This is a genomic window from Blautia sp. BCRC 81119 (genome assembly GCF_003184505.1).
GTDB lineage: Bacteria > Bacillota > Clostridia > Lachnospirales > Lachnospiraceae > Blautia_A > Blautia_A fusiformis.
On the sequence record NZ_QJHD01000011.1, the window covers coordinates 1 to 57,086 of the forward strand.

A 57,086-nucleotide genomic window follows, 5' to 3' on the forward strand; every position below is an offset into this window, starting at 1 on the left:
CATTTCATGCGCCTCGCCTACAATCTCAACCGAGCGTTTCCCGACATCGCCTTCCGCAACACCTTTCAGCCGCCCGCCCTGATGCTTGATGTCCTCAACCTCGAGTTCCAGCAGCGCGGCCAATTCGCTGGGGAGCATCCCGTCACGCTGCTTGTTGCTGTCCTTCATGGCCTGTACCGCTTCGTGGTCGGTCATTTCACGGACGATAAAGGGCATTTCCTCCAGCCCCGCCAGTTCACTGCCGTGGGTACGGCGATGGCCTGCTACAATTTCATAGCCGTTTCCATCTTTCTCCGGGCGGGCAAGACCGGGAACCATTACACCGTTTACGCGGATAGAAGCAACGATTTCCTGCATCTTCGCATCGTCCCGTACCTTAAAGGGGTGCGGACGGAATGTGTGAAACGGATGAACCTCGGAAAGTTTCAGATAAACCAGCTTGCCTTCCTCAACCGGGCGGGGCGGTGTGGTCGGCTCGGGAGCCGTCTGTTCCGCAGCAGCAGTTTCCTTCGGTGCCGTATCCTGTGCGGGCTTAATGGGCTCCTTGGCATCCGGGGCCTTTCCGTCACTTCGGGACACTTTGTCTCGTTTGGACGGCTTGGGCTTGTCAGGGGCCGCCTTATCCGCCTTGGGTGGGCGGCCCTTGCGGGCCCCAGCCGATTTCTCCGCTTTCTGATTTTCAGTCGCGGCCTTTTCCGCTTTCGGCGGACGGCCACGGCGCGGCTTTTTCGGCTCCTCCGTATTGGCGGGCTGCGGTGTTCCTCCGGGGGCTGCTGCCTCCGGTATTTCTGGAGTTTCCGCCTTTTCGACTTCGGCGCGGGCGTTCTGCCTCTTTTCCGCCATAAGCTCATTGATTTTGTCAAAGGACACAACCACATCGCCGGGCTCAGGTATGGCAGGCCCGGTCTGTTCCTGCCGGGGCTCAGACGCTGCGGCCTGTTCGGGTGTGGTGATAGGCTCGGCGGCCTCCGGGGAAATATTCTCCGCAGGGCCAGTATTCAATTTTTCATCGGCCATTTACGATCCTCCTTTTCGTTAAAGTTGCACAAATTTGAACGCTAAAATTTTGTAGTTATTTTTGTGCCTCCTTTCCGTCTATCCACGCAAAAAAACCGCCCGTTTTTCATGCCGGACGGCTTTTTGCGTAATGTGATAGATCAAATATTATTTTTTCTGGTTTGTAGACTCCGAAAAGCCTTGTATTTACAGTGTTCCTAATAGGAAGTAATCATAGGAGAAGGGTGTGTAATTGGTGCAGGGAGTGTTGTAACAAAAGATATTCCGCCGTATAGTTTGGCAGTTGGAAATCCATGCCGGGTCATTCGAAAAATAACTGAGAAAGATCATATGCCAGATGGAATTGAAAAGAATTAAAAATTTGCATTGATGATAAGCAGTTCATCTGAATAAAGAAAATAAAATGATCACAATTAATAACGCCGATGCAGGATTTTTATAATCCTATATCGGCGTTTGTTGGGTTACAAGAGAATGTATTTTACACTTATTTTCCAAATGTATTGCTGGATTTAGCAGCAGCTTTAGCTGCCATGGTGTTAGTGGACTCAAATAAGGAAGTTGTCGGTGCGACCGGACACATCAGTACCCGTCCTGTTCCACGATAAACATTTACCAGACCCTCTCCGCTAACTGCAGATCCGACAAGTGTTTTTGTAGATCTTTCTACGGTAAATTCAAGATTTGATGACCAGCATACAGCAAGGTTTCCATCAATTTTCAGTTCATCATTTTCCAATATGACTTCAATCAATTCATCTTCGGGAACATTAGACTCCAGTGCAGCTACACCATTTCCCTGCAAACTCAGATTAAACAGACCTTCGCTACCTAATACTGCTGATGAAAGGTTCTTTCTGGCTACAACTTTACTTTTTACATTTGCATCACAAGCCAGGAACATGCCATCTTCAATTGTCATTCCGGCTGGTCCCCATTTGCCAATGTCTGCAAGGATAATATATTTGTATGTCGGTTCTAATACCAGATAGCCTTCACCAACATATTCCGGTTTAACTGCGGTTTCTTTTGTAACCGCACCCTTGAGTGCCTTTCCAAGGAAATCTCCGATACCTTTTACACCAGATGTGGCTTGTACATTACCACCCATCCATTGCATGGCACCAGCCTGGATAACAGCTGAATGGTCTTTATCAATATCAATAACAACCTGTCTTCTTCTGACATGCATTTTACTCATGAAATACTCATTCATTGCATTCATAGGTGAAACGCTGGCATCCTGCACATATTCAAGCACATGGAAGTTTTCGATACTTTTCGCATATTTTCTGTTTTCATTTTGCAAGTTTTCAATTCGCATAGCATAATCTCCCTTTTAATAATAATTTATGATGTTGCTCGGATATGCTTATTATAAAAGAGGCAGCATAGATAGGAAACAATTCGTGCAGAGAAATATAAAGACAGAATTCTCAAAATTCGAGAAATATAAAGATGCAATTCCTCATGGTGGATGTGTATTATGAAAAATAAATTTGTTATAGTGACAATATCAACAAAAAAACAGAATATAAATGGGGTGATCAGATGGAAGCGGCACAGCGAATTCGATTAATCCGGATAATAGAAAAGATGGAGAAAAATCCGGCATTCAGTAATAAGCTTGGCATAAAGAACACATCTGAATATTTAGCAGAAAAAGAACAGAAAAAATGAAAGATACATATAAGAATGAGTTTCAGAAGGAGTAAAAAAATGTTATCGTTATTATTTGCAATTTGTATGATTTGGTTTGTTGGAAAATTTTTTGCTTTTGGGTTAAGAGCATCCTGGGGAATTATGAAATTACTTTGCACAGTTATTTTCTTCCCGGTGATATTGATTGGTATGGTTGTAGGTGGACTGATGTACATTGCTTTTCCATTGTTGATTGTCGGCGGCATTATAGCATTGGTGACGTCACATTCATAATCGATCAGGAGGAGAAAACGAATGGGATATGATATTGAAAAAGAAAAAAGAGAAGCAATTGAAGCTGGACGTAGAGCTTTGAACAGTCTTCAGGCAGCAAAAGAAAATTTAAACAGTGCAAAGAACTGGGGACTGGTAGATATGTTTGGCGGTGGTTTTTTCACTACGATGCTAAAACATTCTAGAATTGATCAGGCCAAACGGAATATGGAACAGGCAAAGTATGATCTTCGTAATTTCAGTAGAGAATTAAATGATGTAAACATGGTATGTAACTTGAATATCGATACTGGAGATTTTCTTTCTTTTGCGGATTATTTTTTTGATGGATTTGTTGTGGACTGGGTGGTCCAGGATCGAATCAATAATGCAAAAAGACAGGTAGAAGAAGCTATTCGAAGAACAGAAAGTGTCGTCAATCAATTACAGCGTATGTAAAGGAAAAGGCAATGAGTCAGAAATGGTTCATTGCCTTTCGTTGCGTTATGGCTTATTTTAATTTTTCTTTTTTGGCATTTAAGAGCTCAAGATTCTTGGTGAAGGCGCTTTCTCCGGAACCTTGATACCAGCTTTGCGGATCATAGCATCAAAATTTTGTTCAATTATATGCAGGGTATTCTGTTGCTTCTGGAGATCCTGCTTTTCTTTTTTTGCTGAGGACAGTTCTTCTTCCAGTTCCATCTGTTGGCGCTGCAGTTTTTCAGCCGACGGAAGTTTGTGAATACCAAATTCTGAGCACGTATGATGTCACGACAGGCCCGATAGACTTCACAGTATTTCTGAATTACTTGTTGATTTTGAATTGCCAGCCTCGTTTGTTGAATCTTATTATCGGTGGCATGAATGGAAGCCTCCAAATCTGCAACATGATTTTGGAATTCTTCGTAGTTTAGTTGGCAATTAAAGGCCTTTAATCAGCGTTTAATCTGCCATAGGACCCAATTATCCCCGCCATAGAACCAGTTGGTTGTCGGGATTTTCACACAGCCATTTATTGTAAGATGATAACATCAAAAAAGAAGAAAAATCCAAGGAGGACTGGCAGATGAAAGGTTATAACACAAGGTCAGTATGGATAATATCAGCAGAAATAAGGTATCTGCTGTCGGAACAGAAAAAGTTTCAAAATAAATCAAAAAATATTGATGAAGTCTACCAATCAGTGTTTTTTCGTTGTATAATGTTTTTGTCGTACAAGGTCACTTTCCTTTGTAATGTTTTGGGTCAAATTCATTATACATCAGAAAGTCCTGTACGATATTTTTTTATGAAAAAGTTGTAAAGTGGTGTTAGATAATAAAATATTGGAACAATGAAAGAGGAACAGGAAATATTTGAGCGAATTGTTATGACGAGAAAGATTTCTGGTCAAGATAGATAAGAATTAGAGTACAGGAGAAAGTAAATGGTAAAACAAATAGTAAGAGATGTTTTCTTCTTAGGCCAGCCATCTGAACCGGCCACGAAAGCTGACATCCAGGTTGGAAAGGATCTGCAGGATACGCTGCAGGCGAACAGAGAACGTTGTGTTGGTATGGCGGCGAACATGATTGGTGTAAAGAAGAATATCATCATTGTGAATATGGGATTCATAAATGTTGTGATGTTCAATCCGGTGATTGTTTCAAAACGTGACATGTATGAGACAGAAGAAGGCTGTCTGTCGCTGGATGGTGTTCGTAAGACGACCAGATACCAGGAAATAGAAGTAGAGTATTATGACTTCAAATGGAAAAAACAGCGCCAGAAATTGTCAGGATGGACAGCACAGATTTGCCAGCATGAAATTGATCATTTGTCTGGAAAGATTATTTAACCGCATGCGGATTGCGAATATTCGCTTGACTCAAAGCGGATTGTGAGGTGACGGATATGCTGAAAAACGTACTGATCGTGGTGGATGATATAGAAAAATCCATAGAGTTTTATAAAGACTTATTTGGACTGCAAGTGATTCTTAAGAATGAAGGTAATGTGATCTTATCGGAGGGACTTGTTTTGCAGGATGCCGACGTATGGGGGAAAACATTGAATGAAACTTCTACGCCATTCAATAACATGATGGAATTGTATTTCGAGGATTTTGATATAGATGGATTGCTTGCAAAATATGAATCCGGTAAGTATTTCGTCCGATATGCCACTGAACTAACAGAACTTGCAGGTGGGCAGAAGCTTGTAAGGCTGTATGATCCGAGTGGTAATCTCATCGAGGTTCGTACGCCATTTATGTGTAATTAAAGGAGAAGATATGCAGATTTTTGTTGATGCAGATGCCTGTCCGGTAATTGGTATTGTTGAAAAAGTTGCAAAAGAGCACAGTGTTCCTGTAACGTTGTTGTGTGATACCAATCATGTGTTATCTTCTGATTACAGTGAAGTGATCGTAGTTGGAGCCGGAGCAGATGCCGTGGATTATAAACTGATCAGCATTTGCCATAAAGGCGATATTGTTGTATCACAGGACTACGGTGTGGCTGCAATGGCATTAGGAAAAAATGCGTATGCGATTCATCAATCCGGGAAATGGTATACCAATGAAAATATTGACCAGATGCTTATGGAACGGCATCTGAATAAGAAAGCACGAAGGGCATCCGGAAAGAATCATTTAAAAGGACCACGAAAACGAACATCGGAGGATGATGAGCATTTTAGAGAATCCTTTGAGAAAATGATACATATGGCAATGGATAAGGAGAATTGATTTGAACGTACAGATTTTTGGGACAAAGAAGTGTAATGATACAAAGAAAGCAGAACGTTTCTTTAAGGAACGTGGGATCAAGTTTCAGTTTATTGATATGAAAGAAAAGGGCATGAGTAAGGGCGAATTTAATTCAGTTGCCCAGGCAAATGGTGGACTGGAAAATATGATCAACTGGGAGGGCAAGGATAAGGATCTGCTTGCGCTCATTAAGTATATTGCAGAGGAAGATAAACTTGAGAAGGTACTGGAAAATCCGCAGGTGATTAAGACACCGGTTGTCCGTAATGGAAAACAATCCACTCTTGGATATCAGCCGGATATCTGGAAGGCGTGGAAGTAAGAAACAGGATGTTTTACCATGTATGAGGAAGAAGAAAATCGCTGGCGTTGTTCCTTCCGGTCTGATGGAAAATGGATCAATGTAAACAAACTTCTGCAGACGTTTGGCGGAGGTGGACATGCTGCAGCAGCTGGTGTGCGCAAACGGACGAATGATGTTGAAAAATTCAGGCAGGAAATCCTTGAGCGGATTGTTATGATGAGAAAGTTTTTCGGGCAGGATAAATAAGAATTAGAAACAGAACACAGGAGAATCGTGAGGTGTAGAATGATGGAAAAGGAAAGAACCTATATTGCGATCGATCTTAAGTCATTCTATGCGTCTGTGGAATGTAAAGAACGAAATCGGGATCCTTTGACGACCAATCTTGTGGTTGCAGATAAAAGCAGAACAGAAAAGACAATCTGTCTTGCGGTATCGCCAGCATTAAAGTGTTATGGGATACCAGGAAGGGCTCGTTTATTTGAGGTTGTTCAAAAAGTAAAAGAAGCCAACAGCGCCCGCAGGTGGAAAGTGCCGAACAGAACTTTTATCGGAGCCTCTGATGACAGCACAGAATTAGATACCAATCCGGAACTGGAGATTGATTATATTGTTGCTCCTCCCCGGATGGCCCTCTATCTGGAATACAGCACCAGAATTTACAGTATTTATCTGAAATATATTGCGCCGGAAGATATTTTCCCGTATTCGATCGACGAAGTATTTATGGATGTAACGGATTATCTGCATACTTATAATATGACAGCAAGAGAACTTGCAATGACCATGATACAGGATGTGCTGAAAACGACAGGTATAACGGCAACTGCTGGAATCGGAACGAATATGTATCTGTGTAAGATTGCGATGGATATCGTGGCGAAGCACATTAAAGCAGATAAAGATGGTGTACGAATTGCAGAACTGGATGAAATGTCATACCGAAGGAAACTCTGGGGTCACAGACCACTTACTGATTTTTGGAGAGTAGGAAAAGGATATGCAAAGAAGCTGGAAGAATACGGGCTTTATACAATGGGAGATATTGCCAGATGTTCCATCGGAAAAGAAAATGAGTTATATAATGAAGACTTGTTATATAGGTTGTTTGGTGTTAATGCGGAGCTGCTGATCGACCATGCCTGGGGATATGAGCCCTGTACCATGGAAATGGTCAAGGCTTATAAGCCGGAAACGAACAGTGTTTGTTCCGGGCAGGTACTTCATTGCCCTTATGATTTTGAAAAAGCAAAATTAGTCGTTAAAGAGATGACAGACCAGATGGTTTTGGATTTGGTGGATAAGAAGCTTGTAACGGATCAGATCGTGTTGACGGTTGGTTATGATATTGAGAATCTGAACAATGCCGACAGGAGAAAGCAGTATCATGGAGAGGTTACGATCGACCGTTATGAAAGAAGAATTCCGAAACATGCACATGGAACGACCAATCTGAAACGACAGACTTCCTCAACCAAGATGATAACGGATGCAGTAATAGAGTTATATGACAGAATCGTTGACAGAAACCTGCTTGTCAGAAGAATCAATATCACAGCGAACAGGCTTGTGGATGAAAGTTCTGTCAAGAAAGAAGAAGTATATGAGCAGCTGGATCTTTTTACGGATTATGAGGCGCAAAGGAAAAAGCAGGAAGAGGAAGAGGCTGCGCTGGATCGCGAAAAACGTATGCAGGAAGCAATGCTCAGTATCAAAAAGAAATTTGGAAAAAACGCTGTACTGAAGGGGATGAATCTTCAGGAAGGTGCAACCGCCAGGGACAGAAATGAACAGATTGGCGGTCATAAGGCGTAAAGGAGTTGAAAGCGGATGAAAAATAATTCTTATGACGATATCATTAATTTACCGCATCCGGTCTCTAAGAATCATCCACAAATGCCACTTCGGGATCGGGCAGCGCAATTTGCTCCTTTTGCAGCCCTGACCGGACATGATGCTGCGATAAAGGAAACGGCAAGATTAACCGATGAAAGATTGGAACTGAGCGAGGAAGCGATTGCTCAGCTGAATGAAAAAATCAATATAATCAGAAATAATATCGGTATAGAACAGAAAGTATCGATAACTTATTTTATTCCCGATGCAAAAAAAGCAGGCGGCTCCTATGTTACGTGCTCTGGTATTGTAAAAAAGATAGACGAATACGAGCATACCATCATTATGACGGATCAAACGGTTATTCCAATCGAGCAGATAAGTGATATTAAATGTGAAGAGTGGTAAATGTGAAAAATGTTTCACTGGTGTTGATTTACTGTTTATAGTATTTCGCAACATCGTTTTTGAATTTTTCAAAAAGAGGATAATAAATATTTATAATGTCCTGAAATTTCTCTGCGGCGAAAGTACCATCGTAATCATGAGACAAATGATTTCTGGATTTCAGCATTTGCAGCCAGGTGTCATCATCAATAATACCATTGGTAAATGCCTGCTGCAGAGTTTCGCGTGGAGAGCCAACTGCAAAATCAAGAATTCCCATTTTTTTGATCAGAATATCTTTCATAACTTTCCAGGAGATGTCGAAAGTAAGACTGAAATTGAGAACAGTTCCTTCGAGAACAAAATCGGTCTTGGGGTCGGCTGTTTTGCTTTTTGCAAGATTGGAGAGACTTTTACAGAAAGTGTTATAGCGGTTAATAAATTTGTTTTCCATATTTTTTTATATCCTCCAATAAATACTCATTTTTTATACTGTCAAAGTCAAAAATATCAATTTTCCTTAGCGTTTCAATCTTCTGAAGATCATCTTCTAACTGCATTAGCTTATCACAGCCGTATACTACAAAATCAATATCACTGGTGGGGGTTGCAGTGCCTGTGGCGAAGGAACCGAATAAATCAAGGCGTTTTACGTTATTTTTTTTGCAAATCATGGTTACTTTTTCGATGATTTCGGAAATTGGCATTACGTTCATGATCCACTCATGTCCTCCTTTACTTGGAAAATTCTGATAAAAATATGATAGCAGTTTCTATAGATTAATTCAACTTTAAAGACACTGACTGCGGTTGGTGTTATTCTATAGTCGTAATCCTTTTGTGGCGTTATGGATTATTTTAATTTTTCTTTTTCGGCATTTAAGAGTTCAAGATTGAGCCCTTGTTCTCCGGCTGTTTTATCTACCCAAAGATTCAAAGAGTCTATGGCTAAAGAAATTTCATCAAGTTTTTTACTGATATAAGCAAAATCTTTCATTTCATCATCGCTGATCTTACCGTCACGGGCAATCTGGATTAGACGACCGGTAAGAGGGTTGATTTCATTTAAACTGGCAATTGTCTCCAAAATGATATTTGACAGATCGGTCATTTCTACTTCTGGAACATAACGATAGCCGATTTCGCATTTGTGAGAGCAATAGTAATTGCAAAGATCTGGTCTTTTATAGGCATCTGCCATCTGGAGGATATCATAAGGCGTAGGTTCTTGTGTTTCATATTCAAATTTTTCAATTTTTGAATCAGAGACAGCATCCATTCTTTCACTGGCCTCTGCTCTTGTAAGTCCTGCCGCTTCTCGGCAAAGCTGGTAAATTGTTTTGTTTTCCCTGGTGGATTGTTTACCCATGAGAATTTCCTCCTCGTATATCGCTAAACTTGCGGATTATTTATGTTCCAGGCCGCATGTTGAGCATGTATTTCTTATATGAATTTTATTATACATAAATTATGAACTAACAACAAGTAATAGACTTTGTAAAATTACCTATTTTATAAATCATTTCACGGGAATTTTTTACAATTAAATAATCCATTCCAAGGAAAAGCCAGCCCAGCTATTCATTGGAAAGACCATAGAAAAGACAGGTTCAGATACACTGATTAACCTCAGTATGTCCGGAACTGTTTTTTTGTTGCTATCGTTACTTTCGGGTGTCTTTGCCACGCTTGCTTCCTGGAGATTTCAATGACAACCCTTCTCCCATAAGGTATAATAAAGCAGAGTATTTTGTTTTGCTCACCACGAAACGAGAGGGAGATCTACATTAATGGATGCGAATGTGATCAATGAATTGAAAAGCGGCTTAAATGCCGCTTATATAAATGGTTCTGTGGCAGCAAATCTGGCGTATAAGCCAGTATTTGTGTCGAATAATCCGGAAGATGGGAAGAAAGTTATTTCATCTGTGGAGGATGAATTGCTGCGCTGTGATCAGTTTCAGATCAGTGTTGCATTTATCACGATGGGTGGTGTGACACCGCTCCTGCAGACGTTAAAAGGGCTTGAGGAAAAGGGCATTAAAGGATAGATTCTTACGACCAATTATCTGAATTTCAGCGAACCGAGAGCACTTGAGAAACTCAATGGATTGAAAAACATTACGTTGAAAATGTATGACGTGCATCAGAACTTAGAAGTAGGAGATATGGTGCAGGAGAGGGTGATACGGAGAGATACGAATATGAGTGCCCTTGCGGGAAAGGAAAAATCATAGAAGAACATGATAATATTCCTGGATTTCGTGATCATGATGTTTGGATAAGTTGTGATGAATGTTCCAAAATATACATTGGATACTTCAAAAGGAGTTCGCGGTTGGGAATTAGTGGAGAAAGAATAAATATGGGAAGATTAAAAAGCTGGATCCTAACGACATTTTATAAAAATGAGCTGCTTGCGATACAAAAAGAATATGAACGTAAGGTAAAGGAAATTAACTATGAAGCTCAAAAGAAAACGAAGCTGATTGATACAGTTCATAGAGTGTTTCGTGAACCTAATCATGTGATTATTGGAGTAGAAACTAATAAAATGGGGGATGAGGTTCTTGTTGTTCAGTGGATACATAGCAATGATATATGGATTATGCTATACAACGACAAATATAAAGCCTGTAGCAATCATCCTAGAATTATGGCTACTTATGAGAAGCCTTACGGAGAAGCTGAGTATATTCATATAGATGATATTATGGTAGAAGATAAAGAGATAGGTAATGGATCAATCCTTATGGAATATTTCCTTAAATACTGTAAAACGACGCCAGCAAAATATATATCGGGTAGTTTATCGTCTGTAGATTCAGATCATTTTGATAGATCAGAACATTATTATCAAAAGCATGGATTTAAAGTTGAATTTTATGAAGGGCGAAAATCCGGTAGTATTAGGTATGACATGAATGACAAGAAAACAAGGAATAAATTATAATATTGATACAAGAACGTATGTTCGATATAATAACTCTAGGATCGCCAAATTATCACAACTAAAAACATATCTCTACCTTTCGGGAATACCCCTCATTTCAGGTATATCCTGTCAAGAAAGATGAAGATATTGTTTTATGACTTTGGTTTCCTGAGGCCACACAGTTCAGAAAGTGTATCTTTTTTAGAATTCCTTTTTGTAGATACTTTCTGATTTTTTTCACCTTAGAGGGTGGCTAAGGCTGTCATTTCCTGTTCCGTAGTTATATCAAGATATACCATCGTTGTTTCTACGGAGGAATGACCGAGAAGAAATGAAATCTGAATACTACGATGACATTTTGAACGGGAACATGAGCTTCTCATCCTCATGTGCTCAATCAGGGTATCCGTATTGTTTTGTAAATAAGTTACATCTATAATGCTTTTTTCAGAAATTGTAGGAAACATTATAAATGAATATGATGGTAGGCAACATATAAATGCAAACAATATCTCCACCTTTTTTATCTGGAAGTGTGTTAAACACAGGATAATTCAAAAAAAGTGTTGATATGTTTGGGGTTGTGATAATTTGATAAATTTTAGAAAAGGTTACAGATTGACACCTGCTGTCAACCAAAGTTACAATTCATAGTGTTGAGAGCGCTTATCAATGAACTTATGATAAGAAAGGATACAATTTTATGAATGGATTAAAATTTATAAGAACAAGATGCAATATATCTTTAAATGAGTTGGCAGATATTTTGGATGTAAGTCGACAGCAGGTAAGTGCCTGGGAAAACGGTGTAAAGCCTATTTCTCAGAAAAGATTAAACCAGTTATCGAAGTATTTTGGTGTTGACGAAAAATATTTTCTGGATATATCAGAAGATGATAAAGAGTTTATTGTTTCCAAAGCTCTATATCGCCGTCAGGACAATGAAAAAGAGATATATTGTTTTGTAAAACAGGGAGAGATGGAAGATGATTTCAAGTATAGACCGTTTTCGTATCCTAATTTTGAGGAATCATTAGATGAACAAATGATTCGTGCGAAGAAAAAGAACAAAGATACAATAGAAGGAATACAGGAAGCAATGAGGTATTTTGGCAAGCCAGATAAGATTATTGAGGAGATTTCTGCAATTAATCGCGGCTGTAAGGTTTATGATGCACTTACAAAGTATTTGAGACAAATGCCAAAAGAGGCTCCGGGAACAATTATTTTGTATTATAATATGGTCAGAAATGTTCTTTTTTCGCTTCTGATTGCCAATGGACTGATGAGTAAGGAAGAACTTGAAAAAGAATTTGAGCATAATATTGGAAGTAAATTGTATGATGATATGGAATGGATCTATGAACAAGCTGATATTTTCAAAAAGAGATATGATTATAAAGTGAAACTGGTTGAAGAACAAAGGATTAAATTCCAAAAAGAGGAATAGAAAATGAAAAGTGAAAAAACAGGTACCTCAATGAGTAGAATTGAAAATACAAGATTAATATCCGCAGTTTATTGTGACTGTAAAAAGTGTTTTCATTCTGTAAATAAAAATGGAATGCTATATTGTAAATATTATGATCTTTTTTCACCTATAAAGAAAAAATGCGCCAGATATTCGTTCCTTGATAAAGGGAAAAAGAAAAGAATATTGCCGAAAGAGAAACCCAAAAGAGTAAAAAAGGAACCTACGTTTCCATGGGAAACCCCGTAAAATGTATCTGATAATTTGCAGAAAGAGTAAAAAATGGAAGATAAATCAGTGGTAGCTCAAAGATCGATTAGATATTTGGATGATAAAGTTTCTTTGTTAAAGAGAAATCAAAGCTGATGGAGGATAATCGTTATGATCAGAAAGATGCAGAACATAGATATTAATAGAGTTGCTGACATATGGTTGAAAACCAATTTAAAAGCGCATGATTTTATTCCTGAGCAATATTGGACAAGTAATTATGAATTAGTGAAAGAAATGATGTCACAAGCGGAAGTCTATGTGTATGAAGATGATAAAATGATTCAAGGTTTTGTCGGATTAAGTAACGAATACATGGAAGGTATTTTTGTTTCTGATGAAATGCAGTCATGTGGTATAGGTAAACTTTTATTAGAGTATATCAAGAATAAAAAAGCTAGATTGCGATTAAACGTATACCAGAAGAATGCCAGAGCCATCTCTTTTTATCAAAGAGAAGGGTTCGATATTCAATGCGAAGGATTCGATGATGCTACTGGTGAAAAAGAATACACAATGTTGTGGCAACAGAAATAGAAAGCGGATTTTTGGGGAGGATTTTATATGGAGTTTAACAATAAGGTAGTGATTGTGACGGGAGGCGCGCAGGGCATTGGAAAGACCATTGCAGAGGAATTGCCTTTATGAAAAAGCATAAATATAATGACAACACCCAAAAGAAAGGAAGAAGTAATCATGTATAAAAAATTAATGACATGCCTGGAAAGCGTAAGAAAGAAAATTGATTTCAAACCAGAAGTTGCACTGATCCTTGGATCCGGACTTGGAGATTTTGCGGATGGAATTCAGATTGAACAGACCATCGACTATACGGACATCGAGGGATTTCCGGTTTCTACTGTAAAAGGACATAAGGGACGTTTTGTGTTTGGGTATGTGGAGAAAACACCGGTTGTAATCATGCAGGGACGTGTTCATTATTATGAAGGATACGCAATGTCAGATGTTGTTCTTCCAACGCGTCTTATGGGAATGCTCGGTGCGAAAAAAATCCTTCTCACTAATGCAGCAGGAGGAGCTAATCCTTCCTATAAACCGGGAGATTTCATGATGATCACAGATCACATTACAACGGGAGTTCCAAGCCCTCTGATAGGACCGAACATAGATGAGCTGGGAACCAGATTTCCGGATATGAGTGAGGTATACAGCCGCCGTCTTCAGGATGTGATCCGCAAATGTGCAAAAGAATGTGACATCAAACTTCAGGAAGGTGTTTATGTACAGTTTACAGGACCAAATTATGAGACTCCTGCAGAAGTAAGACTTGCACAGAGATGGGGTGGAGATGCAGTTGGAATGAGCACCGCATGCGAAGCTATGGCTGCCCGGCACATGGGAATGGAAATCTGTGGAATTTCCTGCATCACAAATATGGCAGCAGGAATTTCCCAAAAAGAGCTTAACCATAAAGAAGTGCAGGAAACAGCAGACCGCGTAGCGAAATCCTTCAAGGAATTAGTAACAAAAGTTGTTGTAAATATGTAAGATCCATAAGTAAGACATCAGAAAGGAGACAAAAATTATGAAGAAATATAAGAGAATATTTACTATTGTAATAGACTCCTTTGGGGCAGGAGAAATGCCGGACGCAGCCCAGTACGGGGATGAAGGAACAGATACTATGGGACATATTTCCCAGAATGTAGATGAATTTACGATTCCAAACCTTCAGAAGCTTGGAATTGCAAATCTTCATCCGTTGAAACAGGTTGCAGCAGTGGAGCGACCAATGGGTTATTATACATTTTTAAAAGAAGCCAGTACCGGAAAAGATACTATGACAGGACACTGGGAAATGATGGGGCTTCACATCACAAAACCGTTTAAGACTTTTACAGAGACCGGATTTCCAAAAGAGCTGATCGATGAGCTTGAGAAGAGAACGGGACATAAAGTAATTGGAAACAAGAGCTCCAGCGGAACAGAGATCCTGGATGAACTGGCTGAGGAAGAAATCGCTACCGGTCATATGATCGTTTACACATCTGCTGATTCTGTATTGCAGATCTGCGGAAACGAGGAGACTTTCGGACTGGATGAACTGTATCGCTGCTGTGAGATCGCCCGTGATATCACCATGAGGGATGAGTGGAAAGTCGGACGTGTTATTGCAAGACCTTACCTTGGCAAGAAAAAAGGTGAGTTCAAACGTACCAGCAACCGCCATGATTATGCACTGAAGCCTTACGGAAAAACTGCGCTTAATGCATTGAAGGATGCAGGTTATGATGTGATCTCCGTTGGAAAGATTTTTGATATTTTTGACGGCGAGGGACTGACAGAGTCCAATAAGTCAAAAAGTTCTGTTCATGGAATGGAGCAGACAATTGACATTGCGAAAAGAGAGTTTGAGGGGCTTTGTTTTGTAAATCTTGTAGATTTCGATGCTCTTTGGGGACATCGACGCAATGTAAAGGGATATGCAGAGGAACTTGAAAGATTTGATGTAAAACTTGGTGAACTTCTTGATGAGCTTCGTGAGGATGATCTTCTGATCATTACAGCTGACCACGGAAATGATCCGACACATACAGGAACTGATCACACAAGAGAAAAAGTACCATTTTTTGCTTATTCTCCATCCATGGAGGGATACGGAAAACTGAAAGATCAGAATACTTTTGCAGTAATCGGTGCAACGATCGCAGATAATTTTGAAGTTAAGATGCCGGAGGGAACAATTGGAAGTTCTCTTCTGGATGAACTGAAGTAAAAGGAAGGTAAAATGGATAAAAAAGATATATTAAAAAAGGTGGATCACACATTACTTGGACAGACTGCAACATGGAATGATATTCGAGGAATCCTGGATGATGCCATGAAATATGAGGCTGCATCTGCATGTATTCCAGCTGCTTATGTAAAACAGGCAGCGGAATATGTAGCGGGAAAACTTCCGATTTGTACAGTGATCGGTTTTCCGAACGGATATAATACAACTGCTGTAAAGGTATTTGAAACAAAAGACGCCATTGCAAATGGTGCTTCAGAAATCGATATGGTTATTAACATCGGATTTTTAAAGGATGGAAGATATGAGGAAGTAGAGAATGAGATTCGTGCGATCCATGAAGCTTGTGATGGAAGAATCCTCAAAGTCATCATTGAAACATGCCTTCTTACCGAAGAAGAGAAAATTAAAATGTGTGAGATCGTTACAAATGCAGGAGCAGAATTTATCAAAACTTCTACCGGATTTTCTACGGCGGGAGCAACTTTTGCAGATGTAGAGCTGATGAAGAAATATATTGGAAAAAATGTAAAAGTTAAGGCAGCAGGTGGAATTTCATCTTTCGATGATGCAGAAAAATTTATCAGTCTTGGCGCAGAGCGTCTTGGAACAAGCCGTCTTATTAAGATCCTGAAAAATACGGACACTGGTGCAGGATATTAACACTGTGAAAGAGGACTGTCAAAGACAGGATTATACATAAATTATGAACTAACAACAAGTAATAGAATTTGTAAAAGTATCATTTCACATTTTTCTACCAGCTGTGGATAAAGGATGGACGGAATCTAAAAAATACGATAAAATCTGCATTAGAAATGCTGTTGTCGTGAAATTTACAAACGCTCGAAAAAGGAAAAATAAACATGGCAAAGAAAGATTTGCTATCCGGTACCGGCGTTAATTTATATAGGTGATATTATGAAAATTACTTACATTAACCACAGTGGATTTTTGGTTGAGACCAGAGACTGCTACTATATTTTTGATTATTACAAGGGTGAATTACCGAATCTTGACAAGGAGAAAGAAGTGATCGTTTTTTGCAGTCACTTCCATAAGGATCATTTTAACCCACAAATTTTTGGGATCCTTGATGATATGGGAATGACTTATCAGGCAATCCTGGCGAATGATATACGAAAAAGGAATCATTTGTCGGATATGAAGATCACATATGTTTATCATGATCAAGCTTATAGTTTGGATAATGAAACCAAAGTTGATACATTGCTATCTAACGATAGTGGTGTCGCATTTATTGTCAAAACAAAGGAAGGTACCATTTATCATGCCGGTGATTTAAACGACTGGTATTGGGATGGTGGGTCGAAAGCTGATAACCAGAGACTTACTTCAGCATATCGCGCGGCGATCAGGAAAATCAAGGGTATGCATTTTGACGCTGCATTTGTTCCCTTGGATCCGAGACAGGGAGATCACTATGCTGACGGGATCCTGTATTTCCTTAAAAATGTAGATTGCAATGTCATTTTTCCAATGCATTACTGGAATGATGCCAATGTAATTAAGCGGTTTATTACTGAATATCCGCAATATAAGTCACGCATTAGAAACACAGAATGTACAAAAGGAGAAGAAATTTCATGAGAGAAGGAGACGGGCATGGAGCACTTACGTTGTGTAGTTGAAAGAATTACATATCAGAATGCCGACAATGGCTACACGGTTCTGAAATGTGCGGTGAAGAATTACAGTGATCTTGTCACAGTAGTTGGCACGATGCCGGATACCCATGTTGGTTCTGTGCTGTCTCTGGAAGGTATGTGGAAGATGGATGCCAAATATGGGCGGCAGTTTTTGGTGGAGAAATTTGAAGAGACACTTCCTGCCACAGTATATGGAATCGAAAAATATCTTGGTTCCGGTCTGGTGAAGGGCGTTGGTCCAAAGTTTGCAAAAAGAATTGTGGAAAAATTCGGGAAGGATACACTGGATGTTATTGAAGAGACACCAGATGAACTGCTCAAAGTATCAGGTATAGGAAAAGTACGTGTAGACCGGATCAAAACAAGCTGGCAGGAGCAGAAAGAGATCAAGAATATCATGCTTTTTCTGCAGAGTCATGAGGTCAGCACCTCTCATGCGACAAAGATTTTCAAGACGTATGGAAGTGAGAGCATTGCAATCGTAAAGGAGAACCCATACCGGCTTGCAGATGACATCTGGGGAATTGGATTTAAGACAGCGGATTCCATTGCACAGAAGATGGGGATTGACAAAGGCAAATTTGTCCGTCTGCGCAGTGGTATTTTTTATACATTGAATAAGCTGGCAGAAGCAGGTCATTGTTATACAACAAGAGAACAGCTGACTGGAAGGGCAAAGGAACTTCTGGAAGTGGAAGAACCGGAGCTGGAGATCACCTTGGATGAGATGATCCGCACGAATGATGTGATCAGAGATGAAGCAGAAGATCGGGAAGCAATCTATCTGCCCCCATATTATTTTTCAGAAAGTGGCTGTGCAAAGCGGCTGCTTCGGTTGATGTCCTGTGGAAAGAAGAAATCTGAGGATACGGAAGAAATATTGAAGAAAGTAGCAGCTTCATCAGAAATTACTTATGACGAGATTCAGTGGCAGGCGGTAAAGACAGCGGTTTCCTCTAAGGTCATGGTGCTGACCGGTGGACCTGGAACCGGAAAGACTACAACAACTCTGGGAATTATTTCTGCATATAAGCAGGCTGGATGTCAGATCATTCTTGCTGCACCGACTGGAAGAGCAGCAAAGAGAATGTCAGAAGCAACTGGAATGGAAGCAAAAACGATTCACCGGTTATTGGAATATAAACCTCCGGAAGGCTATCAGAAAAATGAAGAACATCCGCTGGAAGGAGATGTGCTGATACTGGATGAATGTTCCATGATCGATATTATGCTGATGTATAATCTTTTAAAAGCATTGCCGCAGCAGATGTCTCTGATTCTGGTAGGCGACATTGATCAGCTGCCAAGTGTCGGAGCGGGCAATGTTCTTAGAGATATTATTGATTCCGGATGTGTTCCTGTAGTTCGTCTGACACGGATTTTCCGTCAGGCACAGGGAAGTCGGATCATCATGAATGCACACCGGATCAATAGAGGGGAAGGCATTGATATGAGAGGTGGGAAAGATGCCGACTTTTTCTTTGCCACCAAAGAGAGTAATCAGGAAGTGTTGGATACTATCGTCCAATATTGTAAGACGAACCTGCCGAGATACTATCATGTAGATCCACTGCAGGATATTCAGGTGCTGACTCCGATGCAGAGAGGCGAATGTGGGGCAGTAAATCTGAACCAGGTGCTGCAGGAAGCCATGAATCCGTCAAAGATCTTTCTGCGGAGAGGAGGCACACAGTACCGGTTGAAGGATAAGGTGATGCAGATCCGGAATGATTACGATAAGGAAGTATTTAACGGAGATATTGGAACTATCACAAAAGTTGACGTGGAAGAACGGGAACTGACAGTTCTGTTTGATGAACGGGAAGTAGTCTATGATGTGACAGAGCTGGACGAACTGGCGCTTGCCTATGCAGTGACGATCCACAAATCCCAGGGAAGCGAATATCCAATCGTTGTCATGCCATTTACCATGAGTCATTTTGTCATGTTGCAGAGAAATCTCCTTTATACAGGTGTGACCAGGGCGAAAAAGATCCTGGTACTTGTCGGAGAGAAGAAAGCTGTGTATTATGCGATAAAAAATGAAACGACAACTGGCAGAAATACATGTCTGGCAAGACGTCTGCAGCCGGACAGCAAAGAAGCACAGGAAGTGAAGGCACAGCTTTTGAAAGAAGCAGTAGACGAGACCGCAAATGAGAACGGAAGCGACAGTAAGAAGATGATCGTCTATAAGGGCAGCATCCAGCCTTCTATGGCATGTGAGACACCGGCGGTTTATGAGGGAAATCTCTGGAAACGCCTGTCGCAGTCAAAGTTCAGAAGCAGTTTTTCCCTGAAGGCAAACGATCGGAGTTATGTATCAGAAAAGGGAATGGAGAAAGTACGTGAGCATGCCTGTGATTTTATCAGAAAGCGTCTTGCACCGGCAGAAATACCAAATGATGGAAAACAGACACCGATGAGAGGGCATCCGGTTTTTGTAGCCCAGCATGCCACAGCTACCTGTTGCAGGGGATGTCTGGAAAAATGGCATCGTATTCCGAAAGGACGGGAATTGACAGAAGCGGAGCAGGAATATATTGTAAATGTGATCATGGAATGGATCGGTCGGGAAATTCATTGAGAGAACGTCTCGGTTTTGGGGTCTGATTTCTATAGCCGTAATCCTTTAATATCTTTAATACGTGATAAGATCGTATTGCAGCTGCAGCTGATAACGCCGGGCAGTGTAGCAATAAGTGAAATTATGAAACCTGTGGAGGAATATGATAATGTCAAAAGATGAGTATTTGATCACAGATGCGCCTCTTAAAGCGCTGACGGTTTTTGCAATGCCAATGATTTTGGGCAGCTTTTTTCAGCAAATATACAATATGGCTGACTCTATCATCGTCGGCCAATTTGTTGGTTCCTCCGCACTTGCAGCTGTCGGGGCCTGTGCAGCGCTGACCAATGTTTTTATTTGTGTGGCACTGGGAGCAGGTGTCGGTGCCGGTGTGCTGGTGAGCCGTTATTTCGGTGCCAGGAAGTATGGAAAAATGAAGACCATCGTGTCAACATCCTTGTTTAGCTTTTTAATTCTAAGTATAGTCCTTGGGGTTTTTGGATTTTGCTTTTCCCACTGGATGATGAGTGTGTTACAAACCCCTGGCGATATACTGGATGATGCAGTGTTATATCTGCGGGTCTATTTCGTGGGATTTCCTTTTCTGTTTATGTATAACATTCTTTCCAATATGTTTACTTCCATAGGCGAATCAAAAATCCCGCTGGGGCTCCTGATATTTTCGTCAATCTTAAATATTTTTATGGATCTCTGGATGGTGGCCGGACTTGGTCTCGGTGTGTTTGGCGCAGCCCTTGCGACTCTTATAGCACAGGGAATTTCTGCGGTGTTTTCACTTTTGCTTTTCCTTAGCCGGATGCGTCGATATAAAAGTCGCTTTGACTGGTTTGACAGGCAGGAGTTACATTCCATGCTTCAAATTGCTGTACCTTCGGTTCTTCAGCAGTCTACAGTGTCCATCGGTATGATGATCGTACAGGCAGTTGTAAATCCCTTCGGTACACAGGCACTTGCGGGGTATGCGGCGACGATGCGGGTAGAGAATGTTTTTTCATTGATTTTTGTTTCTATTGGCAATGCGGTTTCCCCATATGTTTCCCAGAATCTTGGTGCAAAGAAAATTGAACGGATCAAAAAAGGATATCACGCTGCACTGGTGTTAGATGTATGTTTTGCAGTTCTTGCTTTTATAGTCATTGAAACACTGCACACGCAGATTTCCACGCTATTCCTTGGTAAAGATGGAACTGCCCTGGCCTATCAGGTATCCGAGGGCTATATGAGATGGCTTGGTTACTTCTTCATCTTTATGGGAATCAAAATGGCAACCGATGGGGTTCTTCGTGGTCTTGGGATCATGCGCCCATTCCTCATTGCAAATATGGTAAACCTGGCGATCCGCCTGTCTGTTGCATTGATCTGTGCACCGCGTTTTGGCATTGTATTTGTCTGGCTTGCTGTACCAGCTGGTTGGTTTGCGAACTTTTTAATATCCTATGTGGCTCTTCGGAGATCATGGCCGACTGATAGCAGCACGGAAGAAGGGGATTACAGTTTGTAATATCCTGGCATACAGCACAGAACGTGTGGCACGTACTGCGATCATGATGATATTAAATCTGAGTTCTGCAATGCGGGTACAGATGAAGATGCTGGCATGCGGAAATCATGACAATTTTACCAGAAATCTTCAGGTTCCGCTCAATGCTGTATCAGGTCTATAGTATCTGGCAACAAGTGATGATACAGCTTCCGGGTTGGCAGAGTGAAAAAATATAATTACAATCAATAAGTCAGTGCTTTGATATCTTCTTCCGATACAGCAGGAATAACATAAACAATAGAATTACTGGAAAAATAAGTCCGAATCCCATGCCGATCTTAATATTATTTCCAGCATTCTGAGTGATACGACCAACAATTCCAGGTCCAATGCTGCCACCTAAATCTCCTGCCATGGCAAGAAGAGAGAACATAGCCGTTCCACCTGTTGGAAAAGTTTTTGAGGAAATACTGATGGTTCCAGGCCACATGATTCCAACTGAAAATCCACATGCAATACAACCGATCAGTCCGATGATCGGGTTGGATGACAAAGCAGTAAGCAGATAACAGACAACGCATAATATGCCTGAACCACTCATAAACTTCATTAAATCTAACTGCTCTCCATATTTACCAAAAATTATACGGCTGATTCCCATTGTTACTGCAAACATACATGGACCTGTTAGATCTCCCAGAGCTTTTGATAATCCCAGAGCTGATTCTGCATAAGCAGATGCCCATTGAGCCATTGCAAGTTCAGAAGCTCCGGAACAGATCATCAGACATATTGCAACCCAGAAAAATGGCTTGGAAAACAGATCCTTAATTTCCATTCCAGAACCATTGTCAACCAGAGATTCAATGGGACAAGTCATGAAGTTATAAGTATTAATTGCAGGAATGATTGCCCATATTACGGCGAGCCACTTCCAACTGTCTATTCCAAATATCAGGAAAAATAAGCTGGAAATCAAAATTGTCCCAACAGCTCCCCAACAGTAAAACGAATGGAGCAGACTCATAGTTGCTTCTTTGTTTTCAAACGGACAGGCCTCGATAATAGGACTGCAAAGTACTTCTATTAAACCGCTTCCGATGGCATAAACAATAACACTACATATAATTCCAATAAAAGGATCAGGTAAAAAATCAGGTAAAAATGCCAGTCCAAGCAGACCCAATGCAGCAAATATTTCTGATGCAACAATGCACACACGATATCCGATATGATCTACGAATTTGGCACAGAACAGATCAACCAGAAGCTGTGTGAAAAAGAAGAAAGTGGATATCAGAGCAATGTTACCGAGAGAAATATGGTAGTCACTGTGAAATTTCAAAAAAAGAAGCGGTGCGAAGTTTGCCGCAATAGCCTGTGTGATAAATCCCATATAACAGGCTATTTTTGTCTTATGGTAGTTAGTTTTTTTTACAGCATTCATTTTTTATTTTCCTCTCCGAATGTTTTTAACAGTTTTATGTTCAATCTTCACATTCATCAATACTTTCACAAAAAAGTCTGTTCTGGGTGGTGCGGTTATTTCAATTTTGTCGCCCTCAATGTTGATCTCACTTTCATTCATCCATTTAAAAATCATAAGAATACCTCTTTTCTTTTTTTACTTGATTATATAGCAAATATCAGATATATACATTGAATTAAATTGTAGAAATACTGTATAATATCGTAAAAAAGAAAGAACGTGATATGGGATGGATTATAATAAAATACTTACAGATGAGGAGTTCATGGAAATTAAACAGCATGGAAGCAGTGATTATCCATTCCAGTATTATTATGATAATCTGGAATTGTTTGATTTTCATTGTATTGAGTGGCACTGGCACAGAGAATTTGAGTTTTTATATGTCGAGTCCGGACAAGTTACATGCGGAATAGGAGAAAAACAGATTATATTGTCAGAAGGAGAAGCAATTTTTATTAATTCTAAAATATTGCACCGCTTTTACGCATCATCAGGTGGTATCATTCCTAACTTTGTATGTATGCCGGAATTTATTGCGCCGGAGAACAGCCTGATCTATAAGAAATATATTTTGCCAATCATTTCATCGAATATATATTTCCAGCGTTTTCAGCCTGATGAACTATGGCAAACAAAGATCATACAAACTATGATAAAAATAATGGAAATACAGAGGAATGAGAAAATAAGAGAACTTGCTACTTTGGCATTGCTGCAGGATTTATGGCTGACTTTTTATGAAAATGTAAAGTTATCTAATAAAGGAGATGTACAGACAGTGGATGAAGTTGCACAGAAAAGAGTGCAGTTGATCATGCAATATATACATGAAAACTATAATCGCAATTTGTCTCTGGATGAAATTGCTTCGCATATAGGAATCAGCAAAAGTACTGCACTTAATTTGTTCCACCGTTTTTTACATACTACACCGGTTAATTATCTGATAGGATATCGACTTCAGGCAGCTTCCTGGTTATTGAAAAATACGAATAAAAAAGTAAAAACGATCGCTTATGAAAGCGGATTTCATAACGTTGATTATTTTTGCAGATTGTTTAAAAAACGTTATCATTTAACTCCATCAGAATATCGCTGCACATGTTTAAAAGTGTTGTCGGCTGATCCGAGTCTTTAGACCTGTAAATAAAGCCGATGCAGGACTTTTGGAATCCTGTATCGGCTTTGTTGATTTTGTAAAGGCTTTGAAAAATTTACTTTTACTGGTTCATCAGTGCTTTGATATCTTCTTCCGGTGTGGTAATAGGTGCAATACCATAATTTTCAACCAGAAAGTTCAGAATATTAGGAGAAAGGAACGCCGGAAGAGAAGGACCAAGACGGATATTTTTGATACCCAGATGCAGGAGGGTTAACAGGATACAGACTGCTTTCTGTTCATACCAGGAGAGTACGAAGGAAAGCGGAAGCTCATTTACAGAACATCCAAATGCATCTGCAAGTGCCACAGCAACCTGGATCGCACCATAAGCATCATTACACTGACCCATATCCATCAGTCGTGGAAGACCACCGATCTCTCCCAGATCGAGATCATTGAAACGGAATTTTCCACATGCCAGGGTGAGAACGATACTGTCAGAAGGTGTCTGCTTTACAAATTCCGTATAATAGTTTCGACCTGGCTTGGCACCATCACAGCCGGCAACCAGGAAGAAATGGCGGATCGCACCTGATTTTACAGCCTCTACTACAGTACCTGCATGGGACAGGATGGCTGCATGACCAAAACCGGTTGTCACTTTTTTTCCGCCGTTGATACCGGAGAACATACGATCTTCTTTGTAACCGCCCAGCTCCAGTGCTTTTTCAATAAGCGGTGTGAAATCTTTCTTCTCGTCAATATGGACAGCTCCCGGGAAGGCAACCACTTCTGTTGTAAATACTCTGTCAGCGTAGCTGCTTTTTGGAGGCATCAGACAGTTGGTAGTGTAGAGAATCGGGGCCGGAAGATGGTCAAATTCTTTCTGCTGATTCTGCCATGCAGTTCCGAAATTGCCTTTCAGGTGAGCGTATTTCTTTAAGAATGGATAGGCATGGGCAGGGAGCATTTCACCATGTGTATAGATATTGATTCCTTTTCCCTCAGTCTGTTCAAGCAAAAGCTGCAGATCTTTCAGATCATGTCCGGTCACGACAATAAAAGGCCCTTTTTCTACCGTAAGTGTAACATCAGTTGGCTCTGGTGTTCCATAGGTTTCTGTATTTGCCTTATCAAGAAGTGCCATGCACTTCAGATTGATCTCTCCTGTTTTGAGTACTGTGGAAAGCAGTGCTTCTGTGCTTTCTTCATAACCGATCTTAGATAATGCCTCGCAGAAGAACTGATTCACTTCGGCATCTTCATAATTCAGAACATTTGCATGATAGGCATAGGCAGCCATTCCGCGGATACCAAAGAGAATAAGAGATTTCAAGGAGCGGATATCTTCATTGGCATTCCACAGCTGCTGAAGATCATATTCCTCTGTTCTGCAGTCAGGAGCCAGTCTTTCTTTTTCAGCTCTGACTTTTTGTATCATATTTTCGATTGCTGCATTGTCAAAACTTACATTTGTAACTGTAGTAAACAGTCCTTCGATTATGATCTGTCCGGTTCTTTTTGAAATAGTTTCCGTGCTGTCGGCAGCTTTAGCCAGACTGATTAATGCACCTGTCAGTTCGTCCTGTAATTTCGCTGTATCTGCTTTTTTTCCACAGACACCGGCATTTCCGGTGCAGCCGGTACACCCGACAGTCTGTTCACACTGAAAACAAAACATTTTTTTATCCATTATTGTATTCTCCTTTTATTCTGTGATTTTTTCGAAGGATCTTTCTTATTATTTTATCCTCGACCAGTAGTATTTATCCTTGGTTTCTGTTAGGAGTATAGTATAATAATTACAACGTGTATGTTTGATTTCCAACAGGAGGATTAATTTTGAAAAAATATTTACCCATTTTAAGAACCAGTCCTTTCTTTAAAGGTCTTACTGACAATGAGATATTATCCATACTGCATTGTGTAAATGCAGCAACGATCTCAAGAAAACGGGATTCTTATATTTTCAGAGCCGGAGACTCTACCGAAGTAATGGGACTTGTGGTGGCAGGCTGTGTTCTTGTTATTCAGGAAGACCTGTGGGGACATCGGAATATTCTGTCAAAATGTCATGCGGGAGATTTTTTTGGTGAACCATATGCAGCAAGTCCGGGAGCTGTTCTGAATGTCAGTGTGGTAGCAGACGAAGATTGTGAGATTATTTTATTAAATGTTCAAAGGCTTCTGGTTTCCTGCCCAATAGTATGTGAGCATCATCAGAAGCTGATCCGTAACCTGGTCGGTGTCCTGGCAAATAAGATCCTGATCCTCAACGATAAGATCACACATGTGGGCAAGCGAACGACAAGGGATAAGCTGTTGTCCTATCTGTCGTCGGTATCTATCAGACAGGCATCGTTATCCTTTGATATTCCTTTTGACCGGCAGCAGCTGGCAGATTATCTTTGCATTGACCGTGCAGCAATGTCTTCGGAGATATCAAAGCTGCAAAAAGAAGGACTTATAAAAACAAACAGAAACCATTTTGAGCTGACTGTCTGTAATGATACGGATTCAGGAATAAAAATGTGATATACATTACGGAAAACGATAAACTTTTTCATTATAATACAAAAGGAAAGTGAGACTGCTTAAAGTGATTCTATTGTTATAAGCGTTCACACGATGGTATTATGGTGTATGTATAAAGAATCTATGAAATCAGTTATTGAAAAACAGGAGGAAAAAAATGCTCATCAGAAAAGCAGAAGAAAAAGATATTCCGAGGATCCTGGAATTGTTAGGACAGGTGCTGCAGATCCATGCAGATATAAGGCCTGATATTTTTATTCCGGGCACAACAAAATATACGACAGACGAATTGACAGAGCTTTTGAAAAATGAAGAAAAGCCAGTATATGTTGCAGCGGATGAGGCTGATGTTTGTGTGGGGTATGCATTTTGTCAATTAAAGGAGCAGCCTTTTTCAAACAATATGGTACCGTTTAAATCTCTTTTTATAGATGACCTGTGTGTCGATCAGGAGACACGAGGTCAGCATATTGGGGAAAGCCTGTTTGAATATGTAAAAAAAGAAGCAAAGCAGCTGGGATGCTATGAAGTGACATTGAATGTGTGGGCAGGAAATACTTCAGCAGAAAAATTTTATGAAAAAATGGGAATGCGGACAAAAGAAAGACAGATGGAATACATATTATAAGATGTTGAATTGTTCAGGAAAAAAACAGCCGGCTAAGATACAGACTGAGATGTCTGTACCTTAGCCGGAAAATTTATCACTGTAATGAACATGCATAGCTTCCCAGTCCATAAACAATACATAAAATACTCTTCCGTATTGCTGGCTGTCTACAATCCTTCCGTGATCAAGAACAGAAAGGTAAGTGCCGTCCGCTTTTCGAAGATGAAAGTGGATGTAATCATTTTTATTGCCGGCATCGATCTGTTTCCAGATGCTTGCTTCTATCTGCTGCTGTTCATCCTCACGGATCAGGTTGTGGAAGCTTTTATTTGTAAGGCTGAAGAGTTTATCTATAGTTTTATATCCGGTCATTTGAAGGAACTCATGGTTTGCATACAGGAGTTCATCATCATCTTTGTCCGCTCTGTATATGATAAATGCACCCGGAAGGTGTTCAGAGATATCCTTGAATGCAAATCCGAGCTGTTTACGGACTCCTGACCGGAGCCCCTCCCTGTAAGCCATACATCCGTTTTTTCCGTGAAGCTTTATTTCATAAAGTGCTGCATCTGCACAGCGCATAAGCTGTGAACGGCTGGATGCAAAGGTTGGATATTCTGCATATCCGAGAGAAATAAAAAACGGATATTCTTTTCCCTTGCATGAAAATGTCTTTGGAAGCTTGGTAAATTGCAGCAGCAGTTCTCCCGCTTCTTTATAGGTATGATCCGGCAGAAGAATGCAGAACTCATCGCCACCGTTTCTTCCCAGTAATGTGTTTTTTGGGAAAAAAGCCTTCATGCTATCTGTAAGACTCTTTAGTGCCCTGTCTCCATAGACATGTCCGTAAATATCATTAATAAACTTAAAGTCATCAATATCAAGGAGTGCGGCCACAAAATGCGTTTTTGGATTTTTAGTGATCATCCTTTCGGCTAATTCATCAAATCCATAGCGGTTGTAAATATCGGTGAGAGAATCTGTGTGTGCCAGTATTTGAAATTTGTTTTTATTTTCTTTCGATATTAACAATACCCGGGTAAGACCTGAGAAAAGTAAAACGACAGTAGTAAACATTCCGCCGACGATTACCAGTAATCTAAGGTTTCTCCATCCGCTTTCAGGAGCTACTTCTAATGTCCAGTTTTCTTCCCCTATCGTAAAACCATAAGAAACAGTAGGAGTTAATTGGTCGTCTGACTGATAAACAACTTTATAAGTATCGCTCCAGGGAGCGTCGGTTTTTGAGAGTCTGTATTCATATCCGAAATCCGAAAGTGCACTGATCGCATCTGAAAAAATGTCAGGAACACGCAGGATAACAATGGTAAATCCCCAGAAATATTCCTGGTTGTTTTCATCTTTCAGGTAGACTGGATTGCGGACAGCAATTCCACAGCCGCCCCGTTTTAAATCGAAAGGACCTTGTGTAATGATCACGTGATTGTCTCTTGCGTAACAGGAAATTTTGCTACAATCTTTATCCTGGAGCAGATCGATCTTACTCGCTTCCGTTCCCTCAGAAGGATAAATATCTGTTACATTACCATCCGGAGCAAGCTGTATGCTTTCAATAACGTCAGACATAATATTTTCCGCAATTGTGTCAAACTGACTGATCTTTCCGTTTTCACTGATCAGGACCTGCTTTAGCGTATCTGTGATCGCAATTCCATTTGTAATTTCATTTTTTATACGTTCGCCGTAGGTTGTTGCATTTAATTGTGCTGTTATGTGTCGTTGTTCAGTTTCATGTGAGTCTATTTTGTATACAATTAAACCAACAAGGCATATGCCCAGTAAAAAAACGATAAGAGGTACAATTGTTTTTTTCTTCACCTGGTTCACCTCGTTTTATTAGTTTCACAATAAAATATTATATCATAGAAGTAAAAAAATAGAATGATTTTTTGTGTTAAAGTGATATTGTTTTTTTATGTACAATGGAAATATGACCAGAGAGTGAAATATAGTATACAATTGAGGATTATATTGGAAAGAATACTGAAAAACCTCGCGGTTTTGTAGGGTATATGATATACTGTTCTTTATAAGTAAATATCTTATCGGAATTCACGGAGGATCTGACCGATGCTGAATAAAAAAGATTTTTTAAAATATGCATCAAAATTAGCATTTCCGATCATGATCCAAAATCTGATCGGAACATTAGTAAATGTTGCGGATACTGTAATGCTGGGATATGTAAGCCAGACTGCCATGTCGGCTTCATCTCTTGCCAACCAGTATACATTTATTCTTTTCTGTTTGTATTATGGCATGGCTACAGGTACTTCGGTTTTATGTGCCCAGTACTGGGGAAAGGGTGATAAAAAGACAGTAGAAAAGATTCTCGGCCTGGCGGAGCGGATCTCACTGATCGTTTCTCTTGTATTTTTCGTTATCTCCTTTTCCATGCCGACTACGATCATGAAGATTTTTACAAACAGTCCGGATACGATTGCTGCCGGCAGCGAGTATTTGAAGGTGATCTCATTTTCCTTTATGTTTATGGGATTCTCTCAGGTTTTCATGAGTGCCCTTCGAAGTGTCGGAAAAATAATGCTGCCTTCTGTTACATACATTGTATCGCTTTGCGTCAATGTATTTTGTAATGCCACCTTTATCTTTGGCCTGTTTGGACTTCCAAAGCTTGGTGTTACCGGTGTTGCCCTTGGTACTGTTATTGCCAGGATCGCAGAGGTATTGATCTGTCTCATCTATTCATTAAACAGCTCCGATGTCAGATTTCGGATAAAATATTTCTGTGCGAAATCCGGTATTCTGTTCAGGGACTTTATGAAAATTGCTTCTCCGGCTGTGATAAATGATGTTGTCTGGAGCTTTGCCAGTTCAGCGTTCGCAGCGATCCTTGGCCACATTGGCGATGATATGGTTGCTGCAAATGCCGTTGCTGTTATGGTGGTAAACATTGGTGCCATCGCCTGTCGCGGTTTTGCCAACGCTACTACCATCATTATCAGCCAGGAGCTTGGTAAAGATCACAAGGATACAGCCAGAGAATATGGGAAACGTATGCTGAGAATAACAATTATCGTAAGTCTCATCGGATGTGCCATTATTCTGGCAGTCCGCCCTATGATACTGGACTTCTACCGGGATAAACTGACAGAGACAGCCATTTATTATCTTGGTATTTTTATAATCATGACAACCTGGCGTCTTGTAGGAGAGGGTATCAATACCTGTCTTATATGCGGATGCTTCAGAGGAGGTGGCGATTCCAGGTTCGGAATGATCGTAGATTCCATATTTATGTGGCTTGTTGCAGTTCCTCTCACCTTCCTTGCAGCATATGTTTTAAAACTGCCGCCTGTCTGGGTATATTTTATAATGACCCTGGATGAGTTCGAAAAAATGCCTGTGGTGTTCATCCACTATTTCAGAAATAAATGGCTTACGAACATTACCAGAGATTTTGACTGATTATGTAACTAAGCAGGAGGCTTTTATAGAAATGAAATACTTTGAGGCAAAAATGTCTTATCCTCAATTTTTAAAATATCTGGTTCCATCAGTGCTGACCATGATCTTTTTATCATTTTATACAACGATAGATGGATTTTTTGTATCACGGTATGCAGGCTCTGACGCGCTTGCAGGAATTAATATTGTTATTCCGATCACCTGTGTTATTTTCGGAACATCTGTCATGCTTGCAACGGGATCAGGTGCCATCATAGGAGAGAGGATGGGACAAAAAAGAGAACAGGAAGCAAATGAGATATTTACTTTTATCACGATCGTGCTGTTCGTACTTTCAGTTGCTTTTACAGCTGTGGGAATCCTTTTTCTGAAACCGATCTGTATTTTTTTAGGAAGCAGTGAGCGCCTGATGGAGCATGTGGTGCCATACGCATTTGTCATATTTTTAGGATCAGTTTCGATGTCATTCAAGCTATTTTTTGAATATCTTGTGAGGACGGATGGGAGATCGTACATCGGAATGATCATGTCTCTGACAGGTCTGGCTTTTAATATTGTTTTCGACTATATTTTTGTGGCTGTATTCAGACTGGGAACGCTTGGAGCTGCATGGGGAACATTTCTCTCCATTACAGTAAGCATGTTGATTGGCTTTATCTATTTTCTGAAATACAGCCATATAAGGTTTTGCAGACCGAAGACCGACATGAGTGTTCTTCTGAAATCCTGCACCAATGGAAGCAGTGAAATGCTGACGGAGATGTCTACCGGGATCACTACATTTTTATTTAATCTTATTATCATGCAATATTTTGGTGAAGATGGAGTTGCGGCTGTGACGATCATTATGTATATTTACTATTTCTTCATCGCTTTTTATATGGGAATTGCCGTTGCAGCAGCTCCGATCATAAGCTATAATTATGGCTCTGAAAATCATGATAAGATCAGAGAAATAACACGATATAGTTTTATTACGATTGCCATCAGTTCAGTATTGATCCTTACAGTATCTCTTGTATTTGGAAAACAGATCATCCATTTATTCGTCGGGAACGGAAATGTATTTACATTGACATGGGATGGCCTGAAGCTGTTTAGTCCGGTTTTCCTGTTTATTGGTTTAAATGTATTTCTTTCCGGATATTTTACTGCCCTGGGAAAAGGTTTTATTTCGGCATTGATCTCATCAATGCGTTCTTTGATCCTGGTGGCTGTGTTCATATTGATCCTGCCAAAGCTTATAGGGGTTGCAGGCATCTGGATGACGATGCCGCTGGCAGAAGCCGTGACTATTTTCATGGCGGTTTATCTGTATCGAACATACGGAAAAAGTTTCATGCAGGAAAATTCCAGAGCCACGTCTTAATGATATTTTGCAAAACTTTAACAAAAAAGAGGCCGTCAAGTACGACCTCTTTTTTGTTATGGCTTTATCATGTCATGGGAGTATTTATAACTCCTGTGGAGATATTTCCAGGTATTCATAGGATGGCTGGAAATCATGGCTGTCACACTGACAGTAATATTGGGTAAAAATACGTTCTATGATGTCCGGGATATGCGTTTCGTCAGGCTCAAACAGTATGATGAGATACTGCAGGGAACTGTAGCGTGTACAGATATCCACACGGCGGATATTCTGCCGGATGGCCTGTTCCATATATTCCAGAGCCTGCTCAATGGATTCGATATCAGGAACTGTATCTACAAGTGTCTCGATGGTGAGCATCGCCAGATAACATCTGCACTGGCTGCGTGTGACAAGCTGGCTCATGTATTCATACTGACGTGCGAAATCCCGGTAATTCAGATCAAGAGCACCTACATAGATGCCGCTTTTCTGAAGGGACTCTGCCACAAGCTTCAGATCCTTTCCGGAACCGGATGCCGCAAGAGTGCTGCGGTCGATCTGCTGGTAGAAAAAGAACTGGTTTTTGCCGTTTTGTTTTACGTAATACAGAGCTTTATCTGCTTTGGAATAGCAGTCCTCAAAGGAATCATCGGTGCTGCACAGACACAAGCCTGCGGACAGTGTGGCAAACCGGAGCTCCGGATCATCGGTAGTGATGGTATGAAATTTCTGGAACAGATCGTCCATCTGCAGAGACAGGGAATCAGGATCTGTGTCCGGAAGGAACATCAGGAATTCATCTCCGCCAAGTCTGCAGGAAACTCCCTGATCTGTCCGTTTCTGAAGCAGCTTTCCAAGACATTTCAGTGCACGGTCGCCGGCCTTGTGGCCATAGATATCGTTGATCTTTTTCAGGTTGTCCATATCAAGGAATACCAGACATCCATCATGTGTCTGCATAAATTCTGCGGTAAGACGTTCGCCCAGGTTACGCATGGGAAGACCGGTAAGGAAATCATAGCTTTTTGCGTCTTCCTGACTTTTTATGGTGGCCATTATGTCCGAGATGAATTTGCTGACGGTAAGCTGCATATCCGGAAGGTTATAGGTGTCCGGTTCTTCCTGGGAAGGATCCCACTGAGGCAGCCGTTTTTCATTGAGCAGTTTCAGAAAAATGTCTGTGATCTCCGGGTCGAACTGTGTACCACGGTTTTTGCGGAATTCTTCGTAAACAACCTCCGGTGGAAGCGCATTACGGTAGATTCGGCGGGAGTTCATGGCATCGTAGCAGTCGGCAACAGCCACGATCCGGGCATGGATGGGGATTTCTGTTCCGGCCAGCCCGTCCGGATAGCCTTTTCCGTCATAACGCTCATGGTGACTTCTTGCGATTTCTGCCGCATGTGGGATCAAGGTTATATCCTTCAGGATCTCGGCACCGATAACGGTGTGTTTTTTTATAAGGTTGTATTCATCATCGGTCAGCTGTGCAGGTTTGTTCAGGAACGGATCCGGGATACCGATCTTACCGATGTCGTGAAGGTGAGTAGCACGCTTCAGATTCAGGATCTCCTCCGGTGTCCAGCCCAGCTCCTCTGCGATCAGGGCTGCATATTGTGCAACCCGGTAGGAATGACCGCGGGTGTACGCATCCTTTGCCTCAATGGTGGTGGAAAGGGTCTGAATCATCTGCAGAGACATTTTTTCATTCTGTTCCTGGTTTTTGCGGATTTCGCTTTGCTGGCGTTTCAGTTCTATATCCTGGACATTTTTGATGGCTCTTACAATATTGACAAAGAGCAGGATCAGCATGCCGGCGCCCACAAACAGTCCGGACATTAATGTGACAAAGTATACGGAGGTTGCCTCAACGGCAATACACAGGATCGCTGCCAGCAGACCAATGAGCAAAAGCCGGTCGGCCTTGTTTTTTTCGGTGCGTATATATTGGAAAAGGTGTACAAATATTGTGGCAACGGTGATCGCCAGGATTCCGTGACTTACAGGCATGGTTTCGATATAATCTGCGATACCTGCAGCAGTGAGGATCGTACAGACTGCAAAGTTTATCATTGCGATGCTTCCAAGACAGACATAAAATCTGTGATGCAGCCCTTTCTGGAGACTGTCCGCAAAAAACAGGATCGGGAGCGGACACAAAAGGATCATAACGAAGCACAGAGATCCGAGAGCGGAAGCGTTGGGGACCAGGAACTGACGGAGCTTGGATTCACCCAGCATCCAGACGGCGCCCATAACCATGCACCATCCAAGATATTCCATGTCAAATCGTGTATGATAGACCAATCCCAGAGCGAAACTGAACAGGATCGTGACGATTCCGGCAAACAGGATAAAAAAAGCAATGTAGGTTTCCAGTCCGTATCTGCCTTGTTTCCACAGTAAACAGGATTGACAACTCCGGTGTAATTGGAGGTGTAGGTGGTCAGTTCAATACGGAGCTCTTTGCCGGCATCGGAAGCATAAACCGGGCAGAAAACATAACGGCTGGCGGAGTTTTTGCCCACAAGCCTTGTTTTATGCGTGGAGTAGCTGGTCCTGAGGTCGTCCCCTACATAAAAATCCACATCCTGCAGGGAAGAACGGATGGCAAAGCAGGTATCTGTAAGATCATCGGGAAGCTGGATGTTGAGGACCATCGTGTCACCGACGGGAACCTTGTAGGTGCCCGGAACGGAGATTTCCTGGGTGGTTCCATCCGGTTTCTGCCAGGTAACGGTACCGGAATAGATCACAGAGGCTGCTGAGGTGTCGGAAGAACGTTCATCCGCACCAAAAATCTGCATAAAAATGAACCAGCCAAGGATGGCGAACATCAGAATATAAAAGAAATATCTTTTTCCCTGGTTAAAGGTTTCGGTTTTTTCTTTCATGGCAATATGCCTCCTTGTAGTGGGAAAGGAGTGGTTTGTAAATTGAAAAACTCCTTTAGATCGATTATACCAGACCGGAGTGGAAAAATCAGTATAAACAGACTAAGACGGGTAATTTGGTAAGATTTTACCAAATTTTTTATGAATTCGGTGGTATTATATAAAGCAGATAGAAAACATATCCGATGCATCTGCGTGCAGGATATGATACAATGGGTAAATGTGGAGTATGACATGTAAAGCATGATATATGCAGGATAAAGGATCAGAATAAAGAATGAGAGTAAAGCGACAGGAGGAAGGATCATGAGTAAGATCGTAAATATCACATCAAAAGAGGACAAAGATCAGAAGCTGCAGGACATTGCAAATTCACTGGAAGAGCTGAAGGATGTAATGGCTGAAGTGATAGAGGCCTATGAGGAAGAAAATGCGGACAGCCGGAAGATGGACACGCTGACAGAGGCACTGGATGCGCTTGAGGACGCTTATGAGGCCGTTAACGATGTGCTGCTTGAGGAAATCTGATCATGCAGTATAAGGTTCTGAAGATAGAAGAAGACATGGATTTCGGCTGTGAAGAGCGGCAGCCGGGTGAAGCACTTATGTCAGTAGTGCTGATGGAAGATGAAAATGGAAATGAAACAAGTCTGCGACATGATGACGGCCTCCTGTATGAAAGAGATATCAATGAGGGAGATCTTGTTACCATGGACGGGCAGCATCAGCTGTGGAAATTGTAAAACAGAAAGGGACGTACATCATTGGATTTTGTCATGACTGCGTTGTTTGTGGTTATGTTCATTGATCAGTGGGAAGATGCACAAGATCATAAGCCGGCGCTGGTCGGAATTGTATGCTCTGTGATCTGCCTGGTGATCTTTGGAAGAGGGAAGTTTATCCTTCCGTCAATGGCATCGATCGTTTTATGCTTTCTGGGAATGAAGAAGCATGAGGAGAAGAGAAAAAAAGAACGTATACAGAAGTCAGGAGAATATCAGGCATGACAGTTGGGATATAGCCGGACAGGAGGGATAAGGAATGACTATGACAATAACACAGCAGATCATAACGGTTGTGGTAGTGGTCCTGGGGACTATGACAACGCGATTTTTGCCGTTTATCATATTCCCGGAAGGAAAGGAACCGCCGGCCGTGATCACCTATCTGGGAAAAGTACTGCCCTGTGCAGTGATCGGATTGCTGGTGGTATTTTGTCTGAAGGATGTGCCGGAAAGTACGCATTACGGACTGCCAGAGCTGATCGCAATACTGTTCATTGTGGTATTACATAAATGGAAGAAGAGTACATTGCTCAGCATAGGAGGGGGAACGGTGTTTTATATGGTGCTGGTGCAGACCATATTTGGTTAGTCAGAAATATGCGAAAAACAGAAAATGAAAAGCTAAGGCAGGATACGATAACCGTATCCTGTTTTTTGATTGCTGCAGTAATTTATGAAAATGCTGTAGATCAGATAAGCAGGCGCAGGATTGTATGTAAAGGTGCAATAAGCCGTGAAAAGAAGCGAGCGGTCGTGAAAATGAGCGCGTCCGCAAGGGACGCACAGATGTATTTCCTTGTTCCTGGAAAATACAGAGAAAATATGCTGGGATCAGAGGAATCTGTAATTGTAACAGAACAACGATACCCCTTACTTGTCTGTGAATCCGATTGCACAGGTCTAAAAGCCTCAGCGTAGCTGGAGGCAATAAATAGTGTGTGTGGAATGGTGTGTTATGAAAATAACAAAAATGAGTAACTTTTGCTCTCACAATGGAATAAAAAACGACAAGACACTATGCGTTTTTATGGCTGTAAATGCATGCGTTTCAAGAGTTTATACAGGGAACATGGAATACCATGAAATGTGAATAAATTAACACATAATTTCGGTAAATATACTCAAAATATAACCATACTATATTGACAAAATTAAAAATAAATGATAATCTGTGATCAGAACAAAACGAGAATGACTAAAATTTTTATGAAGTTAAGAATAAAAAGGTAAGCACGAAAGGAGTATCTTAAAATGGCTGAGATCAAAAAAATGGGTTACTGTGTAAACGGTGAGTGGAAAGAGTCAAAGGCAGAGAAATACATGGATGTTACAGATTCCAGTACAGGTGAGGTGATCGCGCAGGTTCCCTGCTGTACACCGGATGAGGTAGAAGAGGCGATCGCTTCCGCACAGGCTGCATTCCCGGAATGGTCCTCACTTTCTCTTGCAAAGAGACAGCAGTATATGTTCAGATGGAGAGATGTTCTTTATGCTCATAAGGAAGAACTTTCCGTACTTTGTGCAAAAGAGCTCGGAAAGAACATCAAAGAGGCAAGAGGAGATGTTCAGAAAGCAATTGAGCCTACAGAAGAGGCATGTGCACTTCCGACAATGATCCAGGGCGATGCTGCAATGCAGGTAACTACAGGATATGATACAGCTACATATCGCAAACCACTTGGAGTAACTGCTGGTATTGTTCCGATGAACTTCCCGGCAATGATCCCATGGGGCTGGATGGTTCCGCTTTCCATTGCATGTGGAAATACAGTAGTACTGAAAGCAAGCTCCCAGACACCACTTACAGCTATGAGGATCATGGAGCTCTTCTATACAGAGGGCGGATTCCCGAAGGGTGTTGTAAACCTTGTGACCTGCAGCCGTGTAGAGGCTGATATCCTTCTTACAGATGAGAGAGTAAAGGCTGTTACATTCGTAGGAACAACAGGTGTTGGTAAACAGGTATATTCCAAGGCAGCAGCTCATGGCAAACGAGTTCAGGCACAGTGTGAGGCAAAGAACCATGCACTTGTACTTGAGGACTGCAACCTTGAGGCTACTGTTAATGCGATCATCAACTCTACATACGGATGCGCAGGTATGAGATGTATGGCTCTTCCGGTTGTATGCGTACAGGATAGTATCGCAGACGAATTTGTTTCACTTCTTAAGAAAAAAGCAGAGGCTATGAAGCTTGGCTGTGCATATGATGAAGATACCGATCTCGGCCCGGTTGTAAATGCAGGTCATAAGGAGAAGATCTGCAACTGGATCCAGAAGGGTATCGATGAGGGTGCGGAGCTTGTACTTGACGGACGTAATGTAGTAGTTCCGGGATATGAGAACGGATTCTTCGTAGGACCGACAATTCTTGATCATGTAACACCGGAGATGACAGTTGGAAACCGTGAGATCTTCGGACCGGTAACCTGTATCAAACGAGTAAAGGATTATGAGGAAGGCATCGCAGTCATGAATGCCAATCCATTTGCAAATGGTTCCTGTATCTTTACACAGAGCGGATATTACAGCCGTAAATTCGCTATGGAGACAGATGGCGGTATGGTAGGAATCAATGTAGGTATCCCGGTTCCGACAGCATACTTCCCATTCTCCGGAAACAAGGATTCCTTCTTCGGTGATCTGCACGTTCTCGGAAAAGATGGCTATCGTTTCTTCACAAGAGCAAAAACAGTTACAACACACTGGTTCGATGAAGCTGCCGGAAAGAGAAAGGTCGGCACATGGGAAGGAAGTACTGAGGCTTAAGAAAGCTTCATAAATAAATTTATGACACTGAAAGGCAGATCGGGTAAGATCTGCCTTTCAGATAAAATCCTCTAATGAAATGAGCATATTCAAAAACGGTGCATCTGCTGGATTTCCGGCAGATGCACCGTTTTTTAGGGTCAATATCCCATTTAATCGATTGTCATAACACGGATTCCGTGCTCCTGGCAGAAGCTGTCGTATTCTTCAGGAAGTGACTGGTCGGTTACGATGGCGTCAAGCTTTTCCATTGAAGAATAGGTCATAAGCGAGATCCGGCCGAATTTGGAATGGTCTGCAAGAAGGATCATGCTGTTGGCATTCTCTGCAATGGCTTTTTTGGTGATGTATTCCTCGGCGCTGGCATTGGTAAGTCCGCTCTTCATGGTTACACCTGTGCAGGCCATAAAAGCCATGGAAATGTTATAAGTCTGTAGATAATCATTGATATCCGGTCCTGTGAAGGACAGGGTTTTGCGGTTCAGTTTTCCGGGAACGGAAATGACATCCAGGTTCGGATAGGATGCTGCCTTGTTGAAGATAAGCAGGCTGTTGGTCAGGATCGTACAGTGCTTATCCGCAATAAAATCAACCAGGTTCAGGCAGGTTGTGCCGGTATCGATATAGATGGTGTCGTCTTCTGCCACAAGTTCTGCGGCACGGCGGCAGATTTCTTTCTTTTCTTCCGGAAAACGTCCGCCACGCTCTTCATAAGACAGAAGGGGGAGTGTCTGTGGAGTCTCAAGTGCTGCGACACCGCCATATACTTTCATGATACTGCCACGTTTCAGAAGGATGTCGACATCTCTTCTGATGGTGTTTTTGGATACGTTGAATTTCTCACATAATGTATCGAGAGAAGCGTTCTTATGCTCCAGCACATATTCTTCGATCATGTCCAGTCGCTGTGATTTCATAGAGGTCTACCTTCTTTCTGTTGGTTAAGTCTTGGTTATATTTTATCATAAAAGAAAGTAGAGATAAAGTGCTTTTATGAGAACATACCAAAAATTATTTTCCCCCAAAAATATCTTGACGGAATTCTTATTTGAATGTAATATGAAAACGGTTTTCAAATTCAAATCTGCCATGTAAGGTGCAGTTGATAGAAGAGAGTAGGAATATAATGGAAGAAAAAATGAAATACAGTACCAGGCAGCAGAAAATAATTCTGGAATGCCTGCAGGAATATGGAGATACATTTTATACCATAGATCAATTTATGGAGCTCCTTCATGGAAAAGAGATCCAGATTGGAAGGACAACGATATACAGAGGACTGGAACGTCTGCAAAAGGAGGGAGCAGTGCTGAAGGTTCCGTCTGTGGAGGGAGCGCCTGCCCAGTATCGTTTTATACGTGATGAGGAACGGAAGAATTACGGTAAGCTTGTGTGTCTTGAATGTGGGCATACGATTCCTCTGCAGTGTGGATGTATCGATCATTTTGTGGGACATGTGCTGGATGAACACGGATTTGAGATCGATCAGAGCCGGACGATCTTTTATGGATATTGTGACAGCTGCAGGAGGCTTAAAAAATGAATGTTAACAGAGGGAAGATGACAGCGGCAGCAGTTCTGGCGGTGACGCTTTTTATTGTGGGCGGTGTGACCAGATATGGCTTGCACAGGGCCGGAACGGTGGGACAGCCATTTATGGAGGATGGCCGACTGAAGGTGATGGCCAGCTTTTATCCCATGTATGATTTTGCCCGGAAGGTAGGGGGCGACAGGATTCAGGTAAAGGATATGGTTCCGGCGGGAACGGAGCCTCATGACTGGGAGCCGGCGGCAACGGATATCCGGAATCTTGAGGATGCAGATGTGTTTGTCTATAATGGCGCAGACCTGGAGCACTGGGCGGAGGATGTACTGGATACTTTGGAGAATCAGGACCTGGTTGTGTCTGAGGCATCGGATGGTGTGGAGCTTCTGGATGGAGGACATGACCATGCTCATGGTGATGAAGGAAAAGATCCTCATGTCTGGCTTGATCCCATGCGTGCAAAGCAGGAAATGAAAAATATCAGGGATGCTTTGGTAAAGGCTGATCCTGAGAACGGCGATTATTATGAAGCAAATTATGAGAAATATGCCGGTGAATTTGATGAGCTGGATCAGGAATTCAGAGATGGCCTGAAAGGTACGAAGAGCCGGGATATCATAGTGGCTCATGAGGCTTTTGGATATCTGTGCAATGCATATGATCTTAAGCAGCTGGCTATCGAAGGGCTGACACCGGATTCAGAGCCTGATCCTGCCAAGATGCAGGAAGTGATCGAGTATGCGAAAAAATACGACATCCATACCATATTTTTTGAGGAGCTGGCAAGTCCAAAGGTTGCTAAGACAGTGGCGAAGGAAGTGGATGCGGTGACTGCTGTGCTGAATCCGATCGAGGGATTAAGTGAGGAGGATATAGAGGCCGGAGAGGATTATTTTTCTGTGATGAGGAAGAATCTGGAGGCGCTCAGGAAGGCATTGAACTGAAGGTGCAGGACAGCAACTGTAACAAAAAAAGGAGAAATTATGGGAATTTTGATAGAGAATCTTTCGTTTCACTATACAGGGACACCTGTGCTGGATCAGGTGAATCTGGAGGTGAAAGATGGCGATTATGCCATCCTTACCGGTGAAAACGGAAGTGGAAAAAGTACATTTCTGAAGCTTCTTCTGGGCGAACTGAAGGCTCAGGAGGGAAGTATTACCGTAAATGGAAAAGATATTTCTGCCACATTCGGAAAGGGAGATCTGGGATATGTTCCACAGAACAGTATCAGCAGAAACCAGAATTTTCCGGCGACTGTGGAAGAGATCATGATGACAGGCGTGTATTCCTCTTCCTGGAAGGCACGTTTTCGGGCAAAAAAAGAGATCCCGCGCTTGAAAGCCGCACTTGCGGAGATGGAAATGGAAGAGTTCTGGAAAAGAAGGATCGGAGATCTTTCCGGCGGACAGCAGCAGAGGGTTATGCTGGCACGTGCACTGGCAGGAAAACCGAAGATCCTGATCCTGGATGAGCCTACCACAGGAATGGATATGGCTTCTGTGAAAACACTTGCAGAAGTTCTGAAGAAGCGGAATGAGGAACAGGGGCTGACGATCCTTATGGTTACTCATGGAAATTCCGGTGAGTTTAAAGGAGCAAACCGGTTTTTTAAAGCGGAAGAGGGGAGGATCGACGAAGTATGAGTATCTTACAGTATGGATTTATGCAGAGGGCTTTTCTGGTGGGAATCCTTCTGGCTGTGATCACGCCCTGCATCGGGATCACCATTGTTCTGAAACGGATGTCCATGATCGGAGATGCGCTTTCCCATTCTTCACTGGCCGGTGTTGTACTGGGACTGATACTTGGAGTGAATCCGGTAGCCGGTGCAGTAGTGATGTGCATCGTAGCTGCTCTTGGAATTGAGGCTATCCGCAAAAAAATCCCGCGTTATTCGGAGGTAGCGATCTCCATCGTCATGTCTGCCGGGATCGGACTGGCCGGTGTGCTGTCCGGCTTTGTGGAAAACGGTGCCAGTCTGAACAGCTTTTTGTTTGGAAGTATTGTGTCCATCAGTGAAGGAGAGCTGGCGCTGGTGGTTGTGATCAGTGTGCTGGTACTGGCAGCAGTGCTGTTTTTTTACAGGGAACTGTTTTATATCGGATTTGATGAAAATGCGGCAAGGATATCCGGTGTTTCCGTGCGGAATATTAATTTTCTTTTTACTATTCTGACGGCTCTGACAGTTTCCATTGCGTCCCGTACAGTAGGAACCCTGATTGTTTCCTCTATGCTGGTAGTTCCGGTGGCGTGTGGCATGCAGATGGCAAAAAGCTATAAGGGTACACTGATCTGTGCCATTATCGTGGCGGTATGTACCACCATTGCCGGACTGTTTCTTTCCTATTATGCCGGACTGAAACCAGGCGGAATGATCGTTCTTCTTGAGGTTGCGTGGTTTGTAGTTGTGATGACAGTGAAAAGTTTTAACAAATAAAACACATTTTTCCCACAAAGTAAACACAATTAACCCATATACTTTGAAGCATCAAAGGGAAGTAGAGAAGAAATTTTTTCCAGGGAGGACTTAACCATGAACAATAATAGAAAATTAAAAATAAAGAAAATGATGAAAAAGGGTGCAACCATCAGCCTGTGTGCAGTACTTGCCGGCGGCATTGGTGTTGGCGCATATGAAGGTATAAATTATTTCTCCGGTGCGCAGTCCGTACAGGCAGCAACCGACAGCTCCGAGAATCTGACTCTTATGAAGTCCGATAAAAAATCAGATAAAGACAGTGAAGATACAGAGGATACAAAATCTTCCGATACAAAGGGCAGTCTGGATGTATCAGATGTTGCTGAGGAGGCAATGCCTTCTGTAGTTGCCATCACAACCAAGTCAGTTCAGGAGGTTCAGGATTATTACAGCATGTTTGGTTCTCAGTACGCGCCGAGCCAGGAGCAGGAAGTTGAGGGAAGCGGTTCCGGTATTATCATCGGAAAAACAGATTCTGAGCTGCTGATCGCCACAAACTATCATGTTGTGGATGGGGCAGATACCTTGTCAGTTGCTTTTGCAGATGGTAATGCTTATGAGGCTACGGTAAAGGGATTTGATGAAAACGAGGATCTTGCAGTTGTTTCTGTTGCAACGAAGGATGTTTCTGATGATACAATGGATGCAATTGCTGTTGCAAAGATCGGAAGCTCTGATGATCTGAAGATCGGTGAGCAGGTTGTTGCCATTGGTAATGCACTTGGCTATGGCCAGTCTGTTACTACCGGTATTGTCAGTGCAAAGAACCGTAAGACAGATGCATCAGGCCAGATCGAGTCTGGTGATTCTACAGATAACAGCAGCAGTATCAACAAGGGCGTGAACCTGATCCAGACAGATGCGGCTATCAATCCAGGTAACAGTGGCGGTGCGCTTCTGAATATGGATGGTGAGGTTGTTGGTATTAACTCTTCCAAGCTTGCTTCTACTGAGGTTGAAGGTATGGGTTATGCCATTGCAATTTCTGATGTTGCGGATTCTCTTGAGAACATGATGAATGCCAAGGCAAGAGATAAAGTGGATAATCATGGTATTCTTGGTATCACAGGCAGTACGGTAAGTACTGAGGCTGTACAGATTTATGGTATCCCGCAGGGAGTATTTGTTTCGGAAGTAACTGAGGGCGGCCCTGCCGATGATGCGGGTATTACCAAGAATATGGTCATTACAGAGTTTGATGGTAAAACGATCACCAGCATCGATCAGCTGGTTGAGTTGCTTCAGTATTATGAGCCGAAGGAAAAAATCGATGTAACGGTTGCAGTTCTGGATGGCAATGAGTATAAGGAGAAGAAACTTACTGTAAAACTTGGTAAGGATGACAGTTCCAACAAGGATAGCAAGGACAGCTCTGAGGATAGCCAGGATTCCCAGGATGCAGATATCCAGGGAGGACAGGATGACTCCGATCAGGGGGATGCAGATGCATTTGCTGATGATGGAGAAGCCAGCTTGTTCAGAGATTTTGAGCAGAATGGCTTGTATGACTGATCATGCCCTAAATTATAGATGGAGAGCATTTTCGAGGTGAAGAACCGCAATCAGTTCATCCCCTCCATGAATCCGCAGGAAAGAAACCAGAAATACAGCGGATGGAAAAACGCAGTAGAAAAAGTTCTCGTATAATAAAACGGGAGTTTCAGGCAGCGGCAATTGCTTGACCCCATGTGTATGTCAGATTATAATAAAATAACAGGCATTTCCGGATGCATTCCAGATGTATCGGAAATGACGGAAAGCCGGTCTTTGCCAGTATCATGTGCAGAGGCCGGCAAAAGTTATATTCAGAGATAAACGATCATCCATTTGCAGTAGCTGTGCAGTGGCATCCGGAGATGATGTATGATTCTTCAGAGCAGCTGAAGCTTCTCCGGGCATTTGCGGAGGCAGCAGGGAAGGAGACAGGATTATGAATATTTGTATATATGGAGCGTCCAGTGCAGAGCTGAAAAAGATCTATTATGAGAAAACGGAAGAGCTAGGACAGCTGATGGGGAAACGTGGCCACGGCCTTGTTTTCGGAGGTGGAAAAGAGGGACTGATGGGGGCGGCAGCCCGGGGCGTTGACAGAGAAAAAGGCTATATCCTGGGTATCGCACCAAGATTTTTTGACCAGCCGGGAGTGTTGTATGAGCATTGTACAGAGTTTATTTTTACTGAAAATATGCGTGAGAGGAAGCACCTGCTGGAAAGCCGCTCGGATGCGACTATCGTGGTACCAGGGGGAATTGGTACTTATGAGGAGTTTTTTGAGATTCTGACATTGAAGAGTCTGGGACGGATCGACAGGCCGATCGTTCTTTATAATATTCAGGGATATTACGACAGCATGCAGGCACTCCTGGAATACACAGCCGGGGAAAAATTTATGTCCAGAGATGTTGTGGGTATGTGCCGGTTCATGAAAGACCCGGAGGAGATCCTGGATTATATTGAGAATTATCGGAATTATGGGGGAAGGCTATAAATAAAATACAGTACGGCTAATACAACAGCCCTGTATATAAGATCGTGCGAAGGGGATTTTTACAGGAGAAGATATATTTTATGAGGAAAATAATGTTAAATGGCCAGTGGGAGCTGGCGGAAGCAGGAAATGACAGATTATGTGAGGTACAGGTTCCGGGATCTGTGCTTTCCGGGCTCTATGGTGCCGGGAAGATCGAAGATCCTTTTTACCGGACAAATGAGGATGTGACAAGGGAACTGTTCCGGAAGGATTATGAATTCAGCAGAACATTTGTGGCTGCAGAGGATATCCTGAAAGAAGAAAAAATAATTCTGGTCTGTGAGGGGCTGGATACTCTTGCAGATATTTATATCAATGGGCAAAAAGCCGGATCTGCAGATAACATGCATCGTACCTGGAAGCTGGATGTGAAAGAATTTCTTCATTCCGGGGAGAATCAGATCCGGATCGTATTCCGGTCGGTATTCAAGTATATCGAAGCTTATGAGTATGAAGATAATAAAGAGATCCACTATGTTCCCTGCGGTGGAATGAAAGGAAACCAGCTGATCCGGAAGGCTCATTGTATGTTTGGATGGGACTGGGGCCCCCAGACCATTGATGCCGGGATTTTTCGGGATATTTATCTGGAAGCATACAGTCATCCGAGAATTGAGGATGTGAAGATCACACAGGTGCATGGGGATAATGCTGTGGATGTGTGTACAACTGTGGCTGTAAGCGGAGATGCTGTGGATAAGTGTCAGTTGAGGGTGACGATCCAGGAGGATTCAGAGAGCGTCTGTGGACATAGAACAGGTGCTAACGACCGAAAAACGGAAGCCTATGTATGCAAAGTGGGGGAGACTGTATCAGCGAATAATAATCCAGCAGTGCTGACATCCTCGATCCACAACCCGAAGCTTTGGTGGCCAAACGGCTACGGCGATCAGTCGTTATATAAAGTTCAGGTGGAACTTCTGGACGAGGATGGCACAGTTCTGGAAACCATAACGAAGCGCATCGGTCTCCGTACCCTTACCATCAGTCAGGAAAAAGATCTCTGGGGAAAAGAGTTCGCGTTCTGTGTCAATGGCGTGAAAATTTTTGCCATGGGGGGAAATTATATTCCGGAGGACTGCATCTATTCCAGGATCACACCGGAGGTCCAGAAGTATCTTCTGGAATCCTGCAAACGTGCCAATTTTAACTGTGTCCGTGTGTGGGGCGGCGGTTATTATCCTTCGGATCATTTCTATGATCTTTGTGATGAGATGGGACTGATCGTATGGCAGGATCTGATGTTCGCATGTAATGTTTATGATCTTACAGAAGAATTTGAAGATAATATCACGAAGGAGATCACGGAAAATGTAAAACGTCTCCGTCATCATGCATCCCTTGGCCTGTGGTGCGGAAACAATGAGATGGAATCTGCCTGGGATCACTGGCCGGAGGTACAGAGTGAGTCGAAATATCTCCGTGCGGACTACATAAAAATGTTTGAGTATGTGATTCCGAAAGCAGTGAGGGAAGCAGACAGCGAGACCTTTTTCTGGCAGTCTTCCCCAAGCTCCGGAGGCTGCTTTGATGATCCGGACGATGAGAACAGAGGAGACTGTCACTACTGGGATGTATGGCATGGTCAGAAGCCTTTTACAGATTATCAGAAGCATTATTTTCGTTTTTGCTCGGAGTTTGGCTTCCAGTCTTTTCCGTGCCTGAAAACTGTGGAGAGCTTTACGGAAGAGAAAGACAGGAATATTTTTTCCAGGGTGATGGAGAACCACCAGAAAAATCCTGCAGCTAACGGAAAGATTCTGTATTATCTTTCCGAGAATTTCCGTTATCCGGAGAATTTCCGCAAGCTTCTCTATGTGAGCCAGATCCTTCAGGGAATGGCCATGAAGTATGGAGTAGACCACTGGAGACGTCACAGAGGCCGCTGTATGGGTACCCTTTACTGGCAGATCAATGACAACTGGCCGGTGGCATCCTGGGCAAGTATCGACTACTTTGGCCGTTGGAAGGCACTTCATTATATGGCAAAAAAATTCTATGGGCCACAGGCGGTGAGTATGTGCATGGATGGGGATATCATGCAGGTGTATCTGGCAAATGAAAGTATGGACGCACAGTCATATCAGGTTGCCTTTTATGTGAAAAATATGGAATGCGAGATTCTTGAGAAGCTTACCGGAACGGGCACTGTGGGTGTGCAGGAGTCTGCTCCGATCCTGGCGGTGGATGTTTCCGGATGGGAAGACAAGAAGTATGAGATCTTTCTTGAGGCGGAAGTGACACTTGCTGACGGAGATGTGCTCTGTGATGTGGAGACCCTTGTTCCGTATAAATATCTGGAGCTGGATAAACCGGAGATCACTGCCGAGGTGGAGGAGCAAGGTGATGCATTTGTGATCCATTTAAAAAGCAGCTGCTTCAGTCCGTTTACAGCTATTGGATTTACTGATGCGGATGTTACTCTGGAGGATAATTTTTTCCATATGACAGATGGAGAGGAAATGTGTGTCCGGCTTGATAAGAAAGATATCCGAAATGGAGAGATTCTGGATGCAGCGGATCTGACACAGCAGATGGAGATCCTGACGCTGGCATAGAAAGCTTTTAAATAAAAAAGACGCGGCCTTTTATCGGAGGATAAAAAGGTTCGCGTCTTTTTTTATATGATATTAGGGGATCATCATGGGTTTGCGTGTGTTTACATTTGATTACGATATTTGGAATCAGAATTCGTAATTTTTATGTCTTTTGAAGAAATCCTTAGTTTCCTTTACAACCACACCGCTCAGGGCAAGAAGAGCGATCAGGTTCGGGAATGCCATCAGGGCATTGAAGATATCTGCGATGTTCCATACAGCTGCTACAGTCATATATGGTCCGATGAATACGCAGATGATGTACAGCCAGCGGTATGTTGTAACTGCGGCTTTGTTTCTGTTGAACAGGTATTCCAGACATCTTTCACCGTAGTAATCCCATCCAAGGATCGTTGTGAATGCGAAGAATACTAGGCACAGCATCAGTGAGAAGGATGCTACAAACGGCGGGAAAGGAAGACCTTTCTGGAAAGCTGCTGTTGTGATAGCAACACCCTCAAGACCTGTGTTCCATGTCTCTGTGATGACGATGGAAAGACCTGTCATGGTACAGATCACGATGGTATCGATGAATGTACCTGTCATGGATACAAGACCCTGACGTACCGGCTCCTTTGTCTGAGCTGCGGCAGCTGCGATCGGGGCACTACCAAGACCGGACTCATTGGAGAAGATACCGCGGGCGATACCCTTCTGCATAGCTACGACCATGGTTCCCATTGCGCCACCTGCAAGGGCGCTTCCTGTGAAAGCAGATTTTACGATAGTTACGATCGCTGTAGGTACTGCAGTGATGTTTGTGATCACGATGATCAGTGCCAGTGCAACATAGAGAACTGCCATAAACGGTACAACGACCTGGGATACCTTTGCGATTCTCTGGATTCCGCCGAGAACGACAAGTCCTACACATACGGTAAGTATCAGACATGCAACTACAGTTGCCCAGGAATATGTATTTCCGAAAAGTGCTACTGTGTGTGCTTTATCCGGGTCAAAGAAATTGGTAACTGCAGATGAGATACCGTTTACCTGTGTAAAGGTTCCGATACCGAAAAGTCCCACACCTGCTCCGAAAAATGCGAAGATCTTGGCAAGCCATCTCCACTGTTTTCCCATACCGTTTTCGATGTAGTAGAAAGGTCCGCCGAGAACGTGGCCTTCTTTGTCAATGGTACGGTACTTGATCGCCAGAAGTCCTTCTGCGTATTTGGTTGCCATTCCGAAGAATGCGGCTACGATCATCCAGAAAAGTGCTCCTGGTCCGCCAGCTGCGATAGCAGTTGCGACACCTACGATATTTCCGGTTCCGATGGTTGCTGAAAGCGCAGTACACAGAGCTCCAAAGCTTGTGACCTCACCATCGCCGCCTTCTTCATTTTTTACCATGAATTTCAGTGCCTTTCCGAGGTGCCTTACCTGTAAAAGACCTAACCGAGTGGTTAACAGAATTCCTGTGAACAGGATCAGAATGATCAGCGGAAGTCCCCAAACGACTCCGTCAAACCATGTGATAAAGTTGTTGATTTGTGTAAACATTACTCTTTCCTCCATCCTTTTGCCTGAGAGATTTACAGCATTTTGTGTGCTGCGTACACCTTCGGCGCTCTTCCCTTTTGATTTGAAGAGACTCTCCTGAGTTTTTTTATTTTTGAATGATGCCAGGACCTTTTGTGTACGGTGGTGGCGGTCATTCGTTTCGTGTAGAAAAACACTGTAACACAGAGTATCACATGAATTGATGGATTTCAATGGTTTTTTAAAAAAAATTGCATTTATTAGAAAAATTAATCGACATATAATTGGAAGTTTTGGGATTTACTTTTCTATCAGCGGATGTTCTTTGTAATACATGCGGGTGAAATGCAGAAATGTCAGCATATCGCCGCTGATATATTTGCTTTTTTTCCATACCATGCCGATTTTTATGCGGACAGGTGGATTGAGCGGGATACCGGTAACATTGGAAGTGGAAAAGTTATCGGTCATGCTGGAGTAGAGAAAGCAGCCATATTTTCCGGTTTTTACAAATTGTAGGGTGGTGTAGATCTGGCTGCTCCGCATAACGATATTGGGGGTGTGGCCATCCATCTCAAAACGCATTTTCAGGATCTGATTCTGGACGGAGTCAGCATTGAAAAAGATCAGCTGCTCTTTCGCCATATCTTTTGTTGTGACTGATTTTTTTTCTGCCAGCCTGTGGTCGTTGCTCACACAGAAAACCACCTGGTCGTTGGCCAGGACAGTGTTGTGAAATTTATCTATATTATACTGTTCCATATTGACCAAAGCTACATCCAGGGTGTCATCCTGTACCAGATTGCAGGCACGGACAGATCCGTATTCTTCCAGTACTACGGCAATTTCCGGGTGCTTTTCGTGAAACGCCGTAAGCAGCTCCGGAAAAAATACGGTACTCAGCATGGGAGGGATCCCGATGCGAAGAGGGGGCTTTATCCTGGACATGCTGGAGTAATCGGCCTGAAGCTCATTACAATATTGAAGGATATAGGTAGCTTTTTGGTAGAAGGACTCTCCCTCCTGGGTCAGACTCAGCTGATTTCCTTTTCTGGAAAAAAGACTGATCCCGAATTCAATCTCCAGATCGCGGATAGCCATGGAAATGGTGGGCTGGGTCACATATAATTCTTCGGCTGCCTTTGTGATGCTGTGGCAGCGGCTGGCTGTGCAGAAATAGCGTAGTTGATTCAGTGTCATGATAAACCTTCTCTCGATGTATTGTCAGATTAAATTTTTTAGTAAAGTTTTTCATTTCCGTCCGGAAAAGATGTGACAGAGTATTTGGGTGTCTACATAAAAATAGCATAGAAATATAATATTTGCCAGATTCATTTGCTAAGATGCTGCTTTTATGTTAGTAGTGCACAAAAATTATCATTAAAAACTGATACTATAAATATTTTTTATGCGGATATATGTTTCATTAATTTGTTTTTTTATATGTACATCGGTTATAATGGAACCATCAAAAGAAACGTGTACGGCCTATACTTTTCAGGAAAAAACCAAATGGAAGGAGAGTACAGAAATGTCTCAGACAACTATAACATTGCTGTTTCTTGTGTTCACCATTATCAGTTTCATCCTTGAAAAAATTCCTCTTGGACTGACTGCTTCAATCTGTGCCATCGGTCTGACACTCACAGGAGTTGTGGATGCAACAACAACATTTTCACAGTATGTAAACAGTAACGTAATCCTTTGCGTTGGCATGTTTGTAGTAGGCCAGGCATTGTTTGAAACAGGAATGGCAAACAAGATCGGAGGCCTGGTCACAAAATTTGCCAGAACAGAAAAAACACTGATCATTGCGATCATGGTAATCGTAGGTGTAATGTCCGGGTTCTTATCCAACACAGGTACCGCAGCAGTGCTGATCCCGGTCGTCTGTGGAATCGCCGATGAGTCCGGGTATTCCAGAAGCCGTCTTCTGATGCCATTGGTATTTGCGGCAGCTCTTGGCGGAAACCTTTCCATTATCGGTGCGCCGGGAAACCTGATGGGTGTCAATGCTCTGCAGGAGATGGGGCTTTCCACAAGCTTCTTTATGTATGCGCCGGTTGGAGTTCCGATGCTTGTTCTTGGAATCCTCTATTTTGTTTTTATCGGATATCGTTTCCTTCCCAATGGAAACCATGCGGCCGGGGAAGCGCTTGAAGATCAGCAGGATTTCAGCCATGTACCGAAGTGGAAACAGACGGTTTCTCTGGTAGTTCTGATCCTTGTGATCCTTGCAATGATCTTTGAAAAAGAGATCGGTATCAGCATTGAGGTTTCTGCATGTATCGGAGCCATCGTCCTGGTTTTGACAGGAGTTATTTCCGAAAAAGAAGCACTGAAATCTATTGACCTGAAAGTTGTATTCCTTTTCGGCGGTTCTCTGACACTTGCAAAAGCGCTGGATACAACCGGAGCCGGAGAACTGATCGCAGATAAGATCGTAGGACTTCTTGGAGCAGATCCGAGTCCGATCCTTCTTCTTCTGGTGATTTTTATTGTAACCTGTGTGCTGACAAATTTCATGTCAAATACAGCAACCACAGCACTGATGATTCCAATTGCGGTATCTCTTGCAAACAACCTCGGAGCAGATCCGAGAGCCGTTGTTATCGCAACTGTTATCGCAGGTTCCTGTGCATATGCAACACCGATCGGTATGCCGGCAAACACCATGGTAGTCGGTCTTGGAGGATACAAATTCAAGGACTATGTGAAATCCGGTCTGCCGCTGATTCTGGTATCCTTTGTGATCTGTATGATCCTGTTACCGATCCTGTTTCCGTTCTATCCGTAAGGAGAGAAACTTTTGAGTTACTGTTCACTTTGTGACCAGCAACACTTTTGATCAATTAAGTTCATTCCCTCCTGTACTGATCATACAGTACAGGGGAAGTGATAAATAAGCCAAAAAGCTATCTTAACCATTAATCAGCCAAAATTAATGATGAAACAACCAACAAAAACCTATGTAACTAAAAAACATTAAACCATCGAACCATATCAGGAGGTAAATCATGACTAAGGAAAATGGAGTTAAAGTATTAACAGACATGGTAGCAGATTTTGTTGCCCATATTGGAAAAAAATTACCGGATGACGTAGTTAAGAAACTGGAAGAGCTTGGTTCTCAGGAAACAGCTGCACTTCCAAAAGTTCTCTATGAGACAATGACAAAGAACCAGGGTCTTGCTGTAGAGCTGAACCGCCCAAGCTGTCAGGATACAGGTGTTCTTCAGTTCTGGCTGAAATGCGGAACAAATTTCCCGTATATCAATGAGCTGGAAGCACTTCTGAAAGATGCTGTTGTTCAGGCTACTTTTGCAGCACCGTTAAGACATAATTCCGTTGAGACTTTTGATGAGTACAATACAAAGAAAAACGTTGGTAAAGGAACTCCGACTGTATGGTGGGATATTGTTCCGAACAGCGATAAATGTGAGATCTACGCATACATGGCAGGCGGCGGATGTACTCTTCCTGGAAAAGCAATGGTTCTGATGCCAGGCGCAGGATATGAGGGTGTTACAGATTTTGTTCTGGATCAGATGACAACTTATGGACTGAATGCGTGTCCTCCGCTTCTTGTTGGTGTAGGTGTAGGTACATCTGTAGAGACAGCTGCCCTGAACTCCAAGAAAGCGCTGATGCGTCCGATCGGTTCCCACAATGACAACGCAAACGCAGCAAAAATGGAGAAGCTTCTTGAGGACGGTATCAATGCGATCGGCCTTGGACCGCAGGGTATGGGCGGAAAGTATTCTGTAATGGGTGTCAACATTGAGAATACCGCACGTCATCCATCTACCATCGGTGTTGCAGTAAACGTTGGATGCTGGTCTCACCGTCGTGGACATCTGGTTGTAAATCCGGATCTTACAGTAACCTGTGATACTCATTCCACATGGAAATTTAATGCTTAATATAAACGGAGGGAAAAATCATGATCGAAATCAGAGGAGATAAAAAAGTTCTTATTACACCTATAAGCGCAGAAGACCTGGCTGATATCAAAATCGGTGATATTGTATGGCTGGACGGAGATCTGATGACCTGTCGTGACGTTGCTCACCGTCGTCTGGTTGAGTATGGAAGAGAGCTTCCGTATGATATCCGCAACAAAGCTATTTTCCATGCCGGCCCGATCGTTCGCAAGATCGAGGGTACAGAGGATGATTATGAAATGGTTTCTGTAGGACCGACAACCTCTATGCGTATGGAGAAATTCGAGTATGAGTTTACCAAGCTTACTGGTGTCAGAGTGATCGTTGGTAAGGGTGGTATGGGTCCGAACACGGAGCGTGCCTGCAAAGAGTTCGGTGCGATCCACTGTGTTTTCCCGGCCGGCTGTGCAGTTGTAGCTGCTACAGAGGTTGAGAAGATTGCTGAGCATCACTGGGATGAGCTTGGAATGCCTGAGACTTTATGGTGCAACAAGGTTAAAGAATTTGGGCCGCTGATCGTATCTATCGATGCACAGGGACGTAACCTGTTTGAGGAGAACAAGGTTGTATTTAATGAGCGTAAAGAGGCTGCCAAGCAGGCAATTTATCCTGAGGTTAAGTTCATTAAATAATATTGGATATTGGAAAAAATTTTTCGGGATATCTGAAATAACGAGGCTCTGCCATGAGAGCTTCGGGATTGACTGGTGATTGTGAAATTGAATTAACAGCGTGATATAAAAAAGAGAGATGTCCTGCAGATCATATAATGTGGTCTGCAGGATGTCTTTTTTTGTTGCTTTTTGTTGTTTCTTGGGGTTTTTGTGTTTTACAGGGGTGAGGGGGTGTGATAGAATATAAGCGTTGCAGCAGGCTGGTTATTAAGGTATTATCTGGTATGGATCTTGCGCAGTGAAGGTGGATCGTGGATATCTGCCTGACAATATTTTCAGAGAGGATGAGGTATGAGGTTTATGGGGGATTTTTTGAAGAATATTAACTGGAAGCATGTTCTGATCATGTGTATCGGAAATGTTTTTGCAGGTATGGGGATTGGAATTTTCAAGCTTGCCGGGCTTGGAACGGATCCGTTCAGTGGAATGAATATGGCGGTTGCGGATATGATTGGTATGGCGTATGGTAATTTCCAGCTGATTGTAAATATTGTGCTGCTGATCATTGAGATTGCTTTTGGCAGAAGGTTCCTTGGGATCGGTACGGTTGTGAATGCGGTTTGTCTGGCTTATATTACTACTTTCTTTTATAATATTTATACTGGTGTTTTTGGATTGGAGCTTGTGGCGCTGCCGGTACGTTTGGTGGCACTGTGTGTGGGTGTTGTGATCTGCTGTCTGGGACTGTCGATGTATCAGATGCCGGATGAGGGGGTTGCGCCTTATGATAGTCTTTCGCTGATCATGACAGAGAGATGGCCGAAGATTCCTTATTTCTGGCACAGGATGTCTAATGATGTGCTTTGTGCGCTGATCTGTTATCTGACTGGTGGTGTTGTGGGTATTGGTACGCTGGTGACGGCTTTTGGGCTGGGACCGGTGATCCATTTCTTTAATAGGGTTTTTACCGGGAAGCTGCTTGCCTGGGTTGATGGTGAGTGAGTTTGTAGTTGTATGGGGTGAGCTGAACTGGCTGCGGGATGTGGCTGGTTCGGCTTTTTTTGGTGAAAAGGGACGCCCGTGAGGCGTGTGCTGCCTGCCGCCGGGGCTTCGTCGGGGGCCAGCCAAGAATCAGCTCCCCTCCTGCAGAGTCCGGCGACAGGCAGCACACGCCTCACGGGCTGGCTTTTCAGGGCGGTAGGGTAGTGTGGCTGCTCGGGAGTTGGATGGGCTATCAGCGCTACGCTGGATAGCTGGGAGGAAAGGCTAAGTTTGCAGTAAGTGGCCGAAAAAAATTACCGATGCGAATATCCACTTGACTGGATCTCTTTACCTTGACATCTTCCGTGAGAGTATGCACAATAAAGGTATCATAAATTTGCCGGACAGAGATAAAATATGAAACAAGAGTAATAAACATGCAGAACATTTTCATCGTAGCAGACATGCCAGACCAGACTTGTCTGTTAAGAAGGATGAAACCGCAGGAAAGGAGAAAGCTATGAAAAAGAAGCTTCTGAAAAAATTGATGGTCCTTGCGCTGTCCGCAGTAACTGCCTTCAGTGCGGTACCGGCGGCAACGGTAACAGCAGCAGGTAATCCTTATCCTACAACACAGGATGTGGATCGAGATGGCTTATACGAGATCCCCTGCACACGCTTTGCATGGCAGTGCGTGTATGACAGACAGGGAATCGCATTGCCTTCGTGGGGAAATGCGGTAAGCTGGTGGCAAAATGCTATCAATCAGGGCTATGCAGTAGGAAATGAGCCTGTTCCCGGTTCTATTGCTGTATGGAGCGGAGATTATTACGGACATGTTGCTTATGTAACAGCTAATCTTGGAAACAACAGATTTACGGTAGATGAGGGAGGAAGAACGGACAAAGATCAGACATCCTCTCATGGAGTTGCATATGGATATACACTGACCAATGCAGTCGGAGGAAGGCGCCCTTATGATTCTAACAAGGTGCTGCTTGGCTTTATCTATCCGGGCGTTCGTGTACCGGGCAAGCCATATGTGAGCGTGAATCCGGGAAAAGCGAATCAGACCACAACGTTTTCCTGGAATGCAACAAGCTATGCCAGATATTATGATGTATATGTGTATAAAGCAGGAGAATCCAATCCGACGCAATTTCAGTATGGAGTGAATGGAACAAGCTGGTCCTGCACATTGCCGGCGGGGAATTACAGGGTAGCGGTGGCATCTGTGAATCATGCACAGTATGCATATACATTTTCGGATTCTGTGAATTTCACTGTCCAGGCAGCTCCGGTCACACATACACATAACTATCAGAGAGTAACAGTAAAGGCAACCACCACTGCCAACGGATATACACAGGAGCAGTGCAGCTGCGGAAGTATACAGAATAAACAGATCATCTATTATCCGAAAAAAATACAGCTTTCCAGAACAAGCTATACTTATAATGGAAAAGTAAAAAAGCCAACAGTAAAGGTTACAGACAGCAATAATAAGGTGATCAGTGCAGACAATTATACAGTTACCTATTCTGCCGGAAGAAAATATGTTGGAACTTATCGGGTAACAGTTCGGTTTAAAGGCAATTACTCGGGAACCGTTACAAAAACCTTTAAGATCACCGGAAAAGCTCATAAACACAGCTACAAAAAACAGGTGAAGAAAGCAACTACATCCAGGAACGGATATGTCCAGTATCTTTGCTCCTGCGGTGCGGTGACCGGAAAGAAAACAATCTATTATCCGAAGACAATAAAGCTTTCTGCAACAAGCTATACATACGACGGAAAAGTAAAAACACCGAAGGTAAAAGTGACTGGTGCGAATAATAAAACCATCAGTTCCGGCAATTATAAGGTGTCATATTCCCGTGGAAGAAAAAATGTTGGTACTTATAAGGTAACGGTGAAGTTTAAGGGGAATTACAGCGGAACCGTAACAAAGACCTTTAAGATCAAGGCGAAACCTAAAAACTGGGTTTATGTGGATACGCTTCCCAAGAATATTACTTCCGATAAATATACGATCCAGTATAAACACACCTATCAGAAAACAACCTCCAGCTATGTCAACGATGGTGGTGTTTATGAGTCTGTAAGACCACTGGAGACATCTGCTTCCAGACAGCTGGTGGGCTATTATTACTATCATTTCTGCGGACCGAATACCGGAAAGAATGTAAACTTCGCACAGACGGGATCTTATGTACATTTTGACAGTGTGGCAGCCAGTCAGGTAACCGTAGCTGCTTCCGGCGCAGATGGAGATGACCCGAGTATTACCTATTATCTGCTGAACTGGAACGGGAACGGCAGCCGGGTATGGTGCTCCAGCGGAACTACCTGTAACGGCGCCTACGGAAGCCACGGAGCCAGAGGCCAGGCCTGGTACCGCATGAACCAGTACCAGAACAAAAAACTCCAGACTCAGACCACAACCTCCGAAAGTGATTGGACAACCGGTAAAGACAGCACAGCAGTAAAAACCGTTTACCGTTATAAAGCAAAATAGATCATAGATCAGTCATAAATCAC

General features: G+C 42.5%; 59 protein-coding genes, 2 pseudogenes and 1 riboswitch. Of the genes and pseudogenes, 45 read left to right on the forward strand and 16 right to left on the reverse strand.

Features of this window, described 5'->3' with window-relative positions:
- Window positions 1-1,017: ParB/RepB/Spo0J family partition protein (locus tag DMI82_RS08115; protein ID WP_110103032.1), on the reverse strand; the 1,017-nt coding region annotated here is incomplete at its 3' end.
- 207 nt (window positions 1,018-1,224) lie between these two features.
- On the opposite strand from DMI82_RS08115, the pseudogene DMI82_RS20655 reads away from it, so the two are divergent.
- Window positions 1,225-1,374: pseudogene (locus DMI82_RS20655) on the forward strand (sugar O-acetyltransferase); the annotation flags it as partial.
- A gap of 130 nt (window positions 1,375-1,504) precedes the next feature.
- On the opposite strand, the gene DMI82_RS08125 reads toward DMI82_RS20655, so the two are convergent.
- Window positions 1,505-2,341, reverse strand: a complete 837-nt coding sequence (locus DMI82_RS08125; RefSeq protein WP_110103033.1) for an AIM24 family protein — start codon at window positions 2,339-2,341, stop codon at window positions 1,505-1,507.
- 395 nt (window positions 2,342-2,736) lie between these two features.
- On the opposite strand from DMI82_RS08125, the gene DMI82_RS08130 reads away from it, so the two are divergent.
- Window positions 2,737-2,952: a hypothetical protein gene (locus DMI82_RS08130; RefSeq protein WP_110103034.1), complete on the forward strand. Its 216-nt coding sequence runs from the start codon at window positions 2,737-2,739 to the stop codon at window positions 2,950-2,952.
- A gap of 21 nt (window positions 2,953-2,973) precedes the next feature.
- Entirely contained in the window at window positions 2,974-3,390 is a 417-nt protein-coding gene (locus DMI82_RS08135; protein WP_110103035.1) for a hypothetical protein, read from the forward strand.
- Window positions 3,391-3,468: 78 nt separating this feature from the next.
- On the opposite strand, the gene DMI82_RS19735 is transcribed toward DMI82_RS08135, so the two are convergent.
- On the reverse strand, window positions 3,469-3,633 hold the full coding sequence (locus DMI82_RS19735) for a hypothetical protein (RefSeq protein ID WP_158526437.1): 165 nt from the start codon (window positions 3,631-3,633) through the stop codon (window positions 3,469-3,471).
- Window positions 3,634-4,357: 724 nt separating this feature from the next.
- On the opposite strand from DMI82_RS19735, the gene DMI82_RS08140 reads away from it, so the two are divergent.
- Genes DMI82_RS08140 through DMI82_RS08170 form a run of 7 tightly spaced genes read left to right on the forward strand, consistent with a single transcriptional unit; the run spans window position 4,358 to window position 8,228 of the window.
- Complete coding sequence (locus DMI82_RS08140) at window positions 4,358-4,768, forward strand: peptide deformylase (protein ID WP_015526465.1); 411 nt, start codon at window positions 4,358-4,360, stop codon at window positions 4,766-4,768.
- Window positions 4,769-4,824: 56 nt separating this feature from the next.
- Window positions 4,825-5,193 (forward strand): VOC family protein, encoded by a 369-nt coding sequence (locus tag DMI82_RS08145; RefSeq protein WP_015526464.1) that lies wholly within the window; start codon window positions 4,825-4,827, stop codon window positions 5,191-5,193.
- Between the two features lie 10 nt (window positions 5,194-5,203).
- On the forward strand, window positions 5,204-5,659 hold the full coding sequence (locus DMI82_RS08150; RefSeq protein WP_015526463.1) for a YaiI/YqxD family protein: 456 nt from the start codon (window positions 5,204-5,206) through the stop codon (window positions 5,657-5,659).
- Between the two features lies 1 nt (window position 5,660).
- Complete coding sequence (locus tag DMI82_RS08155; RefSeq protein WP_019163300.1) at window positions 5,661-6,002, forward strand: arsenate reductase family protein; 342 nt, start codon at window positions 5,661-5,663, stop codon at window positions 6,000-6,002.
- Window positions 6,003-6,020: 18 nt separating this feature from the next.
- Window positions 6,021-6,230, forward strand: a complete 210-nt coding sequence (locus DMI82_RS08160; RefSeq protein WP_110103036.1) for a DHHA1 domain-containing protein — start codon at window positions 6,021-6,023, stop codon at window positions 6,228-6,230.
- Window positions 6,231-6,272: 42 nt separating this feature from the next.
- Window positions 6,273-7,799 (forward strand): Y-family DNA polymerase, encoded by a 1,527-nt coding sequence (locus DMI82_RS08165; RefSeq protein WP_110103094.1) that lies wholly within the window; start codon window positions 6,273-6,275, stop codon window positions 7,797-7,799.
- Between the two features lie 15 nt (window positions 7,800-7,814).
- Entirely contained in the window at window positions 7,815-8,228 is a 414-nt protein-coding gene (locus tag DMI82_RS08170; protein WP_110103037.1) for a hypothetical protein, read from the forward strand.
- 28 nt (window positions 8,229-8,256) lie between these two features.
- Here DMI82_RS08170 and DMI82_RS08175 read toward each other — a convergent pair whose 3' ends face one another.
- The 3 genes from DMI82_RS08175 to DMI82_RS08185 form a co-directional block, all read right to left on the reverse strand.
- Window positions 8,257-8,661: an HI0074 family nucleotidyltransferase substrate-binding subunit gene (locus DMI82_RS08175; protein WP_022426101.1), complete on the reverse strand. Its 405-nt coding sequence runs from the start codon at window positions 8,659-8,661 to the stop codon at window positions 8,257-8,259.
- Entirely contained in the window at window positions 8,642-8,923 is a 282-nt protein-coding gene (locus DMI82_RS08180) for a nucleotidyltransferase family protein (RefSeq protein ID WP_110103038.1), read from the reverse strand. Before DMI82_RS08180 ends, DMI82_RS08175 begins: the two co-directional genes overlap by 20 nt.
- Before the next feature lie 137 nt (window positions 8,924-9,060).
- Window positions 9,061-9,576 (reverse strand): helix-turn-helix domain-containing protein, encoded by a 516-nt coding sequence (locus DMI82_RS08185; protein WP_110103039.1) that lies wholly within the window; start codon window positions 9,574-9,576, stop codon window positions 9,061-9,063.
- Window positions 9,577-9,997: 421 nt separating this feature from the next.
- Between DMI82_RS08185 and DMI82_RS08190 the strand changes: the two genes are divergently transcribed.
- From DMI82_RS08190 to recD2, 10 genes are all read left to right on the forward strand, one after another.
- Window positions 9,998-10,258, forward strand: coding sequence for a hypothetical protein (locus DMI82_RS08190; protein WP_330409225.1), 261 nt, complete (start codon window positions 9,998-10,000; stop codon window positions 10,256-10,258).
- A 314-nt stretch (window positions 10,259-10,572) separates the two neighbouring features.
- Window positions 10,573-11,160: a hypothetical protein gene (locus DMI82_RS08200; RefSeq protein ID WP_110103040.1), complete on the forward strand. Its 588-nt coding sequence runs from the start codon at window positions 10,573-10,575 to the stop codon at window positions 11,158-11,160.
- A gap of 685 nt (window positions 11,161-11,845) precedes the next feature.
- On the forward strand, window positions 11,846-12,592 hold the full coding sequence (locus DMI82_RS08210) for a helix-turn-helix domain-containing protein (protein ID WP_110103042.1): 747 nt from the start codon (window positions 11,846-11,848) through the stop codon (window positions 12,590-12,592).
- 3 nt (window positions 12,593-12,595) lie between these two features.
- Entirely contained in the window at window positions 12,596-12,862 is a 267-nt protein-coding gene (locus DMI82_RS08215; RefSeq protein WP_110103043.1) for a hypothetical protein, read from the forward strand.
- A 132-nt stretch (window positions 12,863-12,994) separates the two neighbouring features.
- Window positions 12,995-13,420, forward strand: a complete 426-nt coding sequence (locus DMI82_RS08220) for a GNAT family N-acetyltransferase (RefSeq protein WP_110103044.1) — start codon at window positions 12,995-12,997, stop codon at window positions 13,418-13,420.
- Between the two features lie 159 nt (window positions 13,421-13,579).
- On the forward strand, window positions 13,580-14,392 hold the full coding sequence (locus tag DMI82_RS08230) for a purine-nucleoside phosphorylase (protein ID WP_110103045.1): 813 nt from the start codon (window positions 13,580-13,582) through the stop codon (window positions 14,390-14,392).
- Window positions 14,393-14,429: 37 nt separating this feature from the next.
- The gene (locus DMI82_RS08235; protein WP_110103046.1) at window positions 14,430-15,620 is read left to right on the forward strand and encodes a phosphopentomutase; all 1,191 of its coding nucleotides are present in this window, start codon (window positions 14,430-14,432) and stop codon (window positions 15,618-15,620) included.
- A 12-nt stretch (window positions 15,621-15,632) separates the two neighbouring features.
- The gene (deoC, locus tag DMI82_RS08240) at window positions 15,633-16,301 is read left to right on the forward strand and encodes a deoxyribose-phosphate aldolase (protein ID WP_110103047.1); all 669 of its coding nucleotides are present in this window, start codon (window positions 15,633-15,635) and stop codon (window positions 16,299-16,301) included.
- Window positions 16,302-16,559: 258 nt separating this feature from the next.
- Window positions 16,560-17,249, forward strand: a complete 690-nt coding sequence (locus tag DMI82_RS08245) for an MBL fold metallo-hydrolase (protein WP_021652513.1) — start codon at window positions 16,560-16,562, stop codon at window positions 17,247-17,249.
- A 15-nt stretch (window positions 17,250-17,264) separates the two neighbouring features.
- A complete protein-coding gene (recD2, locus tag DMI82_RS08250) occupies window positions 17,265-19,895 on the forward strand; it encodes an SF1B family DNA helicase RecD2 (RefSeq protein WP_110103048.1) in 2,631 nt (876 codons plus the stop codon).
- Window positions 19,896-19,924: 29 nt separating this feature from the next.
- Here the strand turns inward: recD2 and DMI82_RS20770 are convergent.
- Window positions 19,925-20,008, reverse strand: a pseudogene (locus tag DMI82_RS20770) (AsnC family transcriptional regulator); the annotation flags it as partial.
- Window positions 20,009-20,043: 35 nt separating this feature from the next.
- Between DMI82_RS20770 and DMI82_RS08260 the strand changes: the two are divergent.
- Window positions 20,044-21,399, forward strand: a complete 1,356-nt coding sequence (locus DMI82_RS08260) for an MATE family efflux transporter (RefSeq protein WP_110103095.1) — start codon at window positions 20,044-20,046, stop codon at window positions 21,397-21,399.
- Window positions 21,400-21,631: 232 nt separating this feature from the next.
- Here the strand turns inward: DMI82_RS08260 and DMI82_RS08270 are convergent, their stop codons facing one another.
- Both DMI82_RS08270 and DMI82_RS19640 read right to left on the reverse strand, forming a co-directional pair.
- Window positions 21,632-22,828, reverse strand: a complete 1,197-nt coding sequence (locus tag DMI82_RS08270; protein WP_021651233.1) for an MFS transporter — start codon at window positions 22,826-22,828, stop codon at window positions 21,632-21,634.
- A gap of 3 nt (window positions 22,829-22,831) precedes the next feature.
- A complete protein-coding gene (locus DMI82_RS19640; RefSeq protein WP_021651232.1) occupies window positions 22,832-22,984 on the reverse strand; it encodes a hypothetical protein in 153 nt (50 codons plus the stop codon).
- A gap of 151 nt (window positions 22,985-23,135) precedes the next feature.
- On the opposite strand from DMI82_RS19640, the gene DMI82_RS08275 reads away from it, so the two are divergent.
- Complete coding sequence (locus DMI82_RS08275) at window positions 23,136-24,011, forward strand: AraC family transcriptional regulator (protein ID WP_242981823.1); 876 nt, start codon at window positions 23,136-23,138, stop codon at window positions 24,009-24,011.
- Between the two features lie 82 nt (window positions 24,012-24,093).
- Here DMI82_RS08275 and hcp read toward each other — a convergent pair whose 3' ends face one another.
- Window positions 24,094-25,668 carry a hydroxylamine reductase gene (gene hcp / locus DMI82_RS08280; RefSeq protein ID WP_110103050.1) on the reverse strand — a complete coding sequence of 525 codons (1,575 nt, stop codon included), beginning with the start codon at window positions 25,666-25,668 and terminating at the stop codon, window positions 24,094-24,096.
- A 149-nt stretch (window positions 25,669-25,817) separates the two neighbouring features.
- Here hcp and DMI82_RS08285 point away from each other — a divergent pair, with 149 nt between their 5' ends.
- Both DMI82_RS08285 and DMI82_RS08290 read left to right on the forward strand, forming a co-directional pair.
- Window positions 25,818-26,510 (forward strand): Crp/Fnr family transcriptional regulator, encoded by a 693-nt coding sequence (locus tag DMI82_RS08285; protein ID WP_022427006.1) that lies wholly within the window; start codon window positions 25,818-25,820, stop codon window positions 26,508-26,510.
- Between the two features lie 157 nt (window positions 26,511-26,667).
- Window positions 26,668-27,138: a GNAT family N-acetyltransferase gene (locus DMI82_RS08290; protein WP_021651228.1), complete on the forward strand. Its 471-nt coding sequence runs from the start codon at window positions 26,668-26,670 to the stop codon at window positions 27,136-27,138.
- 60 nt (window positions 27,139-27,198) lie between these two features.
- On the opposite strand, the gene DMI82_RS08295 is transcribed toward DMI82_RS08290, so the two are convergent.
- The gene (locus DMI82_RS08295) at window positions 27,199-28,959 is read right to left on the reverse strand and encodes a diguanylate cyclase domain-containing protein (RefSeq protein WP_110103051.1); all 1,761 of its coding nucleotides are present in this window, start codon (window positions 28,957-28,959) and stop codon (window positions 27,199-27,201) included.
- 252 nt (window positions 28,960-29,211) lie between these two features.
- On the opposite strand from DMI82_RS08295, the gene DMI82_RS08300 reads away from it, so the two are divergent.
- Entirely contained in the window at window positions 29,212-30,567 is a 1,356-nt protein-coding gene (locus DMI82_RS08300; RefSeq protein ID WP_059086577.1) for an MATE family efflux transporter, read from the forward strand.
- Between the two features lie 31 nt (window positions 30,568-30,598).
- Window positions 30,599-31,936 carry an MATE family efflux transporter gene (locus DMI82_RS08305; RefSeq protein ID WP_158526439.1) on the forward strand — a complete coding sequence of 446 codons (1,338 nt, stop codon included), beginning with the start codon at window positions 30,599-30,601 and terminating at the stop codon, window positions 31,934-31,936.
- Between the two features lie 84 nt (window positions 31,937-32,020).
- Here DMI82_RS08305 and DMI82_RS08310 read toward each other — a convergent pair whose 3' ends face one another.
- On the reverse strand, window positions 32,021-33,994 hold the full coding sequence (locus DMI82_RS08310) for a bifunctional diguanylate cyclase/phosphohydrolase (RefSeq protein WP_242981824.1): 1,974 nt from the start codon (window positions 33,992-33,994) through the stop codon (window positions 32,021-32,023).
- Window positions 33,995-34,086: 92 nt separating this feature from the next.
- Entirely contained in the window at window positions 34,087-34,815 is a 729-nt protein-coding gene (locus DMI82_RS20280; protein WP_227573961.1) for a hypothetical protein, read from the reverse strand.
- 306 nt (window positions 34,816-35,121) lie between these two features.
- On the opposite strand from DMI82_RS20280, the gene DMI82_RS08315 reads away from it, so the two are divergent.
- From DMI82_RS08315 to DMI82_RS08340, 6 genes are all read left to right on the forward strand, one after another.
- Window positions 35,122-35,343, forward strand: coding sequence for a hypothetical protein (locus DMI82_RS08315; protein WP_015526439.1), 222 nt, complete (start codon window positions 35,122-35,124; stop codon window positions 35,341-35,343).
- Between the two features lie 2 nt (window positions 35,344-35,345).
- A complete protein-coding gene (locus tag DMI82_RS08320) occupies window positions 35,346-35,558 on the forward strand; it encodes a hypothetical protein (protein WP_015526438.1) in 213 nt (70 codons plus the stop codon).
- 21 nt (window positions 35,559-35,579) lie between these two features.
- Window positions 35,580-35,822, forward strand: coding sequence for a hypothetical protein (locus DMI82_RS08325; protein ID WP_110103053.1), 243 nt, complete (start codon window positions 35,580-35,582; stop codon window positions 35,820-35,822).
- Window positions 35,823-35,862: 40 nt separating this feature from the next.
- On the forward strand, window positions 35,863-36,189 hold the full coding sequence (locus DMI82_RS08330) for a branched-chain amino acid transporter permease (protein ID WP_059086958.1): 327 nt from the start codon (window positions 35,863-35,865) through the stop codon (window positions 36,187-36,189).
- Window positions 36,111-36,518 carry a hypothetical protein gene (locus tag DMI82_RS08335; protein ID WP_146207145.1) on the forward strand — a complete coding sequence of 136 codons (408 nt, stop codon included), beginning with the start codon at window positions 36,111-36,113 and terminating at the stop codon, window positions 36,516-36,518. Before DMI82_RS08330 ends, DMI82_RS08335 begins: the two co-directional genes overlap by 79 nt.
- Before the next feature lie 333 nt (window positions 36,519-36,851).
- On the forward strand, window positions 36,852-38,369 hold the full coding sequence (locus tag DMI82_RS08340) for a CoA-acylating methylmalonate-semialdehyde dehydrogenase (RefSeq protein WP_021651218.1): 1,518 nt from the start codon (window positions 36,852-36,854) through the stop codon (window positions 38,367-38,369).
- Between the two features lie 152 nt (window positions 38,370-38,521).
- On the opposite strand, the gene DMI82_RS08345 is transcribed toward DMI82_RS08340, so the two are convergent.
- Window positions 38,522-39,286, reverse strand: a complete 765-nt coding sequence (locus tag DMI82_RS08345; protein ID WP_110103055.1) for a DeoR/GlpR family DNA-binding transcription regulator — start codon at window positions 39,284-39,286, stop codon at window positions 38,522-38,524.
- 209 nt (window positions 39,287-39,495) lie between these two features.
- Between DMI82_RS08345 and DMI82_RS08350 the strand changes: the two genes are divergently transcribed.
- From DMI82_RS08350 to DMI82_RS08385, 8 genes are all read left to right on the forward strand, one after another.
- Window positions 39,496-39,912 (forward strand): Fur family transcriptional regulator, encoded by a 417-nt coding sequence (locus DMI82_RS08350; RefSeq protein ID WP_110103056.1) that lies wholly within the window; start codon window positions 39,496-39,498, stop codon window positions 39,910-39,912.
- A gap of 17 nt (window positions 39,913-39,929) precedes the next feature.
- A complete protein-coding gene (locus DMI82_RS08355; protein WP_420314116.1) occupies window positions 39,930-40,859 on the forward strand; it encodes a metal ABC transporter substrate-binding protein in 930 nt (309 codons plus the stop codon).
- A gap of 39 nt (window positions 40,860-40,898) precedes the next feature.
- A complete protein-coding gene (locus DMI82_RS08360; protein ID WP_110103058.1) occupies window positions 40,899-41,561 on the forward strand; it encodes a metal ABC transporter ATP-binding protein in 663 nt (220 codons plus the stop codon).
- Entirely contained in the window at window positions 41,558-42,355 is a 798-nt protein-coding gene (locus DMI82_RS08365; protein WP_015526431.1) for a metal ABC transporter permease, read from the forward strand. Before DMI82_RS08360 ends, DMI82_RS08365 begins: the two co-directional genes overlap by 4 nt.
- 96 nt (window positions 42,356-42,451) lie before the next feature.
- Window positions 42,452-43,909, forward strand: a complete 1,458-nt coding sequence (locus DMI82_RS08370) for a S1C family serine protease (RefSeq protein WP_110103059.1) — start codon at window positions 42,452-42,454, stop codon at window positions 43,907-43,909.
- Window positions 43,910-44,124: 215 nt separating this feature from the next.
- The gene (locus DMI82_RS20055; protein ID WP_199579965.1) at window positions 44,125-44,331 is read left to right on the forward strand and encodes a hypothetical protein; all 207 of its coding nucleotides are present in this window, start codon (window positions 44,125-44,127) and stop codon (window positions 44,329-44,331) included.
- The gene (locus DMI82_RS08380; protein WP_015526428.1) at window positions 44,328-44,885 is read left to right on the forward strand and encodes a TIGR00730 family Rossman fold protein; all 558 of its coding nucleotides are present in this window, start codon (window positions 44,328-44,330) and stop codon (window positions 44,883-44,885) included. The genes DMI82_RS20055 and DMI82_RS08380 overlap by 4 nt, the downstream gene beginning before the upstream one ends.
- Before the next feature lie 80 nt (window positions 44,886-44,965).
- Window positions 44,966-47,485: a beta-mannosidase gene (locus DMI82_RS08385; protein WP_110103060.1), complete on the forward strand. Its 2,520-nt coding sequence runs from the start codon at window positions 44,966-44,968 to the stop codon at window positions 47,483-47,485.
- 126 nt (window positions 47,486-47,611) lie between these two features.
- Here the strand turns inward: DMI82_RS08385 and DMI82_RS08390 are convergent, their stop codons facing one another.
- Both DMI82_RS08390 and DMI82_RS08395 read right to left on the reverse strand, forming a co-directional pair.
- Window positions 47,612-49,024, reverse strand: coding sequence for an alanine/glycine:cation symporter family protein (locus tag DMI82_RS08390; protein ID WP_173722238.1), 1,413 nt, complete (start codon window positions 49,022-49,024; stop codon window positions 47,612-47,614).
- A gap of 1 nt (window position 49,025) precedes the next feature.
- Window positions 49,026-49,133, reverse strand: a riboswitch (glycine riboswitch).
- A 170-nt stretch (window positions 49,134-49,303) separates the two neighbouring features.
- Window positions 49,304-50,203 (reverse strand): LysR family transcriptional regulator, encoded by a 900-nt coding sequence (locus DMI82_RS08395; protein WP_044961377.1) that lies wholly within the window; start codon window positions 50,201-50,203, stop codon window positions 49,304-49,306.
- A 331-nt stretch (window positions 50,204-50,534) separates the two neighbouring features.
- Here DMI82_RS08395 and DMI82_RS08400 point away from each other — a divergent pair, with 331 nt between their 5' ends.
- The 5 genes from DMI82_RS08400 to DMI82_RS19745 all read left to right on the forward strand — a co-directional run bounded on the left by DMI82_RS08400 (window position 50,535) and on the right by DMI82_RS19745 (window position 57,063).
- A complete protein-coding gene (locus tag DMI82_RS08400) occupies window positions 50,535-51,800 on the forward strand; it encodes an SLC13 family permease (RefSeq protein ID WP_021977661.1) in 1,266 nt (421 codons plus the stop codon).
- 220 nt (window positions 51,801-52,020) lie between these two features.
- A complete protein-coding gene (gene ttdA / locus DMI82_RS08405) occupies window positions 52,021-52,926 on the forward strand; it encodes a L(+)-tartrate dehydratase subunit alpha (protein ID WP_021977662.1) in 906 nt (301 codons plus the stop codon).
- Window positions 52,927-52,946: 20 nt separating this feature from the next.
- Window positions 52,947-53,579: a L(+)-tartrate dehydratase subunit beta gene (gene ttdB, locus DMI82_RS08410; protein ID WP_110103062.1), complete on the forward strand. Its 633-nt coding sequence runs from the start codon at window positions 52,947-52,949 to the stop codon at window positions 53,577-53,579.
- 342 nt (window positions 53,580-53,921) lie between these two features.
- Window positions 53,922-54,563 (forward strand): YczE/YyaS/YitT family protein, encoded by a 642-nt coding sequence (locus DMI82_RS08415; protein WP_015526420.1) that lies wholly within the window; start codon window positions 53,922-53,924, stop codon window positions 54,561-54,563.
- Window positions 54,564-55,062: 499 nt separating this feature from the next.
- The gene (locus tag DMI82_RS19745) at window positions 55,063-57,063 is read left to right on the forward strand and encodes a CHAP domain-containing protein (protein ID WP_158526440.1); all 2,001 of its coding nucleotides are present in this window, start codon (window positions 55,063-55,065) and stop codon (window positions 57,061-57,063) included.
- Window positions 57,064-57,086: the final 23 nt, after the last annotated feature.

What these genes read in the sequence shown, in the direction of transcription:
- DMI82_RS19745 (WP_158526440.1), top strand. Translation starts at nt 55,063, where the DNA reads ATGAAAAAGAAGCTTCTGAAAAAATTGATGGTCCTTGCGCTGTCCGCA.
- DMI82_RS08315 (WP_015526439.1), top strand. Translation starts at nt 35,122, where the DNA reads ATGAGTAAGATCGTAAATATCACATCAAAAGAGGACAAAGATCAGAAG.
- DMI82_RS08220 (WP_110103044.1), top strand. Translation starts at nt 12,995, where the DNA reads ATGATCAGAAAGATGCAGAACATAGATATTAATAGAGTTGCTGACATA.
- DMI82_RS08415 (WP_015526420.1), top strand. Translation starts at nt 53,922, where the DNA reads ATGGGGGATTTTTTGAAGAATATTAACTGGAAGCATGTTCTGATCATG.
- DMI82_RS08150 (WP_015526463.1), top strand. Translation starts at nt 5,204, where the DNA reads ATGCAGATTTTTGTTGATGCAGATGCCTGTCCGGTAATTGGTATTGTT.
- DMI82_RS08275 (WP_242981823.1), top strand. Translation starts at nt 23,136, where the DNA reads ATGGAAATTAAACAGCATGGAAGCAGTGATTATCCATTCCAGTATTAT.
- DMI82_RS08340 (WP_021651218.1), top strand. Translation starts at nt 36,852, where the DNA reads ATGGCTGAGATCAAAAAAATGGGTTACTGTGTAAACGGTGAGTGGAAA.
- DMI82_RS08345 (WP_110103055.1), bottom strand. Translation starts at nt 39,286, where the DNA reads ATGAAATCACAGCGACTGGACATGATCGAAGAATATGTGCTGGAGCAT.
- DMI82_RS08140 (WP_015526465.1), top strand. Translation starts at nt 4,358, where the DNA reads ATGGTAAAACAAATAGTAAGAGATGTTTTCTTCTTAGGCCAGCCATCT.
- DMI82_RS08170 (WP_110103037.1), top strand. Translation starts at nt 7,815, where the DNA reads ATGAAAAATAATTCTTATGACGATATCATTAATTTACCGCATCCGGTC.
- DMI82_RS20280 (WP_227573961.1), bottom strand. Translation starts at nt 34,815, where the DNA reads ATGAAAGAAAAAACCGAAACCTTTAACCAGGGAAAAAGATATTTCTTT.
- recD2 (WP_110103048.1), top strand. Translation starts at nt 17,265, where the DNA reads ATGGAGCACTTACGTTGTGTAGTTGAAAGAATTACATATCAGAATGCC.
- DMI82_RS08175 (WP_022426101.1), bottom strand. Translation starts at nt 8,661, where the DNA reads ATGGAAAACAAATTTATTAACCGCTATAACACTTTCTGTAAAAGTCTC.
- DMI82_RS08130 (WP_110103034.1), top strand. Translation starts at nt 2,737, where the DNA reads ATGTTATCGTTATTATTTGCAATTTGTATGATTTGGTTTGTTGGAAAA.
- DMI82_RS08145 (WP_015526464.1), top strand. Translation starts at nt 4,825, where the DNA reads ATGCTGAAAAACGTACTGATCGTGGTGGATGATATAGAAAAATCCATA.
- DMI82_RS08125 (WP_110103033.1), bottom strand. Translation starts at nt 2,341, where the DNA reads ATGCGAATTGAAAACTTGCAAAATGAAAACAGAAAATATGCGAAAAGT.
- DMI82_RS19735 (WP_158526437.1), bottom strand. Translation starts at nt 3,633, where the DNA reads ATGGAACTGGAAGAAGAACTGTCCTCAGCAAAAAAAGAAAAGCAGGAT.
- DMI82_RS08400 (WP_021977661.1), top strand. Translation starts at nt 50,535, where the DNA reads ATGTCTCAGACAACTATAACATTGCTGTTTCTTGTGTTCACCATTATC.
- DMI82_RS08350 (WP_110103056.1), top strand. Translation starts at nt 39,496, where the DNA reads ATGGAAGAAAAAATGAAATACAGTACCAGGCAGCAGAAAATAATTCTG.
- DMI82_RS08335 (WP_146207145.1), top strand. Translation starts at nt 36,111, where the DNA reads ATGGAAGAAGAGTACATTGCTCAGCATAGGAGGGGGAACGGTGTTTTA.
- DMI82_RS08355 (WP_420314116.1), top strand. Translation starts at nt 39,930, where the DNA reads ATGACAGCGGCAGCAGTTCTGGCGGTGACGCTTTTTATTGTGGGCGGT.
- DMI82_RS08360 (WP_110103058.1), top strand. Translation starts at nt 40,899, where the DNA reads ATGGGAATTTTGATAGAGAATCTTTCGTTTCACTATACAGGGACACCT.
- DMI82_RS19640 (WP_021651232.1), bottom strand. Translation starts at nt 22,984, where the DNA reads ATGATTTTTAAATGGATGAATGAAAGTGAGATCAACATTGAGGGCGAC.
- deoC (WP_110103047.1), top strand. Translation starts at nt 15,633, where the DNA reads ATGGATAAAAAAGATATATTAAAAAAGGTGGATCACACATTACTTGGA.
- DMI82_RS08365 (WP_015526431.1), top strand. Translation starts at nt 41,558, where the DNA reads ATGAGTATCTTACAGTATGGATTTATGCAGAGGGCTTTTCTGGTGGGA.
- DMI82_RS08305 (WP_158526439.1), top strand. Translation starts at nt 30,599, where the DNA reads ATGAAATACTTTGAGGCAAAAATGTCTTATCCTCAATTTTTAAAATAT.
- DMI82_RS08330 (WP_059086958.1), top strand. Translation starts at nt 35,863, where the DNA reads ATGACAATAACACAGCAGATCATAACGGTTGTGGTAGTGGTCCTGGGG.
- DMI82_RS08385 (WP_110103060.1), top strand. Translation starts at nt 44,966, where the DNA reads ATGAGGAAAATAATGTTAAATGGCCAGTGGGAGCTGGCGGAAGCAGGA.
- ttdA (WP_021977662.1), top strand. Translation starts at nt 52,021, where the DNA reads ATGACTAAGGAAAATGGAGTTAAAGTATTAACAGACATGGTAGCAGAT.
- DMI82_RS08160 (WP_110103036.1), top strand. Translation starts at nt 6,021, where the DNA reads ATGTATGAGGAAGAAGAAAATCGCTGGCGTTGTTCCTTCCGGTCTGAT.
- DMI82_RS08215 (WP_110103043.1), top strand. Translation starts at nt 12,596, where the DNA reads ATGAAAAGTGAAAAAACAGGTACCTCAATGAGTAGAATTGAAAATACA.
- DMI82_RS20055 (WP_199579965.1), top strand. Translation starts at nt 44,125, where the DNA reads ATGCATTCCAGATGTATCGGAAATGACGGAAAGCCGGTCTTTGCCAGT.
- DMI82_RS08185 (WP_110103039.1), bottom strand. Translation starts at nt 9,576, where the DNA reads ATGGGTAAACAATCCACCAGGGAAAACAAAACAATTTACCAGCTTTGC.
- DMI82_RS08300 (WP_059086577.1), top strand. Translation starts at nt 29,212, where the DNA reads ATGCTGAATAAAAAAGATTTTTTAAAATATGCATCAAAATTAGCATTT.
- DMI82_RS08320 (WP_015526438.1), top strand. Translation starts at nt 35,346, where the DNA reads ATGCAGTATAAGGTTCTGAAGATAGAAGAAGACATGGATTTCGGCTGT.
- DMI82_RS08190 (WP_330409225.1), top strand. Translation starts at nt 9,998, where the DNA reads ATGGATGCGAATGTGATCAATGAATTGAAAAGCGGCTTAAATGCCGCT.
- DMI82_RS08135 (WP_110103035.1), top strand. Translation starts at nt 2,974, where the DNA reads ATGGGATATGATATTGAAAAAGAAAAAAGAGAAGCAATTGAAGCTGGA.
- DMI82_RS08290 (WP_021651228.1), top strand. Translation starts at nt 26,668, where the DNA reads ATGCTCATCAGAAAAGCAGAAGAAAAAGATATTCCGAGGATCCTGGAA.
- DMI82_RS08395 (WP_044961377.1), bottom strand. Translation starts at nt 50,203, where the DNA reads ATGACACTGAATCAACTACGCTATTTCTGCACAGCCAGCCGCTGCCAC.
- DMI82_RS08245 (WP_021652513.1), top strand. Translation starts at nt 16,560, where the DNA reads ATGAAAATTACTTACATTAACCACAGTGGATTTTTGGTTGAGACCAGA.
- DMI82_RS08310 (WP_242981824.1), bottom strand. Translation starts at nt 33,994, where the DNA reads ATGATAAACTTTGCAGTCTGTACGATCCTCACTGCTGCAGGTATCGCA.
- DMI82_RS08180 (WP_110103038.1), bottom strand. Translation starts at nt 8,923, where the DNA reads ATGAACGTAATGCCAATTTCCGAAATCATCGAAAAAGTAACCATGATT.
- DMI82_RS08390 (WP_173722238.1), bottom strand. Translation starts at nt 49,024, where the DNA reads ATGTTTACACAAATCAACAACTTTATCACATGGTTTGACGGAGTCGTT.
- DMI82_RS08380 (WP_015526428.1), top strand. Translation starts at nt 44,328, where the DNA reads ATGAATATTTGTATATATGGAGCGTCCAGTGCAGAGCTGAAAAAGATC.
- DMI82_RS08260 (WP_110103095.1), top strand. Translation starts at nt 20,044, where the DNA reads ATGTCAAAAGATGAGTATTTGATCACAGATGCGCCTCTTAAAGCGCTG.
- DMI82_RS08230 (WP_110103045.1), top strand. Translation starts at nt 13,580, where the DNA reads ATGTATAAAAAATTAATGACATGCCTGGAAAGCGTAAGAAAGAAAATT.
- DMI82_RS08165 (WP_110103094.1), top strand. Translation starts at nt 6,273, where the DNA reads ATGGAAAAGGAAAGAACCTATATTGCGATCGATCTTAAGTCATTCTAT.
- DMI82_RS08235 (WP_110103046.1), top strand. Translation starts at nt 14,430, where the DNA reads ATGAAGAAATATAAGAGAATATTTACTATTGTAATAGACTCCTTTGGG.
- ttdB (WP_110103062.1), top strand. Translation starts at nt 52,947, where the DNA reads ATGATCGAAATCAGAGGAGATAAAAAAGTTCTTATTACACCTATAAGC.
- DMI82_RS08370 (WP_110103059.1), top strand. Translation starts at nt 42,452, where the DNA reads ATGAACAATAATAGAAAATTAAAAATAAAGAAAATGATGAAAAAGGGT.
- DMI82_RS08270 (WP_021651233.1), bottom strand. Translation starts at nt 22,828, where the DNA reads ATGAATGCTGTAAAAAAAACTAACTACCATAAGACAAAAATAGCCTGT.
- hcp (WP_110103050.1), bottom strand. Translation starts at nt 25,668, where the DNA reads ATGGATAAAAAAATGTTTTGTTTTCAGTGTGAACAGACTGTCGGGTGT.
- DMI82_RS08210 (WP_110103042.1), top strand. Translation starts at nt 11,846, where the DNA reads ATGAATGGATTAAAATTTATAAGAACAAGATGCAATATATCTTTAAAT.
- DMI82_RS08200 (WP_110103040.1), top strand. Translation starts at nt 10,573, where the DNA reads ATGGGAAGATTAAAAAGCTGGATCCTAACGACATTTTATAAAAATGAG.